Source organism: Pseudomonas sp. TMW22090, from assembly GCF_022496665.1.
Taxonomy (GTDB): domain Bacteria; phylum Pseudomonadota; class Gammaproteobacteria; order Pseudomonadales; family Pseudomonadaceae; genus Aquipseudomonas; species Aquipseudomonas gregormendelii.
Genome location: NZ_SCFH01000015.1, coordinates 1 through 46,700 on the forward strand (window position 1 = coordinate 1; position 46,700 = coordinate 46,700).

Annotated in this window: 33 protein-coding genes and 1 pseudogene; 22 read left to right on the top strand and 12 right to left on the bottom strand. The window is 62.5% G+C overall.

Going from position 1 to position 46,700, the window contains the following annotated elements:
• Positions 1 to 228: 228 nt before the first annotated feature.
• From recC to recD, 3 genes are read left to right on the top strand one after another with little or no spacing between them, the layout of a single operon-like run.
• On the top strand, positions 229 to 3,681 hold the full coding sequence (recC, locus tag EQV97_RS28260; RefSeq protein ID WP_240890506.1) for an exodeoxyribonuclease V subunit gamma: 3,453 nt from the start codon (positions 229 to 231) through the stop codon (positions 3,679 to 3,681).
• On the top strand, positions 3,678 to 7,367 hold the full coding sequence (recB, locus tag EQV97_RS28265) for an exodeoxyribonuclease V subunit beta (protein ID WP_240890507.1): 3,690 nt from the start codon (positions 3,678 to 3,680) through the stop codon (positions 7,365 to 7,367). The genes recC and recB overlap by 4 nt, the downstream gene beginning before the upstream one ends.
• Positions 7,364 to 9,466, top strand: coding sequence for an exodeoxyribonuclease V subunit alpha (gene recD / locus EQV97_RS28270; RefSeq protein WP_240890508.1), 2,103 nt, complete (start codon positions 7,364 to 7,366; stop codon positions 9,464 to 9,466). Before recB ends, recD begins: the two co-directional genes overlap by 4 nt.
• A gap of 63 nt (positions 9,467 to 9,529) precedes the next feature.
• On the opposite strand, the gene EQV97_RS28275 is transcribed toward recD, so the two are convergent.
• On the bottom strand, positions 9,530 to 10,477 hold the full coding sequence (locus tag EQV97_RS28275) for a LysR family transcriptional regulator (protein ID WP_240890509.1): 948 nt from the start codon (positions 10,475 to 10,477) through the stop codon (positions 9,530 to 9,532).
• Positions 10,478 to 10,626: 149 nt separating this feature from the next.
• Here EQV97_RS28275 and EQV97_RS28280 point away from each other — a divergent pair, with 149 nt between their 5' ends.
• On the top strand, positions 10,627 to 12,153 hold the full coding sequence (locus tag EQV97_RS28280) for a CoA-acylating methylmalonate-semialdehyde dehydrogenase (RefSeq protein ID WP_045060090.1): 1,527 nt from the start codon (positions 10,627 to 10,629) through the stop codon (positions 12,151 to 12,153).
• A gap of 10 nt (positions 12,154 to 12,163) precedes the next feature.
• A complete protein-coding gene (gene mmsB, locus EQV97_RS28285) occupies positions 12,164 to 13,051 on the top strand; it encodes a 3-hydroxyisobutyrate dehydrogenase (RefSeq protein WP_225570481.1) in 888 nt (295 codons plus the stop codon).
• 85 nt (positions 13,052 to 13,136) lie between these two features.
• Here mmsB and EQV97_RS28290 read toward each other — a convergent pair whose 3' ends face one another.
• The 4 genes from EQV97_RS28290 to EQV97_RS28305 form a co-directional block, all read right to left on the bottom strand.
• Positions 13,137 to 13,481: a cupin domain-containing protein gene (locus EQV97_RS28290; RefSeq protein ID WP_028624747.1), complete on the bottom strand. Its 345-nt coding sequence runs from the start codon at positions 13,479 to 13,481 to the stop codon at positions 13,137 to 13,139.
• Between the two features lie 106 nt (positions 13,482 to 13,587).
• Complete coding sequence (locus EQV97_RS28295; RefSeq protein WP_240890510.1) at positions 13,588 to 13,959, bottom strand: MerR family transcriptional regulator; 372 nt, start codon at positions 13,957 to 13,959, stop codon at positions 13,588 to 13,590.
• A gap of 41 nt (positions 13,960 to 14,000) precedes the next feature.
• Positions 14,001 to 14,576, bottom strand: coding sequence for an NAD(P)H-dependent oxidoreductase (locus tag EQV97_RS28300; RefSeq protein WP_122839950.1), 576 nt, complete (start codon positions 14,574 to 14,576; stop codon positions 14,001 to 14,003).
• 45 nt (positions 14,577 to 14,621) lie between these two features.
• The gene (locus EQV97_RS28305) at positions 14,622 to 15,506 is read right to left on the bottom strand and encodes a LysR substrate-binding domain-containing protein (RefSeq protein WP_240890511.1); all 885 of its coding nucleotides are present in this window, start codon (positions 15,504 to 15,506) and stop codon (positions 14,622 to 14,624) included.
• A 312-nt stretch (positions 15,507 to 15,818) separates the two neighbouring features.
• On the opposite strand from EQV97_RS28305, the gene EQV97_RS28310 reads away from it, so the two are divergent.
• Entirely contained in the window at positions 15,819 to 16,583 is a 765-nt protein-coding gene (locus tag EQV97_RS28310; RefSeq protein ID WP_240890512.1) for a sulfite exporter TauE/SafE family protein, read from the top strand.
• Here EQV97_RS28310 and EQV97_RS28315 read toward each other — a convergent pair.
• On the bottom strand, positions 16,573 to 16,887 hold the full coding sequence (locus EQV97_RS28315) for a putative quinol monooxygenase (protein WP_122839947.1): 315 nt from the start codon (positions 16,885 to 16,887) through the stop codon (positions 16,573 to 16,575). The genes EQV97_RS28310 and EQV97_RS28315 overlap by 11 nt on opposite strands.
• Before the next feature lie 158 nt (positions 16,888 to 17,045).
• Here EQV97_RS28315 and EQV97_RS28320 point away from each other — a divergent pair, with 158 nt between their 5' ends.
• The 4 genes from EQV97_RS28320 to EQV97_RS28335 all read left to right on the top strand — a co-directional run bounded on the left by EQV97_RS28320 (position 17,046) and on the right by EQV97_RS28335 (position 21,341).
• Entirely contained in the window at positions 17,046 to 17,636 is a 591-nt protein-coding gene (locus EQV97_RS28320) for an NAD(P)H-dependent oxidoreductase (RefSeq protein WP_122839946.1), read from the top strand.
• 131 nt (positions 17,637 to 17,767) lie between these two features.
• The gene (locus EQV97_RS28325; RefSeq protein ID WP_240890513.1) at positions 17,768 to 18,679 is read left to right on the top strand and encodes a LysR family transcriptional regulator; all 912 of its coding nucleotides are present in this window, start codon (positions 17,768 to 17,770) and stop codon (positions 18,677 to 18,679) included.
• 103 nt (positions 18,680 to 18,782) lie between these two features.
• On the top strand, positions 18,783 to 19,676 hold the full coding sequence (locus EQV97_RS28330) for an NAD-dependent epimerase/dehydratase family protein (RefSeq protein WP_122839944.1): 894 nt from the start codon (positions 18,783 to 18,785) through the stop codon (positions 19,674 to 19,676).
• Between the two features lie 219 nt (positions 19,677 to 19,895).
• The gene (locus EQV97_RS28335; protein ID WP_122839943.1) at positions 19,896 to 21,341 is read left to right on the top strand and encodes a SulP family inorganic anion transporter; all 1,446 of its coding nucleotides are present in this window, start codon (positions 19,896 to 19,898) and stop codon (positions 21,339 to 21,341) included.
• Positions 21,342 to 21,467: 126 nt separating this feature from the next.
• On the opposite strand, the gene EQV97_RS28340 is transcribed toward EQV97_RS28335, so the two are convergent.
• Entirely contained in the window at positions 21,468 to 22,496 is a 1,029-nt protein-coding gene (locus EQV97_RS28340) for an AraC family transcriptional regulator (RefSeq protein WP_122839942.1), read from the bottom strand.
• Between the two features lie 210 nt (positions 22,497 to 22,706).
• Between EQV97_RS28340 and EQV97_RS28345 the strand changes: the two genes are divergently transcribed.
• The 6 genes from EQV97_RS28345 to EQV97_RS28370 all read left to right on the top strand — a co-directional run bounded on the left by EQV97_RS28345 (position 22,707) and on the right by EQV97_RS28370 (position 32,480).
• Positions 22,707 to 24,302 (top strand): FAD-binding oxidoreductase, encoded by a 1,596-nt coding sequence (locus tag EQV97_RS28345; RefSeq protein WP_240890514.1) that lies wholly within the window; start codon positions 22,707 to 22,709, stop codon positions 24,300 to 24,302.
• 5 nt (positions 24,303 to 24,307) lie between these two features.
• The gene (locus EQV97_RS28350; RefSeq protein ID WP_240890515.1) at positions 24,308 to 25,891 is read left to right on the top strand and encodes a glycerol-3-phosphate dehydrogenase/oxidase; all 1,584 of its coding nucleotides are present in this window, start codon (positions 24,308 to 24,310) and stop codon (positions 25,889 to 25,891) included.
• A 66-nt stretch (positions 25,892 to 25,957) separates the two neighbouring features.
• Positions 25,958 to 27,526 carry an FGGY-family carbohydrate kinase gene (locus EQV97_RS28355; RefSeq protein WP_122839957.1) on the top strand — a complete coding sequence of 523 codons (1,569 nt, stop codon included), beginning with the start codon at positions 25,958 to 25,960 and terminating at the stop codon, positions 27,524 to 27,526.
• Between the two features lie 117 nt (positions 27,527 to 27,643).
• Entirely contained in the window at positions 27,644 to 28,933 is a 1,290-nt protein-coding gene (locus EQV97_RS28360) for a phospholipase (protein ID WP_240890516.1), read from the top strand.
• 60 nt (positions 28,934 to 28,993) lie between these two features.
• Positions 28,994 to 30,949 (top strand): DUF1302 domain-containing protein, encoded by a 1,956-nt coding sequence (locus EQV97_RS28365; RefSeq protein WP_240890517.1) that lies wholly within the window; start codon positions 28,994 to 28,996, stop codon positions 30,947 to 30,949.
• Positions 30,950 to 31,106: 157 nt separating this feature from the next.
• Positions 31,107 to 32,480, top strand: coding sequence for a DUF1329 domain-containing protein (locus EQV97_RS28370; RefSeq protein WP_240890518.1), 1,374 nt, complete (start codon positions 31,107 to 31,109; stop codon positions 32,478 to 32,480).
• Between the two features lie 141 nt (positions 32,481 to 32,621).
• On the opposite strand, the gene EQV97_RS28375 is transcribed toward EQV97_RS28370, so the two are convergent.
• On the bottom strand, positions 32,622 to 34,541 hold the full coding sequence (locus EQV97_RS28375; protein ID WP_240890519.1) for a methyl-accepting chemotaxis protein: 1,920 nt from the start codon (positions 34,539 to 34,541) through the stop codon (positions 32,622 to 32,624).
• Between the two features lie 320 nt (positions 34,542 to 34,861).
• On the opposite strand from EQV97_RS28375, the gene EQV97_RS28380 reads away from it, so the two are divergent.
• Both EQV97_RS28380 and EQV97_RS28385 read left to right on the top strand, forming a co-directional pair.
• Complete coding sequence (locus tag EQV97_RS28380) at positions 34,862 to 35,533, top strand: histidine phosphatase family protein (protein WP_240890520.1); 672 nt, start codon at positions 34,862 to 34,864, stop codon at positions 35,531 to 35,533.
• The gene (locus EQV97_RS28385) at positions 35,530 to 36,366 is read left to right on the top strand and encodes a phosphatase PAP2 family protein (RefSeq protein ID WP_240890521.1); all 837 of its coding nucleotides are present in this window, start codon (positions 35,530 to 35,532) and stop codon (positions 36,364 to 36,366) included. Before EQV97_RS28380 ends, EQV97_RS28385 begins: the two co-directional genes overlap by 4 nt.
• Positions 36,367 to 36,462: 96 nt before the next feature.
• Here EQV97_RS28385 and EQV97_RS28390 read toward each other — a convergent pair whose 3' ends face one another.
• The 3 genes from EQV97_RS28390 to EQV97_RS28400 all read right to left on the bottom strand — a co-directional run bounded on the left by EQV97_RS28390 (position 36,463) and on the right by EQV97_RS28400 (position 40,871).
• Entirely contained in the window at positions 36,463 to 38,292 is a 1,830-nt protein-coding gene (locus EQV97_RS28390; RefSeq protein ID WP_240890529.1) for a CocE/NonD family hydrolase, read from the bottom strand.
• A gap of 88 nt (positions 38,293 to 38,380) precedes the next feature.
• A complete protein-coding gene (locus tag EQV97_RS28395; RefSeq protein ID WP_240890522.1) occupies positions 38,381 to 39,829 on the bottom strand; it encodes an AbgT family transporter in 1,449 nt (482 codons plus the stop codon).
• A 136-nt stretch (positions 39,830 to 39,965) separates the two neighbouring features.
• Positions 39,966 to 40,871, bottom strand: a complete 906-nt coding sequence (locus EQV97_RS28400) for a LysR substrate-binding domain-containing protein (RefSeq protein WP_240890523.1) — start codon at positions 40,869 to 40,871, stop codon at positions 39,966 to 39,968.
• A gap of 227 nt (positions 40,872 to 41,098) precedes the next feature.
• On the opposite strand from EQV97_RS28400, the gene EQV97_RS28405 reads away from it, so the two are divergent.
• The 4 genes from EQV97_RS28405 (at position 41,099) to EQV97_RS28420 (ending at position 45,891) form a co-directional block, all read left to right on the top strand.
• The gene (locus EQV97_RS28405) at positions 41,099 to 42,322 is read left to right on the top strand and encodes an OprD family porin (protein WP_240890524.1); all 1,224 of its coding nucleotides are present in this window, start codon (positions 41,099 to 41,101) and stop codon (positions 42,320 to 42,322) included.
• A 406-nt stretch (positions 42,323 to 42,728) separates the two neighbouring features.
• Positions 42,729 to 43,571, top strand: a complete 843-nt coding sequence (locus tag EQV97_RS28410; protein ID WP_240890525.1) for a hypothetical protein — start codon at positions 42,729 to 42,731, stop codon at positions 43,569 to 43,571.
• Entirely contained in the window at positions 43,568 to 45,217 is a 1,650-nt protein-coding gene (locus EQV97_RS28415) for a hypothetical protein (protein WP_240890526.1), read from the top strand. Before EQV97_RS28410 ends, EQV97_RS28415 begins: the two co-directional genes overlap by 4 nt.
• 32 nt (positions 45,218 to 45,249) lie before the next feature.
• Positions 45,250 to 45,891 carry a glycine zipper domain-containing protein gene (locus EQV97_RS28420; protein ID WP_240890527.1) on the top strand — a complete coding sequence of 214 codons (642 nt, stop codon included), beginning with the start codon at positions 45,250 to 45,252 and terminating at the stop codon, positions 45,889 to 45,891.
• Positions 45,892 to 45,982: 91 nt separating this feature from the next.
• Here EQV97_RS28420 and EQV97_RS28425 read toward each other — a convergent pair.
• Positions 45,983 to 46,700: pseudogene (locus EQV97_RS28425) on the bottom strand (DUF2875 family protein); the annotation flags it as partial.

The window sequence follows — 46,700 nt, forward strand, 5'->3', positions numbered from 1 at the left end:
CTCAGCAGTGAAACGATGCATCGCCGATGGTAGTGTGGGGTTTCCCCATGTGAGAGTAGGTCATCGTCAAGATTAAATTCCGAAACCCCTATCTGCGTATGCAGGTAGGGGTTTTGTTTTTGTCCGCGAGAAAATTCCCGCATCAACACCGGGCCGCTCCCGGCTGCCACAGCCTGCCGACAGTGCTAAGGTTCGCCCTGGCGTTTGTATTTTTCCAAGGAAGCCTTTATGCCGGACGCGACGTCCCTCAGTGCTGGTTTTATGGTGGTTCATGGCAACCGCCTGGACGAGTTGCGCAGCCTGGTAGTGAGCTGGATGCGGCGGTACCCGCTGGCCCCCCTGGAAAACGAAATCGCCCTGGTCCAGAGCAACGGCATTGCCCAATGGCTCAAGCTGGCACTGGCAGAAGACCCTGAAGACGACGATACGGGCGGCTGCGGAATTGCCGCTGCCATCGATGTGCAACTGCCCGGCAGTTTCATGTGGCAGCTGTATCGCATGGTCCTTGGTCGCGAGGAAATTCCGGTCAAATCCTTGCTCGATAAAGCGCCCTTGACCTGGCGCCTGATGCGCCTGCTACCGCAGGTGATCGATCAGCCACACTTCGAGCCCCTGCAACGCTTTCTCACCAACGACACCGACTTGCGCAAGCGTTATCAGCTGTCCGAACGCCTGGCCGACCTGTTCGACCAATACCAGGTCTACCGCGCTGACTGGCTTGAAGACTGGGCGGAAGGTCGACACCAGTTACGCAACGGACGCGGCGAAGCCAAGCCGCTGACTCCGGCCAACGCCTGGCAAGCGGAGTTGTGGCGCGCACTGTTGCTGGATGTGGGTGAGCAGGGCATGGCGCAAAGTCGTGCGGGCGTGCACCAACGGTTTATCGAACGTATCAATGGCCTGGATGAAGCGCCTGCGGGGTTGCCTTCGCGGGTGATCGTATTCGGGATTTCCTCGCTGCCGGCCCAGGCCCTGGAAGCGCTGGCCGGGCTCGCCCGTTTCAGTCAGGTCCTACTGTGCGTGCACAACCCATGTCGTCACCATTGGGCAGACATCGTCGCCGATAAAGACCTGTTACGGCACCAATACAAGCGTCAGGCGCGCAAGAACGGCATGCCCGTTGTACTCGACCCGCAAACCCTCCATCAGCATGCGCATCCATTGCTGGCGGCATGGGGTAAACAAGGTCGGGACTACATCAACCTGCTCGACAGCTACGACGATCCCAACAGCTATCGCTCGGCGTTTCGCGACGGTCGTATCGACCTGTTCAGCGACAGCACGCCGCTGAACATGCTCAATCAACTGCAGGACGACATCCTCGAACTGCGCCCCCTGGGTGAAACCCGCGAGCGCTGGCCGGCTGTTGATCTTGAGCATGATCAGTCGATCCGTTTTCACATCGCCCACAGCGCCCAGCGGGAAGTGGAAATTCTCCACGACCAGTTGCTCGCCCGCTTCAGTGCAAACCCCGAGCTAAGGCCCCGTGACGTCATCGTCATGGTGCCGGACATCGACAGCTATGCCCCGCATATTCGCGCAGTATTCGGTCAGCTGGAGCACAGGGACCAGCGCTTCATACCGTTCACACTCGCCGATCAGGGCCAACGCGGTCGCGATCCATTGCTGATCGCCGTCGAGCATTTGCTAAAGCTGCCTGACAGTCGTTTCCCCGTCAGCGAGATCCTCGATCTGCTGGACGTTCCTGCATTGCGCGCGCGATTCGGTGTCGAGGAGCGGCACCTGCCGACCCTGCATCGCTGGATCGAAGGTGCGGGCATCCGCTGGGGCATGAATGCCGAGCAGCGCGCCAATCTCGGCTTGCCCGCCGAGCTTGAGCAAAACAGTTGGCGTTTCGGCCTGCGCAGGATGTTGCTCGGTTACGCGGTAGGCAGCTCTGGTGCCTACGGCGGCATCGAACCCTATGACGAGATCGGCGGCCTGGATGCCGCGCTGATCGGGCCGCTGGTAGCGCTGCTCGATGCGCTGGACATTGCTCACCATGAGCTGGCTTCTCCTGCAGCTCCCGGACAATGGGGCATGCGCCTGCAAGCGTTGATCCAGTTGTTTTTCCAGGCCAGCAACGAACACGACGACTACTTGCTCGCCCAGCTGGAAGAGTTGCGCGAAACCTGGCTGGAGACCTGTGAGTCGGTTGGGTTGCATGACCAGTTACCCCTGACCGTGGTTCGCGAAGCCTGGCTCGCGGGGCTCGATCAGGGGCGCTTATCCCAGCGGTTCCTGGCCGGGGCAGTCAACTTTTGCACCTTGATGCCCATGCGGGCCATCCCGTTCAAGCTGGTGTGCCTGCTCGGCATGAACGACGGCGACTACCCTCGCGCGCAACCGCCGCTGGACTTCGACCTGATGGGCAGCGATTACCGCCCCGGCGATCGATCCCGGCGCGAAGACGACCGTTATCTCCTGCTCGAAGCCCTGCTCTCTGCCCGTGATCAGCTTTATATCAGCTGGGTAGGCCGTAGCATTCGCGACAACAGCGAACGCCCGGCCTCGGTTCTGATCGGCCAGCTTCGCGATCACCTGGCCAGCGGTTGGCACTCGGCCGATGAGGCACAGGACCTGCTTGAAGCCATGACCCAGGAACACCCGCTACAGCCTTTCAGCGCCCGCTATTTCCATGAGGGCGATGGGCTGTTCAGCTATGCCAGCGAATGGCAGACCCTCCATCAAGCCAATGCAACGGATGCCGGGTTCGAGACCCTTGAACCCTACGTCCAGGAAGAGCCGTTGAGCCTGGGGCAACTTCAGGATTTCCTGCGCAACCCGGTGCGCCACTTCTTCAGCCAACGCTTGAAGATATTCTTTGAGGCGGCCGAAGCCCCCCTGGCCAATGAAGAGCCTTTTGTCCTCGATGCCCTGCAACGCTACAGCCTCAGCGACAGTTTGCTGGAAGCGGCGCTGGGGCAACCCGATTTCGTGGATCAGACACTGGCTGCACACGCCATCCGCCTGCAGAACAGTGGCCTGCTGCCCATGGCCGGCTTTGGCGAATACCTGCAACGGGAATTGATCGAACCCTTGCCGGACCTGCTGCAGCGTTATCAACAACTCTTGACGTTATGGCCGACCCCACTCGCCAGCGCGTTGCCGGTGAACCTGGAATCCCAAGGCCTGCGCTTGGAAGGCTGGCTAAGCGGCCTGCATCAGCGCGCCGATGGCGGCTTGTTGTCGGTGACAACTATCCCCAACAGCATTGGTGCGATCAAGGCGCGTAAATGGCATCGGCTCACACGGCCCTGGGTCAACCATCTGGTGGCTTGCGCCAGCGGTTGGCCAATGACCACCGCGCTGGTGGCCAGTGACGACAGTCTGCTGCTGGCCCCAATGGAGCAGGCACAGGCTTTGGGCATTCTGGGCGATCTGTTGCTGGCCTGGAAAACCGGCATGTGCCAGCCGCTGCCAATTGCCGTGAAAACGGCCTTCGCCTGGCTGGGTCAGACCGACCCGCTGAAGGCCGAAGGCGCCGCTCGCAAAGCCTATGAAGGCGATGGCCTAACTACTGACGGGGAACGGCGTGAAAGTGCTGCGCTGGCCCGGCAGTTCAAGGACTACGACGCGCTCACGGCGGATGAATCATTCCCCGGGTGGTGCGATGCATTGTATCGACCGCTGCTGCAAGCTCCCTGGCGTTCGCTGAACAGCGAGGACTCGCGCGCATGACCGACAAGACACCATTGGCCCTGGCTTTTCCGCTTCGCGGCAGCCAGCTGATCGAAGCCAGCGCCGGCACCGGCAAGACTTTTACCATCTCCGCATTGTATGTGCGCCTGGTCCTGGGCCACGGTGGCGAGTCCGCCGGTTTCGGCCGTGAACTGCTGCCGCCGCAGATCCTCGTGGTGACCTTCACCGACGCGGCGACCAAGGAGCTGCGTGAACGTATCCGCACGCGCCTGGCTGAAGCGGCGCGTTTTTTCCGTGATGAAATAACCGCACCAGACGCCCTGATCGCCGACCTGCGTGATCAATACCCAGGTGAACAGTGGGCCGGATGTGCGAACCGCCTGGACATCGCGGCGCAGTGGATGGACGAAGCTGCGGTCTCGACCATCCATAGCTGGTGCCAGCGCATGTTGCGCGAGCACGCGTTCGACAGTGGCAGCCTGTTTACCCAAAGCCTGGAAACTGACCACAGCGACTTGCTGGGTGAAGTCCTGCGCGATTACTGGCGGTTGTTCTGCTACCCCATGCAAGGCGATGCACTGAGCTGGGTGCGTGGAAACTGGGGCGGCCCGGCGGCGTTGTTGCCGCGTGTGCGTGGGCTGTTCTCCAGTGAGCGTGGCACCACTGCCGGCAAAGAGCCTGCGCAACTGATTACCGAATGCCTGCAGGAACGGCGGGCGGCATTGCTTGAGCTGAAGATGCCCTGGACTCAATGGGCACAGGAGCTGCTCGCCATCTGCCACCAGGGCGTCGCAAGCAAGAGCGTCGACGGGCGCAAGATGCAGGCGCGTTATTTCGAACCCTGGTTTGAAAAGATCCAGGCCTGGGCCGCGGACGAATCGCTGGAGCAGCTGGACATCGGCACCGGCTTCACCCGCCTGACCCCGGACGGCATGGCCGAAGCCTGGAAGGGCGAAGTGCCAAGTCACCCGGGGCTGGATGCGATGCCGGGGCTCAAGGCCAGTCTGGATAACTTGCCGACTCCCGATGCGGCCGTGCTGCAACACGCGGCCCAGTGGGTGGGTACCCGGTTCGAAGAAGAGAAGCGGCGCCGTGCCGAGATGGGCTTCGATGACATGCTGCTGCGCCTCGATGCCGCCCTGCAAGCCGATGGCGGCGAGCGCCTCGCCTCGCTGATTCGCGAACAGTTTCCGGTGGCCTTGATCGACGAGTTCCAGGACACCGATCCGGTGCAGTACCGGATTTTCGAAACCATCTATCGCATCGAAGACAACAACCCCGACTGCGGCCTGTTCCTGATCGGCGACCCCAAGCAGGCGATCTACGCCTTCCGTGGCGCCGATATTCATACTTATCTGCGGGCGCGCCAGGCCACCACCGGCCGGCTGCATACCCTGGGGACCAACTTCCGCTCCAGCCATGGCATGGTCGAGGCGGTCAATCATGTGTTCGAACGTGCCGAGCAGCGTGAACTGGGGCGCGGCGCGTTCCTGTTCCGTGAACGCAACGGCGAGAATCCCGTGCCATTTCTGCCGGTCCAATCCCAGGGCCGTAAGGAAGTGCTGCAGATACAGGGCAGCCCGGTGCCGGCCCTGAACATCTGGCACCTGCCTGGCGAGCAACCGCTGTCGGGCGCGGTCTACCGCAAACAATTGGCCGCCGCCTGCGCCAGTGAAATCACCGCGCTGCTCAACAGCGGGCAACAGCGACGGTCGGGATTCCATCAGGACGGCAAGGATTTCAGAGGTCTGCTGCCGGCGGATATCGCCATCCTGGTGCGCGACGGCAAGGAAGCCCAGGCCGTACGCGCCGAGCTGTCGGCACGTGGCGTGCGCAGTGTCTACCTGTCAGACAAGGACTCAGTGTTCGCCGCTCAGGAGGCCCATGACCTGCTGTCCTGGCTCAAGGCCTGCGCCGAGCCGGATGTCGAGCGGCCATTGCGCGCCGCACTGGCCTGCATCACGTTGAACCTGTCTCTGGCCGAACTTGAACGGCTCAATCAGGATGAGCTGGCATGGGAAGCGCGGGTCATGCAGTTCCGCAGCTACCGTGAGCTGTGGCGCAAGCAGGGCGTCTTGCCGATGCTGCGACGCCTGCTGCACGACTTCAAGTTGCCGCAGACATTGATCGCCCGCAGCGATGGCGAGCGGATCCTCACCAATCTCTTGCACCTGTCCGAACTGCTGCAACAGGCTGCCGCCGAACTCGATGGCGAGCAGGCGCTGATTCGCCACCTGTCCGAACACCTGGCGTTATCCGGCCAGGCGGGGGAAGAGCAGATACTGCGTCTGGAGAGCGACGAGCAACTGGTCAAGGTAGTGACCATTCACAAGTCCAAGGGCCTGGAGTATCCCCTGGTGTTCCTGCCGTTCATTTGCTCGGCGAAGCCGGTGGACGGCAGTCGGTTGCCGTTGCACTACCACGATGCCAACGGCAAGGCGCAGATGAGCCTGAAGCCGACGGCCGAATTGATCGCACTGGCCGATCACGAGCGCCTGGCCGAGGACTTGCGCTTGCTGTATGTCGCCCTGACCCGGGCGCAGCACGCCTGCTGGCTAGGCGTCACCGATCTCAAGCGAGGCAATAACAACAGCTCGGTGCTGCACCTGTCGGCACTGGGTTATCTATTGGGTGGCGGTGCCATGCTGGCGGAATCTGCCGGTTTAAAACGCTGGCTGGAGGACCTTCAGCAAGATTGTCCTGCCCTGCGTTATTGCGAAGTCCCGCCCGCTACCGCCGAGCACTACCAGCCGCCGCAGAACGACGCGCGCCTGCTCGCGCCGCTGATGCCCAAACGCCGGGCCAGTGAAAACTGGTGGATCGCCTCCTACAGCGCTTTGCGTATCGGCGACAGCTTGAGTATCGGCAGCGACGAAGCACCGGAAAATCCTCAGGCACAGAAACTGTTCGATGACGAACGCCTCGACCCCAATGCTCCGCGTGAAGTGGCGGCCGGCGGCGCGGACATCCATCGATTCCCTCGCGGGCCGGGCCCCGGCACCTTTCTCCATGGGCTGCTGGAATGGGCCGGTGGTGAAGGCTTTTGCGCCAACCCACAAACGGTGGAAGACGCCATTGCGCGTCGCTGCAATCGGCGCGGCTGGGAAGGCTGGATTACCACCTTGAGCGACTGGCTGCAGCACTTGCTCAAATCGCCCCTGCACCTGGGGGCAGGGCAGGCCCCGGTCGTGTTCGAGCACCTGACCCAGTACCGGGTCGAGATGGAGTTCTGGTTCGCCAGCCACAAGGTCGACGTGCTGAAACTCGATGAGCTGGTGCGCCAATACACTCACAACGGCGTCGCGCGGGTGGCGGCCGAACCGGTATTGCTTAACGGCATGTTCAAGGGTTTCATCGACCTGACGTTCGAACACGAAGGTCGGTATTACGTGGCGGATTACAAATCCAACTGGCTGGGTGTCGATGACTCGGCGTACACCGCGCAAGCGATGGAGCAATCGATCCTCGACAACCGCTATGACCTGCAGTACGTGCTGTACTTGCTGGCCCTGCATCGCCAGCTCAAAGCGCGTTTGGCCGATTACGACTATGACCGTCACGTGGGCGGTGCGTTGTACCTGTTCCTGCGCGGCACCCGTGCAGCCAGCCAGGGGGTTTATTTCGCCCGTCCGCCACGGGAGTTGATCGAACACCTTGATCGCCTGTTCCAGGGCAAGCCGCAGCCCAAGGCCGAACCCGCCTGGGAACAGGGAGAACTGCTATGAGTCGCACCTTCGCCGATCTGCTGCCCACCTCACTGGCGGCTGAAAGCCTGGCCGACCTCGCACCCTTGAGCCGCGCCGAAGACTTGCTGCTGTTGCTCACGCGCTGGGTCGAGCGCGGCTGGTTGCGTGCATTGGACAAGGCGTTCGTGGCCTTTCTGCATGAGCTGGCGCCCGATGACGATCCCCTGGTATTGCTGGCGGCCGCGCTGACCAGCCACCAGCTGGGTCACGGGCATGTGTGCCTGGATCTGTACGAGACTCTCAAGGAACCGGACTTTGCCCTGTCCCTCCCACCCGAAGGCGATGTGCAAGGGGGCTCAATGGTGTTGCCCTCGCAATTGCTCGAGGCGCTGGATGGCGCTCACTGGTGCAAGGCGCTGGCGGTCAGCCCCTTGGTCGCATTGGCAGCCGACGGACGCGAGAATGCCCAGCAAAGGCCTTTGGTGCTGTCGGGTAAACGCCTGTACCTGCGGCGCTACTGGGCGTACGAACGACGCATCGACCTGTCATTGCGCCAGCGCCTGGCTGAGCACGAAGTGACCCCTGCGGATTTGAGCCAGCGCCTCACCGGCCTGTTCGGGCCCGCCAGGCCGGGTGAAGTGATCGACTGGCAAAAACTCGCCTGCGCCCTGGCGACCCGCAGCGCATTCAGTATCGTCACCGGTGGTCCCGGCACCGGCAAGACCACCACCGTCGTACGTTTGCTGGCGTTGCTCCAGGCGCCCGCAGTCGATGCTGGCCAGCCGCTGCGCATCCGTCTTGCCGCACCCACGGGCAAGGCGGCGGCGCGCTTGACCGAGTCCATCAGCCAGCAGGTCAGGACGCTGGAAGTCAGCGAAGCGGTCCGGGCGAAAATTCCTTCGGACGTCACCACGGTGCACCGCCTGCTCGGCAGCCGGCCCGGGACGCGGCACTTCCGGCATCACGCGGGCAATCGCTTGCCATTGGATGTGCTGGTGGTGGATGAAGCGTCGATGATCGACCTGGAGATGATGGCCAATCTGCTCGATGCCCTGCCGGCCCATGCGCGACTGGTGCTGCTGGGTGACAAGGATCAGCTGGCGTCGGTGGAAGCGGGCGCCGTGCTGGGCGACCTGTGTCGTGACGCGGAGGCCGGCTGGTACAGCCCGCAGACTCGCCAGTGGCTGGAGCAGGTCAGTGGCGAAAGCCTGGCAAACAGCGACCTGCACGAGGATACCCAGGGCGCTCATCCCCTGGCGCAACAAGTGGTGATGCTGCGCCATTCGCGCCGCTTCGGAGAGGGCAGCGGCATTGGCCAGCTGGCTCGCCGGGTCAATCAGCAGCAGCCTGAAGAGGCGCGCAAACTGCTGGCCACCCGCAGCCATGACGACGTGTTCAGCCTGTCACTCAAGGGCGAACAGGACCGGGCGCTGGAGCGTTTGCTGCTTGAAGGTCACGGCGATGGGCCGCAGGGTTATCGGCATTACCTCGGCCTGCTGCGCCAGCAGCGCCCGGCGCCTGGCCGAGCCCTTGAGGATCCTTGCTGGGCCGACTGGGCTCGCCAGGTGCTGCAGGCGTTCGACGCCTTCCAGTTGCTCTGCGCCGTACGCAAGGGCCCCTGGGGCGTGGAAGGCCTGAATCAGCGAGCGACCGCCGCGCTGCTCAAGGCCCGCTTGATCGATAACGATCAGCAGTGGTACGAGGGACGCCCGGTTTTGATGACGCGTAACGACTACGGTCTGGGGCTGATGAACGGTGACATCGGCATCGCGCTCAAGCTGCCCGAACGCGAGGGGCCTGAAGCCGGGAAGCAGGTGTTGCGCGTGGCATTCGCGCGCAACGATGGTCAAGGTGGTGTGCGTTTTGTACTGCCGAGCCGGCTCAACGACGTCGAAACCGTGTACGCGATGACGGTGCACAAATCCCAGGGCTCGGAGTTTGCCCACACCGCACTGATCCTCCCGGACGCCCTCAACCCGGTCCTGACCAAGGAGCTGATCTACACCGGGATCACCCGGGCAAAGAACTGGTTCACCCTCATAGAACCCCGTGCCGGCGTATTCGAAGAGGCCGTGCGGCGCAAGGTCAAGCGCCTGAGCGGGCTGATGCTTGAACTGGATGAGGCCCCCGGCCAGTAACGCACATTTGCCAACTTGCCGGCCGCACCGAGAACCGCCGTGTGTCGATCGTGGTACCGCCGGCTAATCGGCGAACAGCATCTCGCGACTCTCACCCATCAACAGCCCGTGATTCTGCTCAGTCACCCCGCGGATGTAATCCCACAACAGGGTGATCCGCTTGAGCTTGCGCAGGTCTTCGCGGCAGTACATCCAGAACTGCCGGGTGATGTTGATCTCGCTCGGCAGCACTGGCAGCAACCGCGGATCCTGGGCCGCCAGGAAGCACGGCAGGATGGCCAGCGACCGGCCCTGTTGCGCGGCGACGAACTGCGCGATGACGCTGGTGCTGCGCAGGTTGGCGCTGGCGCCGGGCAGTACGTTGGCCAGGTACAGCAGCTCCGAGCTGAACGCCAGGTCATCCACATAACTGATGAACGCATGCTTGGCCAGGTCGCTGGGGCGGCGGATGGGTGGGTGCTGGTCGAGGTAGTCCTGGGTCGCGTACAGCTGCAAGCGGTAGTCGCACAATTTGCAGCACACGTACGGGCCATGCTCCGGGCGCTCCAGGGCGATGACGATGTCTGCCTCGCGCTTGGAGAGGCTGATGAAGTGCGGCAGCGGCAGGATATCCACCGAGATCGCCGGGTAGGCGTCGACGAAATGGCTCAGCTGCGGGGTGATGAAAAAGCTGCCGAACCCTTCGGTGCAGCCCATGCGTACATGTCCGGATAACGCCACCCCTGAGCCGGACACCTGCTCGCAGGCCATGTGCAGGGTGCTCTCGATCGATTCGGCGTAACCCAACAGCCGTTGGCCTTCGGCCGTCAGCACAAAACCGCTGGTGCGGGACTTTTCGAACAACAGCGTGCCCAACGCCGTTTCCAGCGAACTGATGCGCCGCGACACCGTGGTGTAGTCCACGGCCAGGCGCTTGGCGGCGGTGCTGGCCTTGCGGGTGCGGGCGACTTCGAGGAAAAACTTGAGGTCATCCCAATTCAGCGAGCCTAGAGACGTGATGTTTTTTTGCATGATGGACCGGCTTTTATGTGCGTTCTTATTAGAAGTTTGCACATCTATACTCCAAAAACCGTCCGACAACCAATTCGCGACACACGCCTCATCTCAAGGCGACTTTCTCGCCTTGGCTCCCTGATAACAACAAGTCCAGGAGACCCAACATGAACGCATCGCTCACGCCCAACGAAACCACCGTGCAGAAGGTCAAGCTGTTGATCGACGGCGAGTGGGTCGAGTCGCAGTCCACCGAGTGGCACGACATCGTCAACCCGGCGACTCAGCAAGTGCTCGCCAAGGTTCCGTTTGCCACCGCCTCGGAAGTCGACGCGGCCATTGCCGCTGCCCATCGCGCCTTCCAGACCTGGAAGCTGACGCCAATCGGCGCGCGCATGCGCATCATGCTCAAGCTCCAGGCGTTGATTCGCGAGCACTCCAAGCGCATTGCCGTGGTGCTGAGCAACGAGCAGGGCAAAACCATTGCCGACGCTGAAGGCGATATTTTCCGTGGCCTGGAAGTGGTCGAGCATGCCTGCTCCATCGGCACCCTGCAGATGGGCGAGTTCGCCGAGAACGTCGCCAGCGGCGTCGACACCTACACCCTGCGCCAGCCGATCGGCGTGTGCGCCGGTATCACCCCGTTCAACTTCCCGGCGATGATTCCGCTGTGGATGTTCCCGATGGCCATTGCCTGCGGCAATACCTTCGTGTTGAAACCTTCCGAACAGGATCCGTTGTCGACTTTGCTGCTGGTGGAGCTGGCGATCGAAGCAGGTGTTCCGGCGGGCGTGCTCAACGTGGTGCACGGCGGCAAGGACGTGGTGGATGCGCTCTGCACCCACAAGGACATCAAGGCGGTGTCCTTCGTCGGGTCGACTGCGGTCGGCACTCACGTGTACGACCTGGCGGGCAAACACGGCAAGCGCGTGCAGTCGATGATGGGCGCGAAGAACCATGCCGTGGTGCTGCCGGACGCCAACCGCGAACAGGCGCTGAACGCGCTGGTCGGCGCCGGTTTTGGCGCAGCGGGTCAACGCTGCATGGCCACGTCTGTGGTGGTGCTGGTGGGCGCGGCCAAGCAATGGCTGCCGGACTTGAAAGCACTGGCGCAGAAACTCAAGGTCAATGCCGGCAGTGAGCCGGGTACCGACGTTGGGCCGGTGATTTCGAAACGCGCCAAGGCGCGCATCCTCGACCTGATCGAAAGCGGCATCAAGGAAGGTGCGAAGCTGGAGCTGGACGGGCGCGACATCAGTGTGGCCGGCTACGAGCAAGGCAACTTCGTCGGCCCAACCCTGTTCTCCGGGGTGACCACCGACATGCAGATCTACACCCAGGAAATCTTCGGCCCGGTGCTGGTGGTGCTGGAGGTCAATACGCTGGACGAGGCCATCGCCCTGGTCAACGCCAACCCCTTCGGCAACGGCACTGGCCTGTTCACCCAGAGCGGTGCGGCGGCACGTAAATTCCAGAATGAAATCGACGTCGGCCAGGTCGGCATCAACATTCCGATTCCGGTGCCGGTCCCATTCTTCAGCTTTACCGGCTCGCGCGGTTCCAAGCTTGGCGATCTCGGCCCGTATGGCAAGCAAGTGGTGCAGTTCTACACTCAGACCAAGACGGTCACCAGTCGCTGGTTCGATGACAACAGCGTCAACGACGGTGTGAACACCACCATCAACTTGCGCTAAGGAGTGGTCCATGAAAATCGCATTTATCGGTCTGGGCAACATGGGCGCGCCGATGGCGCGCAACCTGATCAAGGCCGGTCATGACCTCAAGCTGGTCGACCTGAACACCACCGTGCTGGCCGAGCTGGAGCAACTGGGCGGCAGCATCAGCGCCTGCGCCCGTGAGGCGGCCCAAGGTGCGGAGCTGGTGATTACCATGCTGCCGGCCGCCGTGCATGTGCGCAGTGTGTGGCTGGGTGAAGACGGCGTGCTCGCCGGGATTGGCGAAGGCGTTCCGGCAGTGGATTGCAGCACCATTGACCCGCAGACGGCCCGTGAAGTAGCGAGCGCTGCTGCCAAGCAAGGCGTGGCCATGGCCGATGCGCCGGTGTCTGGCGGTACGGGTGGCGCAGCTGCCGGCACCCTGACATTCATGGTCGGCGCCACGCCCGAGCTGTTTGCCACGCTGCAACCGGTGCTGGCGCAGATGGGCCGCAATATCGTGCATTGCGGCGAAGTCGGCACCGGGCAGATTGCCAAGATCTGCAACAACCTGCTACTGGGAATTTCCATGGTCGGCGTCAGCGAAGCCATGGCCCTGGGTGATGCCCTGGGCATCGACACCGGCGTGCTGGCCGGGATCATTAACAGCTCCACCGGCCGCTGCTGGAGTTCGGAGATGTACAACCCGTGGCCGGGCATCGTCGAGACCGCTCCGGCGTCGCGCGGCTATACCGGCGGCTTCGGTGCCGAACTGATGCTCAAAGACCTGGGGCTGGCGACTGAGGCGGCCCGTCAGGCGCACCAGCCGGTGGTGCTGGGCGCCGTGGCGCAGCAGTTGTATCAGGCAATGAGCCTGCGCGGGGAGGGTGGCAAGGACTTCTCGGCGATCATCAACAGCTATCGCAAACCCCAGTAAAAGCGGGTAATTCGCACAAGCAAAAGATCGCAGCCTGCGGCAGCTCCTACACGGGAATGCCGCAGGCTGCGATCTTTTCTATGCATCAGGCAAACACGAAATACTTGCGCACAGTCTCGACCACTTCCCACGTGCCTTTCATCCCTGGCTCAACGACAAAGATATCCCCTGCACGCAGATGGATTGGCGCCATGCCTTCCGGCGTGATCACGCAGTAGCCTTCCTGGAAATGGCAGTACTCCCACTTCACGTATTCCACATACCATTTGCCCGGCGTGCAGATCCAGGTGCCCATGATTTTGCTGCCGTCTTCGCTGGTGTAGGCGTTGAGATTGACGGTGTGCGGATCGCCTTCGAGTTTTTCCCATTTGCAGGCATCGAGTACCGGCAGGGGATGGGTGTCGCGAAGAACGGTAATAGGTGCGGTCATGTGGACTCCGGGCAGTGGATGCAAGAACGAAGTCGCACCCTATAGCGCCCGCCCGCTGGCGAGTTGTCTGTGCTCGACATCGGGGTGTCCAGAAACGCGCAGGCGCCTAAAGCGTCTCCAGCGGACAAGCGGCCCGGGCCTGTTCGATGCCCAGTTCAAACTCCACCAGTTGGGCGTGTTGCCGCGCCAGGGCAGCCATCCGCTCGCTGATCTCCTGCTTCTTCGCCGCGATGGCCTGATGGGCCAATGCCCACGGGACTTGGGTTCCCTGATGGCCGGCGAAAATCGCCTGCAGCTCTTTGAGGCGGAAACCCAACTGTTGTGCACATTTGATGAAGGCCAGCAGTTCGACGCTCTGCTGGTCGTACACGCGATATTTACCCTGACGCTCGGCCACCGGCAGCAGGCCGATCGCTTCGTAATGGCGGATGCTTTTGATCGTGGTTCCGGAGCGCTGCGCAGCCTGGCCGATGTACATCAATAATTCCCTTTAACGAGTCCCGGGCATTATCGGCGCACTCAACGACTGGCGATAGCTTCGGCTTGCTGCAACCACCGCTCGCGCTGCGCGTGACTGGAGTCGAGGATTGGGCCGAAGGTCAGCGTCCGGGTGGGCTTGATGCCGCAGAACTGCAGCGTGGTCCTGCGCATTTGATGCAAGCCGGGCATGCGGTAGAACCAGCGGTAGTACCAGGGCGGCGTATCCATGGTCACCAGCAGGTGCGCGCTGCGACCGTGCAGGAGTTTGTCTGGGAAGGCTTTGCCTTTGCGGTATTTGAAGGCGAAACCGGGGAGGAACACCCGGTCGAAAAAGCCCTTGAGCAAGGCTGGAATGCCGCCCCACCAGATCGGGAACACCAGCGTCAGTTGCTCGGCCCACAAGACATCCGCCTGGGCTTGCAGCAGGTCGGCTTCCAGTGGTTGAACCTGTTGGTAGCCTTCCCGCAATACGGGGTCGAACGCTAGCTGGCCGAGGAACAGTTGGCGCACTTCATGCCCGGCACGCAGGGCTGACTGGGTATAGCGCTCGGCCACGGCGGCGCAAAAACTGCTGCTCGAAGGGTGACCGAGAATCACCAGAATCCGTTTGCCCATCGTGGCTGTCCTTGAAGAGGAAAACCCAAGGGTAAAGTCTGCCCCTCAGGGGGGAGTCAAGGCATGCAGCAACGCCTTGGCGTAACCGGGCAGTTGCGCAAAGTCACGGGCACACAACAGCAGTTGGCGCTGTGCCCAGGCTTCGGCCAGCGCGATGCTGTGCAACGCTGGCGCGCCGGGCCAGCGTGCCACTGCCGCCTGCGGCACGATGGCCAGCCCGGCCCCCCGGGCGACCATGCGCATGGCGCCATCGAAACCATCGGCCCTGATGCGAATCTGCAGGCGGGAACCGATATGCAGCGCCTGTTCTTCCAGGTGAATCGCCAGGGCGCTGTTGCTGTTGAGCCCAACGTAGTCGTGCGCCAGGGTGTCGCTGAAGCTCAGGGCGCCGAGCCTGGCCAGGGGGTGGTCGGGCGCCATGATCAATAGCAGCGGGTCGTCGCGAAACGGGCGGGTTTGCAGGTCGCTGCTGTCCACGGCATCCGAAACAATGCCCAGATCCGCCGCGCCCTGGCGTAGCGCATGGGTGATGCGCGCACTGGGCAGTTCCTGCAGGTCGATGTCCAGGTTGGGATGGTTGAGCAGAAAGTCTGCGAGCAGTTCGGGCAGGTATTCACTCATCGCCGTGGTGTTGCACAACAACCGGACTTGTCCCTTGACGCCCTGGGCATATTCAGCCAGGTCCTGTTGCAGGCGGTCGGCCTGTTGCAGCAGCAACCGGGCGTGTTGCGCCAAGGCTTTGCCGGCAGCGGTGGGGGTGACTCCGCGTCTGCCGCGCACCAGGAAATCCACTCCCAGGGATGACTCCATCGCCCTGATTCGCGCACTCGCTGCCGCCAGGGATAAATGACTGCGGACTGCGCCGGCGGTGATGTTGCCGCTGTCGAGAATGTTCAGGTAGAGGCGCAGGTCGGTGAGGTCGAAGTGCATGGTGGGTCCATAGAGGTGTGTTGTTCGGGTTACCGCCTTCGCGGGCAAGCCCGCTCCCACAGTGATTGATGTGCTGCGCAATCTTGAGCACGACACCCAGACCTGTGGGAGCGGGCTTGCCCGCGAAAGCGGCACTCCAAACGGTGATTGAGGTGCTGCGCAATCTAGAGCACGACACTCAGACCTGTGGGAGCGGGCTTGCCCGCGAAAGCGTCGGCTGCCACAACCAGGAACCTAGCCTCAGCCACAGCAAGAGGCACACTCAGTATAAGCCAGCTTTTCAAACCCGCTGCCCAGCACCACGATAGACCCATGGATACTCTGACTGCGTTCTATCAAAACCTCGGCCTCGCCCTGTCAATCCTGGTGATCGCCACCTTCCTGCTGGCCGGCATGATCAAGGGCGTGATCGGCCTTGGCCTGCCGACTATCGCCATGGGTCTGCTTGGCCTGGCTATGGCGCCAGCGCAGGCTGCCGCGCTGCTGATCATTCCCGCGACCTTGACCAACCTCTGGCAGCTGGCATTCGGCGGGCATTTGCGGCAGTTGGTCAGACGTTTGTGGCCGATGCTCCTGGCCATTTTCCTCGGCACAGGAGCGGGCACGCTGTGGATTGGCATGGCTGGCGGGCACTGGGTCGTGAGGGGGTTGGGCGCGGCATTGCTGCTTTACGCCTTGAGCGGGTTGTTCCTGCCCACCCTGCAGGTCGGCAGCCGTGCTGAACGCTGGCTCGCCCCATTGTGCGGCGTGCTGACCGGCGTCATCACCTCGGCCACGGGCGTATTCGTGATTCCGGCGGTGCCCTATCTGCAGGCGCTGGGCTTGAGCAAGGACCAGCTGGTGCAGGCACTGGGCCTGTCATTCACCGTCTCGACCCTGGCCCTGGGCGCCGGCCTGTTCTGGCGTGGCGCTCTGGGCGGGGGCGAGCTGGGCGCATCGTTGCTGGCGCTGATCCCGGCGGTGGCCGGCATGTTGCTGGGGCAATGGCTGCGCCAGCGCATCAGTGCCACCTTGTTCAAACGGGTATTTTTCATTGGCCTCGGCGTGCTGGGCGGCCACTTGCTGATCAGCGGCTAGCGGATGAGGGGCTGAGCATATCGATGGCGCGTATCTCGAAATCCCGTTCCAGATACTCCATGCGCGCTTCGCGAAACCGCTGCATGTGCGGCAGGTTGGAGTGCACATCGAGGTGGGCCCGGGATTGCCAGATCTCGAAGAAGATAAACAGCGTCGGGTCCTGTTGGTCCCGAAGCATGTGGTACTCGATGCAACCCGGTTCGGCGCGACTGGCTTGCACGTAGCCACTGAACAACGCTTCAAAGGCCGCCGATTTTTCCGGGCGGGTCTTGGCGTGCAGGATAAAGCCCTGAATGTCACTCATCAGCAAATCTCCTCAAATTAGAGGATCGCAGTCTAAGGCAACAATAAGTGCTGGATTCGTGCTTGTGGGTCAAATGAGTTTTGTCGCATCAGGGCTTATTCCGCGCGAGGCGGGCCGATACCCTGCCGCCATCGAATTCAAACCTTCCGAGACCTTTCATGAAAAAAGTCCTGTTGCTCAATGGCGGTAAAAAGTTTGCCCACTCCGATGGTCGCTACAACTCCACTTTGCACGAAACTGCACTGAGCGTTCTCGACCGAGGCGGCATGGACGTGAAGACCACGTTCATCGACGAGGGCTACGACGTCGCCGAAGAAGTGGCCAAGTTCCTCTGGGCCGATGTGATCATTTACCAGATGCCAGGCTGGTGGATGGGCGCGCCCTGGACGGTCAAGAAGTACATCGACGAAGTGTTCACTGAAGGCCACGGCAGCCTCTACGCCAGCGACGGCCGCACCCGCTCCGATGCCTCGCAGAAGTACGGCAGCGGCGGCCTAGTGCAGGGCAAGCAATACATGTTGTCCCTGACCTGGAATGCTCCGCAGCAGGCATTCGATGATCCGACGGACTTCTTTGAAGCCAAGGGCGTGGACGCGGTGTACTTCCCGTTCCACAAGGCCAACGAGTTCCTCGGCATGACCAGCCTGCCCACCTTCCTGTGCGTTGACGTCATGAAACGCCCGAACATTGAAGCCGACATTGCCCGTTATGAGCAGCATTTGAGCGAGGTGTTTGGCCTGTCTGCATAGGGTTTCAGGCTACTATCGGATGCGACGGCCTGAAAGATCGCAGCCTGCGCCAGCTCCTGCAGTGGAATGCGAGCGTCGCAGGCTGCGATCCTGGCGACAGATGCCAGGGCAATTGCGAAAAGAGGACACCCTTGAAAGCCAGATCCGATGAACTGCAGATTTTCGTCTGCGTGATTGAATGCGGATCGATCTCCGCTGCGGCCGAGCAGGTGGGGCAAACGCCTTCGGCGGTCAGTCGCACGTTGTCGCGGCTGGAGGCCAAGCTCGAGACCACGTTGATCAACCGCACCACCCGGCGCATGGACCTGACGGAAGAGGGCAAGTATTTCTTCGAGCAGGCCAAGCTGATTCTCGACCAGATGGATCAACTCGAAGAGCGCCTGAGCTCCCGCCAGCAGACCCCGTCCGGGCGCCTGCGGATCAACGCGGCTGCACCTTTCATGCTGCACGCCATCGTGCCGTATATCGACGAGTTCCGTCGGCTCTACCCGGACATCCAGCTGGAGCTCAACAGCAACGACCTGCTCATCGACCTGCTCGAACAAAGCACTGACATCGCCATCCGCATCGGTACCCTCGCCGACTCGACCCTGCACGCGCGTTCCCTGGGGTGCAGCCCGTTGCACATCGTCGCCAGCCCGGCGTATCTGGAGCGGCACGGGACGCCCACGGCTGTGGCGGACCTGAGGGCACACAGCTTGCTCGGTTTTACCCAGAACGAGGGCCTCAACCAGTGGCCTTTGCGCTATGAACACGGCGACCGCTGGCCGATCCAGGCCAGCATCAGCGCCTCCAGTGGCGAGACGATTCGCCACCTGGCGCTGGAGGGGCAGGGCATCGCCTGCCTGTCGCACTTCATGACCATTGAAGACATCCGCGCCGGTCGCCTGCAGGTGCTGCTGGAGGATTCCAACAGCGGTTATCGCCAGCCGATCAATGCGGTGTACTACCGCAACTCGCAGCTTGCCCTGCGCATTCAATGCTTCCTCGACTTTATCCAGGGCAAGCTGGCAGCGTATGCCAACGCGCAGTTCAACGGCTGATTCGTGACTCCAGCGCAAAAGTGATTTGGGCGCTGCGGCCTGTTTCCCATGGGCAGGGTGCTCAATACTGGACCCATCACTTATTCACGCAGGGAGTTTCTCCATGAACGTATTCGTCACCGGCGCTGCAGGTTTCATCGGCGGTTCGATCGCCACGGGTCTGGTCCGGGCGGGCCACCAGGTCACCGGCCTGGTTCGCAGCGCAGAGCAGGCCAACGAGCTGAGCGCCCTGGGCATCTCCCCGGTCATCGGTACGCTGGACGACAGCGCCTTGCTTGCCGCTCAGGCCCGGGCTGCCGACGCCGTGATCAACGCCGCCAGCAGCGACCACCGCGGTGCGGTGGAGGCCTTGCTTGACGCACTGCGCGGTTCCAACAAGGTGTTCCTGCACACCAGCGGGTCGAGCATCGTCGGCGATGCGTCCGGCGGCAAGGCCAGCGACGTGATCTACTTCGAAGACAACCTGCCGGAGCCGACGGTGGACAAGGCCGCCCGGGTTGCCATCGATAACCTGATCCTTGCTGCGGCGCAGGACGGCGTGAACTCGGCCGTGATCTGCAACACACTGATTTACGGCCACAGCCTGGGCGTCAAGCGCGACAGCGTGCAATTGCCACGCTTGCTCAAACAGGCCCGCAAGAGCGGGGTGGTGCGCCATGTTGGCAGCGGCCGGAACATCTGGTCCAACGTGCATATCGAGGATGTGGTTGCCCTGTACCTGCTGGCGCTGACCCGCAACGTGCCCGGCACGTTCTACTTCGTCGAAAGTGGCGAGGCCTCGTTCATCGACATGACCACGGCCATGGCGGCAGCCTTGAAGCTGGGTGAGCCGCAGGACTGGCCGCTGAAGGATGCCGAAGCTGAGTGGGGCTATGAGATGGCCAACTATGGCCTGGGCTCCAACAGCCGGGTGCGCGGCCAGCATGCGCGGCAACTGCTGGGCTGGGCACCGCAGCGGACTTCAGTGGTTGACTGGATTCGTGACGAGATGGTGTGAGTTTGCGCTAGACCGAGTCATCGTTCATCGCGGGCAAGCCTCGCTCCCACAGGGCAGGCTCCATGCCCAGGATTGGGCAGCAGCGCGACCACTGTGGGAGCGGGCTTGCCCGCGATGGTGTTTCCGAGTTCCCCAAAGTAGCCTGACCCCCTCCAATTCCGTAACATCCCCACCCTCTTTCCCGGCCACGCCCCAGCGGCCCGTATTTTTGGGTACCCCATGAAACCACAACGTCTGCGCGCCGATGTCCTGGCCGGACTCACCACCTCGTTCGCCCTGCTCCCCGAATGCATCGCCTTTGCCCTGGTCGCCCATCTCAACCCGCTGATGGGGCTCTACGGCGCGTTCATCATCTGCACCCTGACTGCGCTGTTTGGCGGTCGACCAGGCATGGTCTCGGGAGCGGCGGGCTCGATGGCGGTGGTGATCGTCGCACTGGTGGTGCAACACGGCGTGCAGTATTTGCTGGCCACCGTGTTATTGGGCGGGCTGATCATGCTGGCGTTCGGGCTGCTCAAGCTGGGCAAGCTGGTACGCATGGTGCCGCACCCGGTGATGCTCGGTTTCGTCAACGGCCTGGCGATCATCATCGCCCTGGCACAACTCGAACACTTCAAGAGCGGTGACGCCTGGCTCAATGGCGCGCCGCTGTACATCATGCTCGGTCTGGTGGCCGTCACCATGGCCATCGTCTACCTGCTGCCACGCCTGACCCGTACCGTGCCGCCAGCGCTGGTCGCGATTCTCGGCGTGGGGCTGGCGGTATTCCTGCTGGGCCTGCCGACCCGCACTCTCGGCGACATGGCGCACATCGCCGGTGGCCTGCCGACGTTTGCCCTGCCCGACATCCCGTGGAACCTTGAGACCCTGCGCATCGTCGCCCCCTACGCGATCCTGATGGCGCTGGTCGGCCTGCTGGAAACCCTGCTGACCCTCAACCTCACCGACGAAATCACCGAGAGCCGTGGCTATCCGGATCGCGAGTGTGTGGCCCTGGGTGCGGCCAACATGGTCTCCGGGGTGTTCGGCGGCATGGGTGGCTGCGCGATGATCGGTCAGACCGTGATCAACCTCAGCTCCGGCGGCCGTGGTCGACTGTCCGGCGTGGTGGCCGGCGTGCTGATCCTGCTGTTCGTGCTGTTCCTGTCGCCGCTGATCGAGCGCATCCCGCTGGCGGCGCTGGTCGGGGTGATGTTCGTGGTGTCACAGCAGACCTTCGCCTGGGCGTCGCTGCGGGTGCTCAACAAGGTGCCGCTGAACGACGTGCTGGTCATTGTCGCGGTCACTGTGATCACGGTGTTCACCGACCTGGCAACGGCCGTGCTCTGCGGGATCATCATTGCGGCGCTCAACTTCGCCTGGCAACAGGCGCGCGAGCTGTATGCCGATGCGCATATCGAGCCCGATGGCAGCAAGCTGTATCACCTGCACGGCACGCTGTTTTTCGCCTCGACCACGCCGTTTCTCAACCAGTTCGATCCCGCCAGCGACCCCGACCTGGTGACCATTGACTGCCGCCACCTGAGCTTCGTCGACTACTCGGCCATTGCCGCGCTCATGACCCTGCGCGAGCGCTACGCCAAGGCCGGTAAACACCTGCGTGTGCTGCACCTGTCCGAACGCTGCAAAAAACTGCTCAAGCGCGCCCGGGTGAATCACGACTGACTGGGTAATTCGCGCCAATCCCCAACCCCGCACACCCGATGCACTGTGGGAGCCTGGCTTGCCAGCGATGACGGCCTGAGACTCACCACCGCCATCGCCGGCAGGCCGGGCTCCCACAGGTTCGCGTCAGCTTGGCTCGGCACTTCGATGAACCTGACGAAACTCCCCTGGGGGCATTCCCCGCCGGCTCTTGAACGAGCGATGAAACGACCGGGCCTCGGTAAACCCCAGGTACTGCGCGATATCCTGAATCGGCAACGTGCTGTTGAGCAGGTAATGCTCCGCCAGCTCCTGGCGCAGGTCATCGAGGATTTGTTGATACGACGTACCCGCCTGATGCAGCTGGCGTTGCAGGGTGCGCACCGAGACGGCGAACTGTTCGGCCACTTGTTCCTTGCGTGGCAATCCTTCCTTGAGCAGCTGGCGCAGGATGCCCTTGACCCGTTCCTGCAGCGACGCATCCTCCAGGGTCGCCATTAACCCCAGCGCATGTTCTTCCAGGGTGCGCAGCAGTTGCGCATCGGCCTGCCGCAAGGGCAGCTGCAGGTAGGGCAGCGGCACGATCAGCGCCGAGTAGGGCTGCTCAAACAACACCGGGCAGTCGAAAAACGCCTCGTACTGTGCCAGCGTGGTTTCGTCCGGCTGCGCGTGCTCAAGCCACACCGCCGCCGGCGCCAGCTGGGTGTCGGCAATCCAGCGCGCATATTGGAGCCAGGAGCCGAGGACATTTTCCACCAGGTGCCGGCGGATGCGCGGGCGTTGGTGACGGCAGGTCCAGATCAGGTGCACCTGTGCGCCCTGCACCTCGGCGCGGCTGACGCCCATGTCGCCGACCAGTTTTTCGAACGGCATGATGCGGCTCATGGCATCGCCAAGGGTCGCGCAGTTCATGGTGATGTAACCCAGCACACTCCAGGAGTTGGGCAGCACGAAACGCGCCGAGTTGAGGCCGAACAGCGGGTCTGCCGAGTGGTCGCAGAAGTAGTCGAGCAACCGCTCATGGACCTCGCCCGGCAACCGCAGGCTGTTGTCGCTCAACTGTTGCGCCTGCAACCCGGCCGCCGCCAGCGCCGGCTCGGTGGCGACACCCAGTTGTTCGGCATAACGCAGGTATTTGAGCAGTGGCGGAACCGAAGTGAAGCCCAGCGATTGCATGATCGTGTTCCTTTGATCAAGGTCCGCATGTGCGGATGAATACCCTGAAAGGTAGTGTGAAACCACCGCGAAAGTAAATGGCCTGTCCTGGCGCGGTGTTTGACTCAATTGGCTACTCCAAGTGGCCGGATGCGACCGTGACACTTTTGGTGGGCTGGCTAGTATGGGTGTCTGGAACATCACTTGTAAGAACCGCAAAAGGACACACGCATGCGACGCTGGAACGGCTGGGGAGAGGCAACCACGGTGGTCGAATTACCGGCCCAGGGCGCGGGATTTCTCGCCGAGCGGCTGGGTGTCGGTCGTGTATTGCCCGATGCAACGCTCGAAGAAGCGCTGGCCAGGGTGCCGGCTTCGCGGCTGGCGGCGCATGGGCTGTACAGTATCGAGCCGCACGATCGCCTGCTGCATGCCCGGGGCCAGAGCCTGCCAGACTGGCTGGCGCTGCGCGAAGGGGCGCCCGGCCTCTACCCCGACGCCGTGGCCTTTCCCGACAGCGCCGGGCAGATCCGCCAGTTGCTGGCGCTCGCCCAGGCCCAGGACCTGTGCCTGATCCCCTACGGCGGCGGCACTTCGGTGGCCGGGCACATCAACCCGCCAGACTCGGTGCGGCCTGTGGTGACGGTGTCCCTGGCCCGCATGAATCGCTTGCTGGACCTGGACGAGCAAAGCCTGCTGGCCACCTTCGGCCCGGGGGCCAGCGGCCCGCAGGTGGAGAGTCAGCTACGCGCCCGTGGTTACACCCTGGGGCATTTCCCGCAGTCGTGGGAGTTGTCGACCCTGGGCGGTTGGGTCGCCAGTCGCTCCAGCGGCCAGCAGTCGCTGCGCTACGGGCGAATCGAGCAGTTGTTCGCCGGCGGCACGCTGGAAACCTTTGCCGGCCCCTTGGAAATCGCCACCTTTCCGGCCTCGGCCGCCGGTCCCGATTTGCGCGAAGTGGTGCTCGGCTGTGAGGGCCGCTTTGGCATCATTTCCCAGGTCAAGGTGCGGGTCAGTGCGCTGCCGGCCGATGAGCGTTTCTACGGGGTATTCCTGCCCGACTGGGCGCACGCACTGCAGGCGATCCGGCAGCTGGCCCAGGCGCGGGTGCCGTTGTCGATGCTGCGCCTGTCCAATGCCCTGGAAACCGAAACCCAGCTCGCCCTGGCCGGTCATCCGCAGCAGATCGCCTGGCTGGAAAAATACCTCGCCCTGCGGGGAGCCGGTGCCGGCAAATGCATGCTGACGTTCGGCGTCACCGGTAACCGCCGGCAGAACGCGCTGTCGCTCAGCCAGGCCCGCCAGCATTTGAAGGCCTTCGGTGGAGTCTTCACCGGTACCTTGCTCGGCAAGAAATGGGCGCAGAACCGCTTCCGTTTCCCCTACCTGCGGGAAAACCTGTGGAACGCCGGTTACGTGGTCGACACCCTGGAAACCGCCACCGACTGGAGCAATGTCGACAACCTGCTCGAGCGCATCGAGCAAAGCCTGCGTGCCGCCCTCGCGGCCCAGGGTGAGCAGGTGCACGTGTTCACCCACCTGTCCCATGTGTATGGCGAAGGTTCGAGCATCTACACCACCTACGTCTTTCGTCCGGCGGCGGATTACCCGGCGACCCTGGCACGCTGGCAGGCGCTCAAGCACGCGGCCAGTCAGACCATCGTCGACAACGGCGGCACCATCAGTCACCAGCATGGCGTGGGCAAGGACCACGCGGCGTATCTGCTGCGGGAGAAAGGGGCGCTGGCGATGGACACCTTGCAGGCGTTGAGTCGGCATTTCGATCCGGCCGGGCGGCTCAACCCGGGCACGTTGCTGCAGGAGTGACGGCGATGAACCCTGACTGGAATGGCGCGTGGCGAGAGGCCGCGCTGCCGACCCTGGCGGATGAGGCCTGGGACCTGATCGTCATCGGTGGCGGTATCAGCGGTGCCGGCATCGTGCGTGAGGCCGCCCGTCGTGGCTGGCGCTGCCTGTTGCTGGAGCAGCGCGACTTCGCCTGGGGCACCTCCAGTCGTTCTTCGAAAATGGTCCATGGCGGCTTGCGTTACATCGCCAAGGGCCAGTGGCGCCTGACCCGCGATTCAGTGCGCGAGCGCCAGCGCCTGCTGGATGAAGCTCCAGGGTTGGTGGAGCCCATGAGTTTCATGATGCCGCACTACCGCGGCGGCTTTCCTGGCCCCCGCGTGATGGGTGGGTTGTTGGCCGTGTATGACGCGTTGGCCGGGAGGCGCAATCACCGTTTTCATGACGCGCAGCAGCTGCGGTACATGGCGCCGGGAGTGAAGGAAAACGATTTGCTGGGCGGCTCCGGTTTTGTTGATGCACTGACCGACGACGCCCGCCTGGTGATGCGTGTCTTGGCCGAGGCACGTGCGGACGGCGCGGTTGTGCTCAATGGCCTGCGAGTCGTCCAATTGCTGCGTGAAGGCGGGCGGGTGTGCGGGGTGCAGGTTGAAGACTGCGAAGGCGGGGCAGGGCTGCAACTGCGCTGTGGCGTTTTGGCGGTGGCGACCGGTGCCTGGGCTGAACGTCTGCGACCGCCTGAACATCCCCGTCAATTGCGACCGTTGCGTGGCAGTCATCTGTTGCTGCCAGGGTGGCGTTTGCCGGTGGCGCAGGCCTTCACTTTTCTGCATCACGGCGACCGCCGCCCGGTGTTTGTTTTTCCGTGGGAAGGCGCCACCGTCGTGGGCACCACGGACCTGGATCATCACGACGACCTGGACCTGAGCGCCAGCATCAGCACCGAGGAGCTCGACTACCTGCTGGCCGCCTGCGCCCAGCAGTTCCCCCAGGCCGCGGTGGTGGCTGGCGATGTGCTGTCGACCTGGTCCGGCGTGCGCCCGGTGGTGGGCAGCGCTGCAGGCCAGCAGCAGGGTAAACCGTCAAACGAAACCCGCGAGCATGTGCTGTGGCAAGAGCCCGGTTGCGTGACGCTGGCGGGGGGCAAGTTGACCACGTTCCGCCCGCAGGCCATTGAAGTGCTCAAGGCCTGTGCACCGATGCTCGGGCGTACGTTGAACGATGACGGCGCGCCAGTGTTTGCCGTCGTGCCACCTTTGGTGATCCCGGGGCTCAGCAGCTACCAGTGGCGGCGGGTGGCCGGGCGTCACGGTCGAGCCCTGCCGCGACTGGCGCAACTGCTCGAGCAGTTGGGCCACGACACCGTCGGCGCCACTGATACCTTGTGGGCGGAACTGGCGCTGGCCTGCGACACTGAAATGGTCCTGCACCTGGATGACCTGCTGTTGCGTCGCACCCGCCTGGGGCTGTTGCTGCACGCAGGCGGCGAGGCGTTTTTGCCCGCCATCCGCCAACTGTGCCAGCCCCGGCTGGGCTGGGATGATGCCCGTTGGCAGCAGGAGGAGCAGCGGTACCGGGCGTTGTGGCAGCGGCAGCACGGCTTGCCATGAACCAGTCGGCACGAACCGTAAAAAACCGCAGATATGCAGGCCCTCATGCCCATTGAAGAGAGCTCCATGGACAACCACCCGAACAAGCGTTACCTGCTGGCCATCGACAATGGAACCCAAAGCGTGCGGGCGTTGCTGTTCGATCTTCAGGGCAATCTGCTGGGCAAAGGCAAGGTCGAACTGCAAGCCTACTACTCCACCCAGCCTGGCTGGGCCGAGCAGGACCCGGATTATTACTGGGCCAAACTGGGTGAGGCCTGCCAGTTGCTGTGGGCGCAGACCGGGATTGATCGAACCCAGATTGCCGGCGTTTCCCTGACTACCCAGCGCGGCACCCTGATCAACGTCGACGCCCAGGGCAATGCGCTGCGCCCGGCGATCCTCTGGCTCGACCAGCGCCAGACCGAGGTCGAAGGCGGCATCAAGGGACCCTGGGGCTGGCTGTTCAAACTGGTGGGTGCCCAGGCCACCGTGGACTATTTTCGCGCCCAGGCCGAAGCCAACTGGGTCGCTCGTCATCAGCCTGAAGTGTGGGCAGCGACCGACAAGTTTTTGCTGCTCTCGGGCTTTCTCACCCATCGCCTGTGCGGGCGCTTTGTCGATTCGGTCGGCGGCTGCGTCGGTTATCTGCCCTTCGACTTCAAGCGCCTGCGTTGGGCAGCGCCCTCCGACTGGAAATGGCAGGCCCTGGCGGTGCGTCCCGAGCAACTGCCCAGCCTGCTCAAGCCCGGCGAAACCCTGGGCTACATCAGCGCCACTGCCAGCCACCACACCGGCATTCCCGAAGGGCTGCCGCTGATTGCCGCCGGTGCCGACAAGGCTTGCGAGGTGGTGGGCGCCGGGGTGGTCGATTCCAGCACGGTATGCCTGTCCTACGGCACCACGGCGACCATCACCAGCACCCGTTCGCGCTACCTGGAAATCGTCCCGCTGATCCCGCCTTATCCGGCGGCCGTTCCGGACCACTACAACTGCGAGGTGATGATCTACCGCGGTTACTGGATGGTCAGCTGGTTCAAGAACGAGTTCGGCCTGCGGGAAATGCAACAGGCCAGGGAGCAGGGGGTGGAGCCGGAGCAACTGTTCGACGCCCTGGTCAATGCCGTGCCTGCGGGGTCCATGGGGTTGATGCTGCAACCCTACTGGTCACCCGGCATTCGCGAGCCGGGAGTCGAAGCCAAAGGCGCGATGATTGGCTTCGGCGACGTGCACACCCGCGCGCACATCTATCGGGCGATCCTCGAAGGCCTGGCTTACGCCTTGCGCCAGGGCATGGAGAGTATCGAGAAGCGCTCGAAGGTTTCCATCAAGCGCTTGCGCATCGCCGGCGGAGGTTCCCAGAGCGATGCGGCGATGCAGCTGACGGCGGACATTTTCGGCCTGCCTGCCGAGCGTCCGCATGTGTACGAGGCCTCTGGTCTGGGCGCGGCCATTTGCTGCGCCGTCGGGCTGGGACTGCACGCGGACTTTGCCACGGCAACGGCGGCGATGACCCGGGTCGGCGCGGTATTCATGCCCCAGGCCGAGGCGCATCAGACCTACGAGCGCCTGTACAAGGAGGTGTACCTGCGCATGTATCGTCAGTTAAAACCGTTGTACCAAAGCATTCGCGAGATCACGGGTTACCCGGCTTGATGCGTTGAGCAACCCATGGCGCTATCGGAGAACTTTTTCGGCCGGATCGGACAGTGTCACGGCCAGGTGTGGTTGTTAGGCTCATCCCTACTGCACATCCAATAAGAAATCCGAGCAATGAAGCTGCCATTTATCCTGCTGGTGTTCTGTGTCACGGCCCCGTCAGCCTGGGGCTGGTCCAATCACACAGTGGGCAGCTACCTGGCGTTGCAAGCGTTGCCCGCCCTGCGCGAAGCGCCCCAGGTGGAAGTCGAGCCCCTGGAGCAGTTCCTCGCCCGGCAATACCCGGCAGTGGCCCAATTGCTCGATGAGCAGGAGCAGTTTGCCCGCCAGCATTTCGCCCAATACCCGCCACGTCCCGACGACCTGAAACTACCCGCCGAACCCGGGGACAATCTGCAACACGCCTTCCTCACCGCGTTGCGCATCAACCCGCAGATTCATCTGGCGATGGTCATCCAGCCACTGCCGGGACGCGACCTGCCCGAACGCGAACACTTGAAGGCCCACCAGGTGATGGTTGAGCAGACTCTCTCGCCCTGGAATCGCCAGCGCTTTATCCACGTGCTGACCGGCGAAAAACTGCCGCCCCTGGCGGTGCTGGCCAGCGCCGCCGACGAACCGGACTATGGCCACGACATCAATCTGTTCAGCGACAACCCTGGCGAGGTCGGCGGGCGCTACGGCTTCGGCCCGCAGCCTTTTGGCGACTCACGTTTTCAATACAGCTCCCAGGCTCCCTTCCACATGGGCTTCTTCCATGAGAGCCCGGTGGTGTACGCCGCTGCCGGTTTTCTGCAGCGCAGCTGGCCGCACTGGCGCGCTTACCAATACATGGGACTGGCGCGCCTGGCCTTTGCGACGGGGCATTCGTATTGGGGTTACCGCTTCCTTGGCTGGGGCCTGCACCACATTCAGGACCTGACCCAGCCCTATCACGCCAAGCCACTGCCCGGCGCCGGGCTGGCCAGTTTGCTGCTGATGGAAGCCAAGGCACTGGCGGGTTTCGCCAGCGACAAACACGCCGCCATCCAGCGCGTCGCAACCCGGCACATGGAAGTCGAGAAGTATCAATCCGCCTGGCTGCGTCGGCTGCTGAAAGCCGCAGAACCGCACCCGATGATCGCGGCATACGCCAGGCTCGCTGAAGACGCCGATTACCCGCCGTACTCGGTGGACTACCTGCGTGAAGTGGTCAGTGCCCAGGCCGTCGCCGAGTCCGCAGCCTTTGATGAAGCCATCGAACAATGGCTGGCAACCGCCCCGGCCACCAGCGATTTCAGCGCCAGTAATCAGGTCAGGCGCGAAGACTACGAGCACCCGCAACTCAACCGGCAACTGTTGCAGTTGCTGGGGCATTTCGGCGCGCACAGCCGGATTTATGTCAGGGCTGGGTTGGCGCCCTGACCCTCGCGGCGAAGTTGCCCGCACACCCCAACAATAAAATCAGGGAAGGAGAAACTGACCATGAGGATGCGCTTACAACTGTCTGGCGCCGGCATCACCGGCGCAGGCCTGGCAGGGCTGCTGCAACTGTGTGCGGCGGACGCAGTACAGGCCGTGGAATTCAGTGTGCTCGACCAGCAGGTCACCGGCTCGTTTGACAGCACCTTGTCTTATGGCCGTATGTGGCGGGTGCAGGGACGGGACAAGACTAACGATGACGTCAATACCAACGACGGCAACCGCAACTTCGATACCGGGCTGGTTTCCGAGGTGTACAAGATCACTTCCGAGCTCGAGGCCAACTACCAGAACTACGGGGTGTTCGTGCGCGGCACCGCGTTCTATGACACCCAGCTGATGGACAAGCGCAACGATTACTACCGCAACAACAGTCCCTCGCAGCCGAGCCAGAGTTATCCCCAGGACGATCACTTCACTGACCAGACCCGCGACATTGCCGGCAGCCGGGTGGAGATGCTCGACGCCTACGTGTATGGCAACTGGGACGTGGCATCGATGCCGGTGACGGGCCGCCTCGGGCGCCAGGTGTTCAACTGGGGCGAGGGCATTTTCTATCGGGGCGGGATCAACACCACCAATCCGGTGGACGCCGCCAAGTACCGTTTGCCCGGTGCCGAGGTCAAGGAAGTGCTGATCCCGGTCGAGGCGCTCAGCTTCAACATTGGCCTGACCGACACCCTGACCATGGAGAGTTTTTACCAGACCAACTGGAAGGAAACCCGCATCGATCCGGTCGGCACCTTCTACGCCCAGACCGACCTGTTCGCCGATGGCGGCAATACCGCCTACAACAATTTTACCGGCACTGCGCTGGATACGCCGGTGCCAGGTTTCGGCAATGTGATCGACCTGTACAGCGCGTTGGGCAATAACCCGTTGCTCAACCAGGCGCTGGGTACCACCGGCCTGTACGCCAACGGCGTGACCCCGGCGTTCGGCAATACGCTGAAGGTGGCGTCGGTGGGCAAGGACTACAACGCCCGCAACGACGGGCAGTTTGGCTTCGCCTTTCGCTACATTGCCGAACAGCTCAACAGCACCGAGTTCGGGCTGTACATGGTCAACTATCACGCCAAGGAGCCGACCATCTCCGCCAACCTCGGTGGTTACCAGGGCATCGACATGGATGCCCTGACCAATCTGCTCGCCGGCGTTGCCGGCAGCCAGGCCGGGCAACTGGCCAACGGCCTGGCGACCGCCGACGTGCTGGGCAATATCCAGGCGCATCGGCGCTATGCCGAAGACATTCGCATGTATGGCTTCAGCTTCAACACCACCCTGGGCCAGGCGTCGGTGTTCGGTGAAGTGGCTTATCGGCCGAACCTGCCGATCGGCGTCGCCGCAACCAACGACCTGATCGGCGACCTGGCCAACGGCGCTGCGGCGGCGGCCGCCGGGCAGACGATCAATATCGGCGGGCAGATGGTCCAGCTCGACAGCCAGATCAACAACGGCGAGCGGGTCGAAGCGTTCAACACCTCCCTGGGGACGATCTACAACTTCGGCCCGAGCCTGTCGTTCGACTCGATGTTCGGCGTGTTCGAACTGGCGTCCGAGCACTTGCGTGGCAGCAACCTGCAATACACCGCCTACGACGGCAGCACCCGTTACTACGCCGGTACTGGCAACTATTCCTACGTGTCCGGCGGCGATCGTGGCGACCAGGTCAACCGCAACTCCTACAGCTACACCGCCATGGTCAACGGCACCTGGAACGATGTGTATGCCGGGGTCAACGTCTCGCCCTATGCCGTCTACAAGGATGATTTCAAGGGCAACAGCTACCAGGCGGGCAACACCATCGAAGGGCGCAAGGCCTACACCCTGGGCATCAAGGCCAACTACCAGAACAGGTTCGAGGCCGAGTTGCAGTACACCGAGTTCTACGGCGGTGGCCAGAACAACGGTATCCGCGACCGTGACAACGTCGGGTTCAACCTCAAGTACTTCCTGTGATTGCCCGGTTCAGGTAAGCGCACTCAATGGTGGGAGCGCGTCTCTGTAGAAGCAAAGTTTGCTCGCGATGAAGACCGCCGGGTCATCCGGTCAACGGCGTCATCGTTGATCGCGGGCAAGCCTTGCTCTCACAGGATTCCTATTTTGGAGAATGTCCATGTTGCATACGTCACGACTGATCAACACTACGCTGGCCGTGTTTCTGAGCCTGGCTGCCGGCAGCGCGCTGGCAGCCATCACGCCCCAGCAAGCGCAGCAGCTCAAGACCACACTGACCCCTCTGGGTGCCGAGCGCGCCGGCAACGCCGCCGGCACCATTCCGGCCTGGGACGGCGGCATCACCCAGCCACCCGCGGGCTACAAACCGGGCCAGCACCACCCCGACCCGTACGCAACAGACAAGCCACTGTTCACCATCACCAAGGCCAACCTTGACCAGTACAAGGCGCACCTCAGTGCAGGTCAGATCGCGCTGTTCAACAGCTACCCCGACACCTTCCAGATGCCGGTGTACACCAGTCGTCGCTCGGGCTCGGCGCCGCAGTGGCTGTACGACAACACGTTCAAGAACGCCACCAGCGCGAAGCTGCTCGATGGCGGTAGCGGCTTTGCCGATGCCTATGGCGGCGTACCCTTCCCGGTGCCCAAGGATGGCGTCGAAGCGTTGTGGAACCACATCACCCGCTATCGCGGGATCTACGTAGTCCGACGCGCCTCCGAAGCGCCGGTGCAGCGTAATGGCAGCTTCGCCCTGGTGACCTCGCAACAGGAAGGGCTGTTCAACTACTACCGCCCGGGCGGCCAGTTCGCCGACCTGAAAAATATCCTGTTCTACTACCTGGCCTTCGTCAAAAGCCCGGCCCGGCTGGCCGGGGGTGCGGCGCTGATCCACGAGACCCTGGACCAGCTCAAGGACCCGCGTCAGGCCTGGATCTACGACGCTGGCCAGCGCCGTGTGCGCCGGGCACCGAACCTGGCTTACGACACGCCGATTGCCTCGTCGGACGGCCTGCGCACAGCCGACGACACCGACCTGTTCAACGGCTCCCCGGACCGCTACGACTGGAAGCTCAAGGGCAAGCAGGAGATCTACATTCCCTACAACAGCTACCAGGTCGGCAGCCCGCAGGTGAAGTACGCCGACCTGCTTACCCCCGGCCACCTCAACCCGCAATACACCCGCTACGAACTGCACCGGGTGTGGGTCGTGGAAGGCACGCTCAAACCCGGCTCGCGGCACATCTACTCCAAACGAGTGCTGTTCCTCGATGAAGACAGCTGGGGCGCGGCGCTGGTGGATCAGTACGACGGGCGAGGTGAGTTGTGGCGGGTGTCGATGGGCTACCTGAAGAACTTCTACGACCTGCCCACCACCTGGAGCGCCCTGGACGTGTTCCACGACCTGCAGGCGCGCCGTTACTACGTGCAGAACCTGGATAACGAAGAACCGCAGACCGTGGACTTCTCCCAGCCAATCCCCGAAGACGCCTATTTCATGCCATCGGCATTGCGCCAGCGTGGGACGCGGTAAGGGATACGGCGCCAAGCTGCCATTTGCCGAAGCCAAGTTCCCACAGGGATAGGTGTCGTTCATTGAGCTTGTGAACGACGTACACCTTGTGGGAGCGGCGGTGCTTGGCGAAACGATCTTCCATTGACCCCAATCGCGTGATCAAACGCGGAAGTGGCTCACCATCATCTGCAACTGACCACCCAGGCGCGCCAGTTCGACACTGGACTTGGCCGTCTCGTCGCTGGCTGCGGCGGTCTGTTCCGACACGTCGCGCACGTTGATGATGCTGCGGCTGATCTCTTCGGCCACGGCGCTTTGCTGTTCGGCCGCGGCGGCGATCTGCTGGTTCATCGACTGGATGTTCGACACCGTGCGGGTGATGTTCTCCAGGGACAGGCCAGCCTTGCGGGTCAGGGCGACACTGCTGTCGGTCAGGGTGCGGCTGTTGTTCATCACCGTCGATACCTGCTGGGTGCCGTTCTGCAAACCGGCGACCAGGCCTTCGATCTCCTCGGTGGATTTCTGCGTGCGCTGGGCCAGCCCGCGAACTTCATCGGCAACCACGGCAAAGCCACGACCGGCTTCACCGGCGCGAGCGGCTTCAATCGCTGCATTGAGGGCCAGCAGATTGGTCTGCTCGGCGACGGCCTTGATCACGTCCATGACGCTGCCGATCTTGTCGCTTTCCTGTTGCAGCACACTCATGGCTTCGGTGGAACGCGCCACTTCGCTGGCCAGGCGTTCGATCTGCGCAATGGCTTCGTTGACCACCTTGTCGCCTGCACGCGCTTCGCCATCAGCGGCGGCGGCCGCTTGCGAGGCCTGTTCGGCATTGCGCGCCACCTCCTGCACAGTCGCGGTCATCTCGTGCATGGCGGTGGCCACCTGATCGGTCTCGACCTTCTGGCTGTTGACGCCGGCGCTGGTTTGCTCGGTGACGGCAGACAGCTCTTCAGCGGCGCTGGCAATCTGTGCGACGCCGTCGCGGATGCCGCTGATCAGTTCACGCAGGGTCACGCCCATGCGCGCGATGCCTTGTTGCAACACCCCCAGTTCATCGCGGCGAGTGACCTTGATGTCTTGGGACAGGTCGCCTCCGGCGATACGCTCGACCACCGCCAGGGTTTCCCGCAGCGGGCCGGTAATCTGCCGGGTAATGAGCACGGCGGCAATGATGCCCACCAGCAGCGCCAGCAGGGTGCTGATCAATTGCAGGGTGCGCGCCTGTGCGCTTTCGACGTCACGGCGGTCGAGCTGGATTTGATACAGCTGATCGCTCAGGGACACGATGGCCGCGCCTTCGTCGGTCATTTCCTTGCGCGCCTGAACCGCCTCACTGCTGGCATTCTTGTAAGCCTGCAACGCACTGCGGTAGTTGCCCAGCGCGATTTCCAGCTGACGCAATGCGTCGAGCTGAGTCTCGGCGAAATGCACGTTGAGCGGTGTCAGGCTGGCAATCGCGGCGTCCAGTTGGCCGAGCGCTTTTTGTTCGGTCTCGGCATTGGTGGTGGCGGTGTAGCCGCGCACTTCGTAGCGGGCCAGCAGGAAGGCTTCCGTGGCTGCAGTGATGGCCTGGAACTGTTCAAAGCGCTGGTCGCCGGGCGGCATTTGCTGCACGCGCGTGTTGATGGCATTGATCAGCGAATTGGCGATTTCGGCGTTGGCGCCCATGGCGTCGCGCGCGCTGTTGCCGGAGCGGTAGGCACTGCGCATCTTGTTCAGGGACGTTTTGTAGGCGTCGATCTGAGCGCCTTGCTCGCGCAGCAGCTTGAGGTTTTCCGGGCTCTTGAATTTCACCAGCAACGCTTGTTGCTGGGCGGAAAACGCGTCGAGGGTGGTCTGCACATTCTGCGCGGCGGTTTCGTCGCCGTTGGTCAGCATGTATTGCAGGCGCACCACTCGCAGCTTGGTCAGGCCCGAGTTGAGCTGGGTGATGTCGCTCATCCAGTTGCTGCGGTCAATCAACCCGCCCAGGCTTGTCCAGCCGGTCAGGGCGAGGACACAGGTCAGTGCCAGGACCAGGCCAAATCCCAGGCCCAGTTTAAGGTTCACGCTGATGTTGCCGAACCAGCTATTCATCACAATTCCTCCAGGAACGTTGTGTTTCTTGATCGTCGTTAGGCTGGAAGATTGTTGTTTTTGAGAGCCAGCAAAAATGGGTAGCAGGTGGGTATCGGCAGCTGGCCTGGTAACTGAAGGTCAAAAGATCGCAGCCTCGTTTCACTCGGCAGCTCCTGCGAGGGAGCCCGCCGCGCCCCTGCTGTAGGAGCTGGCGAGTGAAACGAGGCTGCGACCTGTTCTAAGCTTTTTTTCACAACCGTTTCACCCCCTGCCAACGTCCCACTCTCTAACTTCGCGGCATCAAATGAAGATGATGCATGCCGGGGAGGCGGCCAGATGTGGAATTAAGACTGAGTCTGTTGGGCATAAAGCGCTCCATTGATCTGAGCTGGCTGACCCGTTATCGAAATACGCTCGTGGTCCTGGCGTCTGCCCTGCTGGTGATTCCGTTGACCCTCTGGCTGTTGGCACCCGCCGCCGTACCTGACCTGGCCCATGGCAATACTGCTGGCGCCCGGGCATTGCTCGATGGCTGGGCCAAGGGCGACATGATCGTCCTGGTGCGCCATGTCGAGCGTTGCGATCACTCCAGCGCCGCGTGCCTGAGTGGCGACGACGGCATCACCGCGCGCTCGCGCAGTGTCGCGGTGGGCGTCGGCGCGCAGTTCGGGCAGTTGGGTCTCGACAAGGCGGACGTCTATAACAGCCCGATGCTGCGCACTGCGCAGACGGCCGGGTACATGTTCAACCAGGTGGGCGCCGGCGAAGAGTGGTTGATCAATTGCCGGGGCACCATGCTGCAGGATGCATTGATGCACAAAGTACCGGGCCGCAACCTGATTCTGGTCACCCACAGCGAGTGCATGGCGCAGCTGGAAAAAGACCTCAAGCTGCCCGTCTCGACCCTCGGTTACGGCGCGTCGCTGTTCATCTCTGCCCAAGCCTTTACCGTCCCGCGCATGCTGGGTTTCGTTGAAGCGTCCGACTGGCGCTCGGTGACCACCCAATGAGCCGATCCATGCGCTTCCATGCCTTCAATTTCGGTATCCCCCTGGCCCTCGCAGTCGCGGTGTTCCTGCTGTTCGACCTGACCCGAATCGACATCGCCTTCAATGATCTTTTTTATGACCCGGTCAGCCAGACCTTCCCGTTGGACCATGTCCACCTGTTCGAAAAAATCACCCATAAATGGGCGCGCATCATCCCCAACTGGACCGGTGAAATCGCAATCATAGGCGCCTTGCTGTCCTTTTTATGGCCGCGCCTGAAGGCTGAAAAGCATGCGAAGCTCATCCGCTTCATGGAGAAAATCAAGCTGGCCCCGGTGCTGCGATTTGCCACCAGGCACCGTCGGGATTTCCTGTACGTGGTGTTCGCGTTTTCCATCAGCACCGGCGTCATCCACTACCTCAAGGGTCACACCAGCGTGTACTGCCCGATTGAAACCACCCAGTACGGCGGCAAGATCGAGCACAAGGAGTGGTACCAGAACTTCGACCTGCTCAAAGTCGCGGGTGACGGGCGCTGCTGGCCAGGCGGGCATGCCTCGGGTGGTTTCACCATGCTGGCGCTGTACTTCGTGGCGCGTCGTTATCGCTGGCGCTACTCCAAGGCGCTGATGTACGGCTCGCTGGCGCTGGGTTTCGTGTACGGCACCACCCGAGTCCTGCAAGGGTGGCACTACATGTCCCACACCTTCTGGGCCGGGATCTTCGTGTGGCTGGCCTGCCTGCTGACGGCGCTGGCGTTCTACGGTCGCGCGCGGCTGGAAGCCCCCGTGGCGCAGGCGCCATTGCGAGCCACTGATGGGGCGCTATCGCGAGCAGGCTCGCTCCCACACTGATCTTCAAGCGACGATGCACACTTGTGGGAGCCGGCTTGCCGGCGATGGCGTCCAGCCTGGCACACCGCGTCGCGATGATCGCCAGCAAGCCGTCTCCTACACGCCCGCCGGGAGAACCGTCAGCACCAGGCGCGAGGCAAAGTCCTTGCTCATATGCACGGTATTGGTGGCGATTTGTTTGTGATGGGCCTGGCCTTCGGGTTCGCCGCTGTTGGGGTTGACGTCGAAGTGCGGAAAGTTGCTGCTGGCAATGTCCAGGCGCAATCGATGGCCGCGCTTGAACAGGTTGCAGGTCGCGAACGGTTCGATGACCACTTTGACCCGCTTGCCCGGTGTCAGTGGTTGCGGGGTTTCCCACGAGTCCCGATAACGGCAGCGGCGGATGCCGTCGGTGATATTCATCGCGTAGCCCTGAGGGAAGTCGGCGCTTGGTGGATAGACATCTACCAGTTTGGCGGTGAAGTCAGTGTCGGGCGCGTCGCTGTCGATCCACAGTTCTATCTGCAGAGGGCCCGCGACGATCAGGTCTTCGGTCAATGGCGGGGTTTGAAAGCTCAGCACGTCCGCCCGCTCTGCCAGGGGCTGATTGTTGCCACGGGCGCCAAAAAAATCCGCCCGCTCCCGTTGATCGAACGCACCACCGACAAACACCGGGGCGCCGGAGGTGATCGCGCCGCCGACGGTGGGGACGGGGTGGTCGGGGTCGGCGCGATAGCTCAGCTTCGCCTCATCCACGCGTGGTGGCGTGGCACTCAGGCACCGGTCGTGGTGCAGATATAAATTCATGGTCTCACTGCCAGGCAGCGGCCACTGCTGCCCATGCAGCCAGCGCCCGCCATGTCGCAGGCGGCCGCTTGCATCAGCCGTACCGTCGCCGCCACCCATCAGGAACACTTTCACCGGGGCCGACGCTGGCGCCAGCGGTGGAGTGTCCTTGAGCGAGCGCTCGAACCATTGCAGCCGGCACGTCAGCCAGTCCTCGGCTACCTGCCCGTCGAAGTTCGCCGCCGCACCAAACTCGACATCGCCGCTGTGACTGATGTTGCGGTCACCATGCAGCCAGGGCCCCATGATCAAATGCTGTGGCGCACTATTGTGGCGTTGGAATGCGCTGTAGTTGGCGAGCGTCGAACTGACATAGGCGTCATACCAACTCGACATGAACAGCACCGGGATATCCGGCAAGTCAGCGTAATGACCCTCGGCGTAAATCCCCGGCTTGCGCCAGTAATCACTGAAGCTGCCCTGGGCCCATTGCTCAAGCAGGTACGCCTCGTATTCCGGCACGTGGCGGATCGGCGACTCGCCGGGCTGCCACGGCATGCGGGCAAACCATTGATGGATATCTTCCTGCTCCAGGGCTTCGCGAATCTGCGAGTCGGCAAGCGCTGCCGGGCTTTCCTTGGCCTGGCGCCAGGCCCAGGTGGCCTGCTTGAGTTCGAACGCGCCCCCCTGACGAATGCCGCACTGGAAAGCGTTGGAAAACCCCCCCGAGTCCAGGACCATGCTGCTCAGCCCCGGCGGATGCAGGCAGGCCATCGCCAGCTGCGTGTGGGCTGCATACGACAACCCCATGCTGCCGACTTTACCGTTGCACCAGGGTTGCTCGACGATCCAGGCGAGCGTGTCGAAACCGTCTTCGCCTTCCGCCGTGTACTTGGTGAACACCCCTTCAGAGGCATAACGCCCGCGACAATCCTGAAAGATCGCCACAAACCCTTGCTCGGTAAACCGTGCAGCCATGGCCTCGCGGGAGATGTGCTGGCCGTCGAGCTGCTTCTCCGAGCGCGAGGGTTTGCTTTTGTCATAAGGCGTGCGTTCGATAACGACCGGCCATGGACCTGCGGCGTTTATCGGCAGATAGACGTCGGTGGCCAGGTGCACGCCATCGCGCATGGGGACTGACTGGTCGCGCAGGATATGCATGGCCGGTTGAGCTTTTTCAGAAAGGGAATTCATATCAGAACCTTGTCGACGCTGGCGCCTGCGGCATCACCGCAAGCGCCGTGAACAGTCAGTAACCGGTAGTCACTGCGATGGCCAGGAGGATCATCGCGAGCACCATGTAGATGAGAAACAGCGGCAGGATGTAGCGAGCCCATTGGCCCCAACCGACTTGCGCGGTCGCCAGCAATACCAGCAGGCCACTGGAGGTCGGGGTGATCATGTTGGTCAAGCCATTGCCCAGCAGGAACGCATACACGGTGGTTTGCGGGCTGACGCCGGAAAGCTGGCCAAGCGGGCCGAAGATCGGCATGGTCACGGCGGCTTGGCCGGACGTCGAAGGGATCAACACATCCAGCCCCAGTTGCGAGAAGAACATGGCATAGGCCGAAACGACCGGGCCATGATCACTCACCACACTCGCCAGGCCATTGACGATGGTGTCCAGTACCTGCCCGGTGGTGAGGATGATTTCAACCGCCGTTGCCAGGCCGATCAGCACGCCGGCAATCAACACCTTCTTCATGCCGTCGACGAACGCGCTCGCCGTAGCACTTGCACCCAACCCGGCGATGCCGGCGAAGGCGATGCTCAGCGCCAGATAGAACGCGGACAGTTCGTGGTATTTCCACTGCCACCGGGTGGAGGCAAAGACCATGAAGGCGATGCCGCAGCCCAACACCAAAAGGTTCAGCAAATGACGCATCTGCAGCGGTTTTTGTTCGAAGCTGATTTTCGCACTGGCGTCGAAGCCCTGCTTGTGGATGCTCCACAACACGAACGCAATACCGACGCTGAGGAACAGGGCATAAGCCGCGATCCGCATGCTCATGCCACTGAAGATCGGCAAGCCAACCATTGGCTGGGCGACAGAGAGCGCTACAGGGTTGGTGATGGAGGCCAGGTAGCCGATCTTCACCGAGATGCAGACGATCGCCAGCCCGATCAGGTTCGGCAAGCCGAGCCGATTGGCCATCGCGACCATCAGCGGCACGATCAGGATAAATTCCTTGGCCAGCCCCATGAAGGTACTGCCGGCCGAGAACACCAGCATCAGCATCGGCACCAGCACGTAGATGTTGCCGCGGGTCAATCCGAGCAAGCGTTCGAGCCCGGCATCGATCACGCCGGCCTTGTTCAGCACACCGAACATGCCGCCGATGAACAGCACCATGAAAATCAGCGCCGCACGCTTCTCGATGCCCTGCGGAATCGCCATGAATCCTTCGACCAGCGACACCGGCCGGGCCACGCTGTCGGTGGCCTTGCGCGGTTCGATGGAAAACAGTTGGGTCAGCGAGTGGCTCTTCTCCAGAACCTGATAAGAGCCCGGCACTACCAGCGCGTTCTGGCGCTGGAAGGTCCCTGAGTTGACGACATAGGTGAAGGCGACCGCGAGCAACACGATGCTCAGCAGGATGATTGCCGGGTTGATGGGTTTGCGCTTGCTCGCATTGCCGGCATCCACTTTCGTGGGCGCGGCGGTCGGCTGGGTGATGGTGATTTGTGGTTCGCTCATGATTCTTGCCCTGGCTGGCAGGGACGCCCTCGCGGTTATTGTTTTTGGTGTCGGCTGTTGTTGGAGCGGACACTAGGCCAAAGATCCAAGGCCCACAACGTTATGCGTGAAGCGGGTTGAGCTATGCGTTTTGTCCTTATTTGCCAGCGATGGACGACTCGCTCAGGCGCTTTTTGAGGTGTTCGGCGAAGGCACTGACGACACTCGGTCGTGGCTCGTCGCGACGGAAGGCGAGGCCGAATGCATAGGGCAGGGCAGGCCGAAACGGTCGGGTGACAATCGGTAAATGAGCGAAGTGGCTGGCCAGTAATCCGTTGACGATGGACACCCCCAGGCCTTCGGCGACGAAGCTGCAGGCGGCCCCGACGGAGTGCACTTCGATCCGCACCTGGGGCGTCAGGTTGACCGCGCGAAACACCTGGTTGAGCTCTGCGCGCAGTGCCCGTTGGCGGCCCAGCATGACCAGCGGCACATCGCGCAGATGCCGGACCTCGATCACCGCGTGGCGGGTCAGTGGATGGTCGGCCGGCATTACGCACACCCCTTCCGTTTCCAGCACCGGCTCGATGTCAAAATCCGCCAGTTCGGTGGGCAAGCGGACAAATCCAAGATCGGCCGAACGATCCAGCACAGCCCGTTCGATCATGTCGTAGGAGCCGGTCAGTAACTCGACCACGATGTCTTCGTGCCCCTTGAGGAACTCGGCAACAATTTTCGGCAGCAGCTCCTGGGTCATGCTGGTCGGCACGCCCACCTTGAGCAGGCGCTTGCGCGAATGCCCGACCCGAAGCTCGTCGGCCAGCCGCTGGATACGCTGCATGCCATCCACCAGGTCGGCCACTTCAGCCAGCAGTTCATCGGCTTCCGGGGTCGCCATCAAACGACCCTTTTTGCGCAGGAACAAGGCAAAGCCCAAGGTCTCTTCCAGCTGCGTGAGCAGGCGACTGACAGCCGATTGGGACAGGCCCATCCGCGTCGCGGCACCGATGGTCGAGCCGGTGGACATGATGGCCTTGAAGGCTTCGAGTTGCTTGAGATTCACGCGGGGATCCCCTTGGTTTTAACCGCCGTGAGGTGGCGAAAAACGAGCTTGCGCATAGCCTGATGCGCTTCTCGCATAACGTTGTGCAGGCGCGGATGAGTCGTTAGTGTCCGCCCCAATGCGCCGCTGAGTCCAGCGCGACACCACAAGATTATCGACACATATCCCGTCAGCGGGACCTTTGCTACTGCCCATAAAATCGACAATACGGCACCGAGGAAATGGTTATGCGTGAGCTGTTCACGAGAGGCGCAATTGTGCCCGTCGCACTACTGACGAGCTGGTCACCGCAGCTGCTGGCTCAGGGGTTCCTGGAGGATTCGCAAGGCAAACTGACCCTGCGCAATTACTACTTCAACGATGACTATCGTGATGGTGGAAACGACCGCCGGGAGTGGGCCCAGGGCTTTCTTCTCAACCTGCAATCAGGCTATACCGAGGGCGCCGTGGGCTTTGGCCTGGACGCGCTGGGGCTGGCCGGCCTCAAGCTCGACTCGAGTCCCACCCATGCCGGTACCGGCTTGTTGCCGGTGCATGACGACGGGCATGCGGCTGACGGATTTTCCAGCCTGGGAGTGACAGCGAAGATGCGCATTGGCGATGCCGTGGTAAAAACCGGCAACCTGCTGCCCAAGATCCCGGTGCTGGTCTACAACGACGGCCGTCTGCTGCCGCAAACCTTTCGTGGCACCCAGGTCGAATACACGGGCATCCGCGATCTGTATCTGCATACCGGGCACCTGGATAAATTCAAGCAGCGCAATTCGTCGGACAGTGTCGATATTTATCCCCAGGGCTACGCGGGTGATAAAGGCACGGATTTCGATTTTGCCGGCGCCAGTTACAAATTCACGCCAAACCTTAGCGGCACCTGGTACTACGGTGAAATGCGCGAGTTCTACCGCCAGCAATTCCTCGGCCTGGTGCACAAGCTGCCAGTGGGCAGCGGCAGCCTGACCAGCGACCTGCGGTACTTCATCAGCAACGACGCGGGCGAGGCACGCAACGGCGCGGTCGACGCCGACATGTTCAGCGGTCTGTTTACCTACAAGTTGGGAGCGCAGGCCATCGGCATGGGTTACCAGAAAGTGACCGGCGACACGGCGCTGCCTTACACCAGCGTTTCGACGGTCTACTCATTCACCAATGCCGGTGTAGGAAAGTTCATCCAGGGCGGTGAGCAAACCTGGATGCTGCGCTACGACTATGACTTCGCCGCTGTGCTTCCGGGCTTGAGCTTCATGACCCGCTACTACAAGGGCGAGAACGGCGATTACAAAGGCCGCGAAGCCCGCGAATGGGAGTCGGACACCAACCTGCGATATGTCATCCAGGACAGCGCCTTCAAGGGCGTGGGCATGGAGGTGCGCAAGGCAACTTACCGCTCCACTTACGCCAGCGATCGCGATAATTGGCGCCTGTACCTGACCTACGACATCGCGTTGTGGTGATGCAATCACACGATTGCCAACAGCCCCTTGCAAGAGCTGCCAAGTGAAACGAGGCTGCGATCTTTTTCCCGCAGACAAAAAAAAGCCCGCGGGAGGGCGGGCAAACCGTAGTTTCTTGAATGAGCGAGGCCAATGTACCGGTTGCCGCCGTGCAGTGGGGTGAAGAAAAATTCATCCGCACTGCACACTGCTCATCAAGTTCAGAAGTCGTCCTCAGGGCCTGGGCTGGATCAATTAGCAGTGACTCCACGCTTTCGCAGGCTTAGCGCCCGTCGCAGATGCGCTCACGCAAGGGGCTTGGGTCATCCGCCCGGTAAGCCGGGTTATCGCGAATTTGTGGCTTTATGCTAGCATCCTGGCGCGTAGCGGAATGTCGGCACGCCCAGGTACCCGGTTAAGGAAGACCATGTTGAAACCCATCAGAGCCCTGCGAACACTGGGGCGCCTAATTACTTGCGGTGTGTTGCTTGTGCTCCTGTGCAGCGCGGCCGGGGTGCAGGCCGACCAGGTGATCGGTCGCTTCAATTCGGTGGCCGGGCCTTTCAGTCACATGGAAACCCCCGCTGGCCAAGCGTACTTGAGCCTGCATGAGCGCAAGATGCAGGTGCAACTGCCGGACGACTGGCGTGAAAGCACCGTCGAAACCACGATGGAGCTGGACGGCGACACGGCGGTGGTGATGAGCTATCGCACCGCCCGGTGCGACTCCCAAACCGCCTTGATAGTGATCTCCGGGAAGACAGTCTGGGGCCCTTATCGACTGGGGGGCTGTGACGACGTGCTGGCTTTCCAGCGCAGTGAGGACGGCAAGAGTTTCGTCGCCATGCGGATGGATGACCGACGCTCCGAGGCCTGGACCTATTCCTCGAAGGACAAGAATTTCCGCGGGCCGATGAAGGTCGACCTGCCGGGGCTGCTGCAAGGCCTGTCCAAGGCCCGGCCGGCGGTTGCCGCCGCACCCACACCCAGGCCACCGGTGACTGCCAAGCCTGCGCCGGTGCCTATTACCGCAGCGACCTCCGCGGCCACTGCGCGCGCCGAGCCTTCCGCGCCGCCGGCGCCCAACCCCAAGGTGAGCGTGCCTGCCCCAGTACCCAAGCCGGCGCCCAAACCGCCGGCCAAGGTGCCGATTCCTTCCCAGCTGCCGCAACCGGTGGCTGATGCGGTCGTCAAACATGCCCAGGCCACTACGCCACCCAGGCGCCGGGTAGAGATCAACCTGATCTCCAGGATGGAGACCGAGTCGTGACCAGCCTGACACTGCTCCAGCGACTGGTTCCCCGTGCGCGGCGCCGCTCCCTGGCCAATGCGTTGATGCACTGGCTGCGCAAAGACAAGAACCCCCTGCCACGGCGCCAGGAACGTGTGCTGGTCCTGGTGATGCTAAGCCTGACGCTGCTGTACCTGATGGTCGAAATGGGCTTCAACGCCCGTTTGCTGGACGTAGTCGGCGGCCTGGCCAATCAACATCAAGTGGAGTCCATCGAGGTCTACGGACGCTTGATCGCCGGCACCGCGGTGGCCCTGCTGGGATTGGGCACGGTGCTGAAGAAGAGTTTGCGCCTGGGCTGGAGCCGTCTTCGCACGACGATCTGGGCGGCCCTGGTGATCGTCGGCTGCGTGGGTACTACGTACTTTGCGCAGTTGGCGCTGGTCAATCACCTGGTGGATCGCTCGACGCCCGATGAGCGCGCGCGTGCGGCCTTGGGCGTGCCGATGACGTACTTGATGGTGCACCAGGATTTTGGCCTGACGGGTCTGGACCTCACGACCGAGGATTTGCAGCGCCCCGAGGGCAAGACCCTGCTGGCGACGCTCCCCATTATGCTGCTGTCGAAGGATCACCTGACGGAGAGCATCAAGCCGCAGGCGCAGCCGTTCTTCGAGTTGTTCGCCGAAACCGTGCGCGGCGATGCCGAGGTTAATTATCGCCGCTACCAGGAGTCCCTCGCCGAGCTGGATGACAGCTTTCGCCAGTACCAGCAGGGCAGCCGGCGCTACCTGGAGGCAATCAGCGCGGCGTCCATCGCCCGGCACCAGCAGCAGGCCTGGAACGATTACGTGCAGAGCCTCAAGCAACGCAACCGCCGCCTGACCCCCAACAATGTACCGAACCGCCATGCCAACACGGTCCGTCAGTCGCTACGCGAGAAGGGCATCGCGGTGGCCGACGATTGGCGCCCCAACGACCGTGCGGGCTTCAATCGGGCCGTGGCCCGGCGCGTGCAACTGGATGCCCGTAGCGCCTATGCCGCCGGGTTGGAGTCGGTCGGCCGCTGGATCGAGCCGGGCTTGCCGCGCGGGCAGTTTTTTGCGCAGCTGCCGATCCAGAACAAGTGGCGCGACGCGTTGCACTTGCCGTATTCGATCACCTTACAACCCGACCTGTCGCCCAGCGACTTCGAGCAAACCGTGTACCGGCCGACCATCAGCTTCGATGCCAGGCAACTGATCGAAGATCGCTTGGTCGACCCGCAAAACTACCGCGACAGAGGCGAAAAGGCGCAGATCGGTCGTGACAGCTACCGAGCGCTGATTGTGCCGATGATCGCCCTGTTGTTTTCCCTGCTCGGCGCCTTCACCCACATCTTCAAGTGCCTCGGCTTTTTCACCCGGGCGCTGTGTTACGTCCCGCCAAGGCTCTACGCGGCCGCCTTTGTCGGTTATGCGCTGGTGGTGCTGACGGTGCCGATGCTCTGGACCAACAAGGTGACCGAGCAGCGGCTGTTTCTCGACCTCAAGCAGCAGAACGGCTCCACACTTGGGCCCATGGGCTGGATCATTGCCCACAGTGTGCAGTGGACGGCCCAGGTCCAGCCGGTGTTTTACCCGCTCAACGAACGGGTGCGCCTGCACCTGCTCGGGGGCTTGACCTACGGTTATCAGCCTCAATGAATGCTCATATCCAGTCTCGAAAGGAGTCGCCCTTGTCGCGTGCGCTTGCTGTATCCACCCTGTTGCTCGCCTGTACCGGTTTGTTGTTAAGTGGTTGCCAGAACTCGCTCGTAGGCAGCACGGCGGTCGGCGGTGTGCTCGGTTGCATTGGCGGTGCCGCGATTGCCGCCGGGACGGGTGGCAACCCTGGCACCGGTTGCGCCATTGGCGCGGCCCTGGGCGCGCCGACAGGTTATTACGTGGGTCGTCAGAAGGACCTGGAAAACGCCCGTCAGGCCAAGGCGGCCATCGAGCGCCAGTCGAGTGATGTCGCGGTTGTGCAGCTGACAACCCGCCAGGAAGCGGTACCCGCGGACAAGCGCAATGACGTCGGGGCCGCCAGTGTCGAAAGCATGGACTCGATGCAGGTCAACGTGCCGCAGGCCCTGGTGAAAAAGCGCGACAATCGCCTCAAGCAGCCGCTGTCGCAAGTGGGTAACTACGTGTCCAGCGCCAGCAGCAAGGCCAACATTGTGGTCACCACCCGCAGCAAGAGCGACTTCAACTACATCGTCGCCAACATCAAGAAGGGTTACACCGGAAAGGTCGCGCCAGACAAGGTGACCTACGAGTACCGCGAGCTGACACGCGGCACCCAATCGGCGATCCAGGTGATGCCGAGCGCCCAGGTGTAAACCTGTTTCAGGCTGGACAATGACCAACCCATAGGCAAGAAACCACACTGCTGCCGTCGCGGGTGCCGTTAACCCAGGCGCATGAGATGCCTCATGTTCCGGGAGCACCGCGGCTAGGGGAGCCGTACTTGAAGGGATCGGCTCCACGGTTCTCGCGGTTTCTCTCTCTGCGCGTCTCGTCCGGTGGCCGGATCATTTGCACCGTCAAGCTGCCGTCCTGGCCGGCGTAGACCACCGCGCTGGCACCGCCGTCGTGGTAGCTGGCCATGGTCGCCAGGTTGATTTCGACCAGAGCCCCACTGACGCCGGTATTACCCAGACGCCGCCCGATGTCGTACCCCTCATCGACATTGCCCAAATCAATGCCATGGCCGTCGGTATTCAGGCCGAGCAAGGCAATGTTCAGGGCAATTTCTGCGGTCACGTTATCGGTGGAATCGTAAAACACTCGGACCGGCTGCTGCCCTTTGGGCAACGTCTCCAGGGCCTCTAACCAGCCAGCCTGCAAGGCCTTGGCCTGCAACGCCGGTTTAAGCCGCTTGCCGTGTTCGTCCTGCATCGAGACCTTGATCGGCCGATGCAAGTAACCCAGCACCGGCGCGGCGTCGAACTCTTTGAGCTGGTGATGGGTCCAGCGGATGGGCAGCCATGGGGTGGGTTTGAAATAGCTTGCTCCTCGGTTAGGAAACGTTTGCCAAAGCGTGGGGAGTTGGGATTGCCAGTAGGCAGTGGACATGGTGCCAGGGGCATAAGGTTTTTCGAACCCTTTTGCCCGCTCCGCCTCTTCGTAAACGGCTCGAAACTCACGG

Bases quoted from the DNA above. Each gene is read 5' to 3' on its own strand.
- EQV97_RS28405 (WP_240890524.1), top strand. From the start codon at position 41,099: ATGCGTGAGCTGTTCACGAGAGGCGCAATTGTGCCCGTCGCACTACTG.
- EQV97_RS28410 (WP_240890525.1), top strand. From the start codon at position 42,729: ATGTTGAAACCCATCAGAGCCCTGCGAACACTGGGGCGCCTAATTACT.
- recB (WP_240890507.1), top strand. From the start codon at position 3,678: ATGACCGACAAGACACCATTGGCCCTGGCTTTTCCGCTTCGCGGCAGC.
- mmsB (WP_225570481.1), top strand. From the start codon at position 12,164: ATGAAAATCGCATTTATCGGTCTGGGCAACATGGGCGCGCCGATGGCG.
- EQV97_RS28305 (WP_240890511.1), bottom strand. From the start codon at position 15,506: ATGCACTTCGACCTCACCGACCTGCGCCTCTACCTGAACATTCTCGAC.
- EQV97_RS28355 (WP_122839957.1), top strand. From the start codon at position 25,958: ATGGACAACCACCCGAACAAGCGTTACCTGCTGGCCATCGACAATGGA.
- EQV97_RS28310 (WP_240890512.1), top strand. From the start codon at position 15,819: ATGGATACTCTGACTGCGTTCTATCAAAACCTCGGCCTCGCCCTGTCA.
- EQV97_RS28365 (WP_240890517.1), top strand. From the start codon at position 28,994: ATGAGGATGCGCTTACAACTGTCTGGCGCCGGCATCACCGGCGCAGGC.
- recD (WP_240890508.1), top strand. From the start codon at position 7,364: ATGAGTCGCACCTTCGCCGATCTGCTGCCCACCTCACTGGCGGCTGAA.
- EQV97_RS28280 (WP_045060090.1), top strand. From the start codon at position 10,627: ATGAACGCATCGCTCACGCCCAACGAAACCACCGTGCAGAAGGTCAAG.
- EQV97_RS28275 (WP_240890509.1), bottom strand. From the start codon at position 10,477: ATGCAAAAAAACATCACGTCTCTAGGCTCGCTGAATTGGGATGACCTC.
- EQV97_RS28320 (WP_122839946.1), top strand. From the start codon at position 17,046: ATGAAAAAAGTCCTGTTGCTCAATGGCGGTAAAAAGTTTGCCCACTCC.
- EQV97_RS28390 (WP_240890529.1), bottom strand. From the start codon at position 38,292: ATGCATATCCTGCGCGACCAGTCAGTCCCCATGCGCGATGGCGTGCAC.
- EQV97_RS28315 (WP_122839947.1), bottom strand. From the start codon at position 16,887: ATGAGTGACATTCAGGGCTTTATCCTGCACGCCAAGACCCGCCCGGAA.
- EQV97_RS28295 (WP_240890510.1), bottom strand. From the start codon at position 13,959: ATGTACATCGGCCAGGCTGCGCAGCGCTCCGGAACCACGATCAAAAGC.
- EQV97_RS28395 (WP_240890522.1), bottom strand. From the start codon at position 39,829: ATGAGCGAACCACAAATCACCATCACCCAGCCGACCGCCGCGCCCACG.
- EQV97_RS28290 (WP_028624747.1), bottom strand. From the start codon at position 13,481: ATGACCGCACCTATTACCGTTCTTCGCGACACCCATCCCCTGCCGGTA.
- EQV97_RS28370 (WP_240890518.1), top strand. From the start codon at position 31,107: ATGTTGCATACGTCACGACTGATCAACACTACGCTGGCCGTGTTTCTG.
- EQV97_RS28330 (WP_122839944.1), top strand. From the start codon at position 18,783: ATGAACGTATTCGTCACCGGCGCTGCAGGTTTCATCGGCGGTTCGATC.
- EQV97_RS28335 (WP_122839943.1), top strand. From the start codon at position 19,896: ATGAAACCACAACGTCTGCGCGCCGATGTCCTGGCCGGACTCACCACC.
- EQV97_RS28300 (WP_122839950.1), bottom strand. From the start codon at position 14,576: ATGGGCAAACGGATTCTGGTGATTCTCGGTCACCCTTCGAGCAGCAGT.
- EQV97_RS28345 (WP_240890514.1), top strand. From the start codon at position 22,707: ATGCGACGCTGGAACGGCTGGGGAGAGGCAACCACGGTGGTCGAATTA.
- recC (WP_240890506.1), top strand. From the start codon at position 229: ATGCCGGACGCGACGTCCCTCAGTGCTGGTTTTATGGTGGTTCATGGC.
- EQV97_RS28375 (WP_240890519.1), bottom strand. From the start codon at position 34,541: ATGAATAGCTGGTTCGGCAACATCAGCGTGAACCTTAAACTGGGCCTG.
- EQV97_RS28340 (WP_122839942.1), bottom strand. From the start codon at position 22,496: ATGCAATCGCTGGGCTTCACTTCGGTTCCGCCACTGCTCAAATACCTG.
- EQV97_RS28360 (WP_240890516.1), top strand. From the start codon at position 27,644: ATGAAGCTGCCATTTATCCTGCTGGTGTTCTGTGTCACGGCCCCGTCA.
- EQV97_RS28385 (WP_240890521.1), top strand. From the start codon at position 35,530: ATGAGCCGATCCATGCGCTTCCATGCCTTCAATTTCGGTATCCCCCTG.
- EQV97_RS28350 (WP_240890515.1), top strand. From the start codon at position 24,308: ATGAACCCTGACTGGAATGGCGCGTGGCGAGAGGCCGCGCTGCCGACC.